The sequence below is a fragment of the Amycolatopsis sp. NPDC003731 genome (genome assembly GCF_053586895.1).
On record NZ_JBSFNC010000061.1, the window covers coordinates 1 to 49,166 of the forward strand.

The 49,166-nt window shown below is 71.0% G+C and carries 50 protein-coding genes and 2 pseudogenes; 26 read left to right on the forward strand and 26 right to left on the reverse strand.

All coding sequences use genetic code 11. From position 1 onward, the window contains the following. Positions 1 to 120 precede the first annotated feature (120 nt). The gene (locus tag ACWDN5_RS24565) at positions 121 to 849 is read right to left on the reverse strand and encodes a DUF4191 domain-containing protein (protein ID WP_310975772.1); all 729 of its coding nucleotides are present in this window, start codon (positions 847 to 849) and stop codon (positions 121 to 123) included. A gap of 56 nt (positions 850 to 905) precedes the next feature. Here ACWDN5_RS24565 and ACWDN5_RS24570 point away from each other — a divergent pair, with 56 nt between their 5' ends. From ACWDN5_RS24570 to ACWDN5_RS24595, 6 genes are all read left to right on the forward strand, one after another. Beyond that, positions 906 to 3,002: an ATP-dependent DNA helicase UvrD2 gene (locus ACWDN5_RS24570; RefSeq protein ID WP_449677906.1), complete on the forward strand. Its 2,097-nt coding sequence runs from the start codon at positions 906 to 908 to the stop codon at positions 3,000 to 3,002. 206 nt (positions 3,003 to 3,208) lie between these two features. Then, complete coding sequence (locus ACWDN5_RS24575; protein WP_310975774.1) at positions 3,209 to 3,466, forward strand: hypothetical protein; 258 nt, start codon at positions 3,209 to 3,211, stop codon at positions 3,464 to 3,466. Between the two features lie 151 nt (positions 3,467 to 3,617). Continuing rightward, a complete protein-coding gene (locus tag ACWDN5_RS24580; protein ID WP_310975775.1) occupies positions 3,618 to 3,971 on the forward strand; it encodes a WhiB family transcriptional regulator in 354 nt (117 codons plus the stop codon). Beyond that, complete coding sequence (locus ACWDN5_RS24585; RefSeq protein ID WP_310975776.1) at positions 3,968 to 4,222, forward strand: hypothetical protein; 255 nt, start codon at positions 3,968 to 3,970, stop codon at positions 4,220 to 4,222. The genes ACWDN5_RS24580 and ACWDN5_RS24585 overlap by 4 nt, the downstream gene beginning before the upstream one ends. Before the next feature lie 754 nt (positions 4,223 to 4,976). Next, complete coding sequence (locus ACWDN5_RS24590; RefSeq protein ID WP_449677907.1) at positions 4,977 to 5,843, forward strand: class I SAM-dependent methyltransferase; 867 nt, start codon at positions 4,977 to 4,979, stop codon at positions 5,841 to 5,843. Then, positions 5,840 to 6,025, forward strand: coding sequence for a hypothetical protein (locus ACWDN5_RS24595; protein ID WP_449677908.1), 186 nt, complete (start codon positions 5,840 to 5,842; stop codon positions 6,023 to 6,025). Before ACWDN5_RS24590 ends, ACWDN5_RS24595 begins: the two co-directional genes overlap by 4 nt. 31 nt (positions 6,026 to 6,056) lie before the next feature. On the opposite strand, the gene ACWDN5_RS24600 is transcribed toward ACWDN5_RS24595, so the two are convergent. The 3 genes from ACWDN5_RS24600 to ACWDN5_RS24610 all read right to left on the reverse strand — a co-directional run bounded on the left by ACWDN5_RS24600 (position 6,057) and on the right by ACWDN5_RS24610 (position 9,554). Continuing rightward, positions 6,057 to 6,944, reverse strand: coding sequence for a hypothetical protein (locus ACWDN5_RS24600; RefSeq protein WP_449677909.1), 888 nt, complete (start codon positions 6,942 to 6,944; stop codon positions 6,057 to 6,059). A 162-nt stretch (positions 6,945 to 7,106) separates the two neighbouring features. Continuing rightward, positions 7,107 to 8,447 carry an ABC1 kinase family protein gene (locus tag ACWDN5_RS24605; RefSeq protein WP_449677910.1) on the reverse strand — a complete coding sequence of 447 codons (1,341 nt, stop codon included), beginning with the start codon at positions 8,445 to 8,447 and terminating at the stop codon, positions 7,107 to 7,109. A 60-nt stretch (positions 8,448 to 8,507) separates the two neighbouring features. Then, positions 8,508 to 9,554 carry a hypothetical protein gene (locus tag ACWDN5_RS24610; RefSeq protein WP_449677911.1) on the reverse strand — a complete coding sequence of 349 codons (1,047 nt, stop codon included), beginning with the start codon at positions 9,552 to 9,554 and terminating at the stop codon, positions 8,508 to 8,510. A gap of 230 nt (positions 9,555 to 9,784) precedes the next feature. Here ACWDN5_RS24610 and ACWDN5_RS24615 point away from each other — a divergent pair, with 230 nt between their 5' ends. After that, positions 9,785 to 10,294, forward strand: coding sequence for a M48 metallopeptidase family protein (locus tag ACWDN5_RS24615; protein ID WP_310975782.1), 510 nt, complete (start codon positions 9,785 to 9,787; stop codon positions 10,292 to 10,294). Positions 10,295 to 10,371: 77 nt separating this feature from the next. Here the strand turns inward: ACWDN5_RS24615 and ACWDN5_RS24620 are convergent, their stop codons facing one another. Beyond that, positions 10,372 to 11,727, reverse strand: coding sequence for a zinc-dependent metalloprotease (locus tag ACWDN5_RS24620; RefSeq protein WP_449677912.1), 1,356 nt, complete (start codon positions 11,725 to 11,727; stop codon positions 10,372 to 10,374). A 170-nt stretch (positions 11,728 to 11,897) separates the two neighbouring features. On the opposite strand from ACWDN5_RS24620, the gene ACWDN5_RS24625 reads away from it, so the two are divergent. Further along, complete coding sequence (locus tag ACWDN5_RS24625) at positions 11,898 to 12,923, forward strand: YlbL family protein (RefSeq protein WP_396136983.1); 1,026 nt, start codon at positions 11,898 to 11,900, stop codon at positions 12,921 to 12,923. Here the strand turns inward: ACWDN5_RS24625 and ACWDN5_RS24630 are convergent. After that, positions 12,920 to 13,459: a PPA1309 family protein gene (locus ACWDN5_RS24630; RefSeq protein WP_310975785.1), complete on the reverse strand. Its 540-nt coding sequence runs from the start codon at positions 13,457 to 13,459 to the stop codon at positions 12,920 to 12,922. The two genes, ACWDN5_RS24625 and ACWDN5_RS24630, sit on opposite strands and share 4 nt — an antisense overlap. Before the next feature lie 149 nt (positions 13,460 to 13,608). On the opposite strand from ACWDN5_RS24630, the pseudogene ACWDN5_RS24635 reads away from it, so the two are divergent. Continuing rightward, a pseudogene (locus ACWDN5_RS24635) lies at positions 13,609 to 16,596 on the forward strand (UPF0182 family protein); the annotation flags it as partial. Here the strand turns inward: ACWDN5_RS24635 and ACWDN5_RS24640 are convergent. Further along, entirely contained in the window at positions 16,594 to 17,919 is a 1,326-nt protein-coding gene (locus tag ACWDN5_RS24640; protein ID WP_449677921.1) for an alpha-L-rhamnosidase-related protein, read from the reverse strand. The pseudogene ACWDN5_RS24635 and the gene ACWDN5_RS24640 sit on opposite strands and share 3 nt — an antisense overlap. Before the next feature lie 232 nt (positions 17,920 to 18,151). Between ACWDN5_RS24640 and ACWDN5_RS24645 the strand changes: the two genes are divergently transcribed. Next, positions 18,152 to 18,349, forward strand: a complete 198-nt coding sequence (locus ACWDN5_RS24645) for a hypothetical protein (protein ID WP_449677913.1) — start codon at positions 18,152 to 18,154, stop codon at positions 18,347 to 18,349. Positions 18,350 to 18,492: 143 nt separating this feature from the next. Here the strand turns inward: ACWDN5_RS24645 and ACWDN5_RS24650 are convergent. From ACWDN5_RS24650 to ACWDN5_RS24670, 5 genes and pseudogenes are all read right to left on the reverse strand, one after another. Continuing rightward, positions 18,493 to 19,056, reverse strand: a pseudogene (locus tag ACWDN5_RS24650) (discoidin domain-containing protein); the annotation flags it as partial. Between the two features lie 125 nt (positions 19,057 to 19,181). Next, positions 19,182 to 19,811, reverse strand: coding sequence for a MarC family protein (locus ACWDN5_RS24655; RefSeq protein ID WP_310970777.1), 630 nt, complete (start codon positions 19,809 to 19,811; stop codon positions 19,182 to 19,184). 1 nt (position 19,812) lies between these two features. Continuing rightward, positions 19,813 to 20,685 (reverse strand): PHP domain-containing protein, encoded by an 873-nt coding sequence (locus ACWDN5_RS24660; RefSeq protein WP_310970778.1) that lies wholly within the window; start codon positions 20,683 to 20,685, stop codon positions 19,813 to 19,815. A gap of 38 nt (positions 20,686 to 20,723) precedes the next feature. After that, positions 20,724 to 21,284 (reverse strand): PH domain-containing protein, encoded by a 561-nt coding sequence (locus tag ACWDN5_RS24665; RefSeq protein WP_003095467.1) that lies wholly within the window; start codon positions 21,282 to 21,284, stop codon positions 20,724 to 20,726. A 21-nt stretch (positions 21,285 to 21,305) separates the two neighbouring features. Further along, on the reverse strand, positions 21,306 to 21,470 hold the full coding sequence (locus ACWDN5_RS24670) for a hypothetical protein (protein ID WP_162146229.1): 165 nt from the start codon (positions 21,468 to 21,470) through the stop codon (positions 21,306 to 21,308). 186 nt (positions 21,471 to 21,656) lie between these two features. Between ACWDN5_RS24670 and ACWDN5_RS24675 the strand changes: the two genes are divergently transcribed. Then, positions 21,657 to 22,070 (forward strand): NUDIX hydrolase, encoded by a 414-nt coding sequence (locus ACWDN5_RS24675; RefSeq protein WP_310970780.1) that lies wholly within the window; start codon positions 21,657 to 21,659, stop codon positions 22,068 to 22,070. Here ACWDN5_RS24675 and ACWDN5_RS24680 read toward each other — a convergent pair whose 3' ends face one another. Both ACWDN5_RS24680 and ACWDN5_RS24685 read right to left on the reverse strand, forming a co-directional pair. Further along, a complete protein-coding gene (locus ACWDN5_RS24680; protein ID WP_310970781.1) occupies positions 22,071 to 23,165 on the reverse strand; it encodes a DUF2332 domain-containing protein in 1,095 nt (364 codons plus the stop codon). It abuts the gene before it with no gap. Positions 23,166 to 23,172: 7 nt separating this feature from the next. Further along, positions 23,173 to 23,676 carry a MaoC family dehydratase gene (locus tag ACWDN5_RS24685; protein WP_247014510.1) on the reverse strand — a complete coding sequence of 168 codons (504 nt, stop codon included), beginning with the start codon at positions 23,674 to 23,676 and terminating at the stop codon, positions 23,173 to 23,175. Positions 23,677 to 23,995: 319 nt separating this feature from the next. Here ACWDN5_RS24685 and corA point away from each other — a divergent pair, with 319 nt between their 5' ends. From corA to ACWDN5_RS24700, 3 genes are all read left to right on the forward strand, one after another. Next, positions 23,996 to 25,078, forward strand: a complete 1,083-nt coding sequence (corA, locus tag ACWDN5_RS24690) for a magnesium/cobalt transporter CorA (RefSeq protein ID WP_310970782.1) — start codon at positions 23,996 to 23,998, stop codon at positions 25,076 to 25,078. A gap of 178 nt (positions 25,079 to 25,256) precedes the next feature. Next, positions 25,257 to 25,904 carry a metallophosphoesterase family protein gene (locus ACWDN5_RS24695; protein WP_310970784.1) on the forward strand — a complete coding sequence of 216 codons (648 nt, stop codon included), beginning with the start codon at positions 25,257 to 25,259 and terminating at the stop codon, positions 25,902 to 25,904. Further along, positions 25,904 to 26,743 (forward strand): chromosome partitioning protein ParB, encoded by an 840-nt coding sequence (locus ACWDN5_RS24700; protein ID WP_310970785.1) that lies wholly within the window; start codon positions 25,904 to 25,906, stop codon positions 26,741 to 26,743. Before ACWDN5_RS24695 ends, ACWDN5_RS24700 begins: the two co-directional genes overlap by 1 nt. Here the strand turns inward: ACWDN5_RS24700 and ACWDN5_RS24705 are convergent. Continuing rightward, on the reverse strand, positions 26,729 to 27,484 hold the full coding sequence (locus tag ACWDN5_RS24705) for a helix-turn-helix transcriptional regulator (protein WP_310970787.1): 756 nt from the start codon (positions 27,482 to 27,484) through the stop codon (positions 26,729 to 26,731). The genes ACWDN5_RS24700 and ACWDN5_RS24705 overlap by 15 nt on opposite strands. A gap of 68 nt (positions 27,485 to 27,552) precedes the next feature. On the opposite strand from ACWDN5_RS24705, the gene ACWDN5_RS24710 reads away from it, so the two are divergent. Next, the gene (locus tag ACWDN5_RS24710; RefSeq protein WP_449677914.1) at positions 27,553 to 28,599 is read left to right on the forward strand and encodes a zinc-binding dehydrogenase; all 1,047 of its coding nucleotides are present in this window, start codon (positions 27,553 to 27,555) and stop codon (positions 28,597 to 28,599) included. Between the two features lies 1 nt (position 28,600). Here the strand turns inward: ACWDN5_RS24710 and ACWDN5_RS24715 are convergent, their stop codons facing one another. Next, positions 28,601 to 29,341 carry a hypothetical protein gene (locus ACWDN5_RS24715; RefSeq protein WP_310970790.1) on the reverse strand — a complete coding sequence of 247 codons (741 nt, stop codon included), beginning with the start codon at positions 29,339 to 29,341 and terminating at the stop codon, positions 28,601 to 28,603. Further along, positions 29,341 to 29,829, reverse strand: coding sequence for a SigE family RNA polymerase sigma factor (locus ACWDN5_RS24720; protein WP_310970791.1), 489 nt, complete (start codon positions 29,827 to 29,829; stop codon positions 29,341 to 29,343). The genes ACWDN5_RS24715 and ACWDN5_RS24720 overlap by 1 nt, the downstream gene beginning before the upstream one ends. Positions 29,830 to 29,986: 157 nt before the next feature. Between ACWDN5_RS24720 and ACWDN5_RS24725 the strand changes: the two genes are divergently transcribed. The 3 genes from ACWDN5_RS24725 to ACWDN5_RS24735 are packed head-to-tail and all read left to right on the forward strand — an operon-like array spanning position 29,987 to position 32,591. Then, entirely contained in the window at positions 29,987 to 30,820 is an 834-nt protein-coding gene (locus ACWDN5_RS24725) for a CPBP family intramembrane glutamic endopeptidase (protein ID WP_449677915.1), read from the forward strand. Further along, on the forward strand, positions 30,817 to 31,935 hold the full coding sequence (locus tag ACWDN5_RS24730) for a sensor histidine kinase (RefSeq protein WP_449677916.1): 1,119 nt from the start codon (positions 30,817 to 30,819) through the stop codon (positions 31,933 to 31,935). Before ACWDN5_RS24725 ends, ACWDN5_RS24730 begins: the two co-directional genes overlap by 4 nt. After that, complete coding sequence (locus ACWDN5_RS24735; protein WP_310970796.1) at positions 31,932 to 32,591, forward strand: response regulator transcription factor; 660 nt, start codon at positions 31,932 to 31,934, stop codon at positions 32,589 to 32,591. The genes ACWDN5_RS24730 and ACWDN5_RS24735 overlap by 4 nt, the downstream gene beginning before the upstream one ends. 30 nt (positions 32,592 to 32,621) lie before the next feature. Here ACWDN5_RS24735 and ACWDN5_RS24740 read toward each other — a convergent pair whose 3' ends face one another. Continuing rightward, positions 32,622 to 34,121 carry an MFS transporter gene (locus ACWDN5_RS24740; protein WP_310970797.1) on the reverse strand — a complete coding sequence of 500 codons (1,500 nt, stop codon included), beginning with the start codon at positions 34,119 to 34,121 and terminating at the stop codon, positions 32,622 to 32,624. A gap of 119 nt (positions 34,122 to 34,240) precedes the next feature. Here ACWDN5_RS24740 and ACWDN5_RS24745 point away from each other — a divergent pair, with 119 nt between their 5' ends. Beyond that, on the forward strand, positions 34,241 to 34,906 hold the full coding sequence (locus ACWDN5_RS24745) for a TetR/AcrR family transcriptional regulator (RefSeq protein WP_310970799.1): 666 nt from the start codon (positions 34,241 to 34,243) through the stop codon (positions 34,904 to 34,906). 63 nt (positions 34,907 to 34,969) lie between these two features. On the opposite strand, the gene ACWDN5_RS24750 is transcribed toward ACWDN5_RS24745, so the two are convergent. Then, positions 34,970 to 35,164 carry a PspC domain-containing protein gene (locus tag ACWDN5_RS24750; RefSeq protein WP_176172951.1) on the reverse strand — a complete coding sequence of 65 codons (195 nt, stop codon included), beginning with the start codon at positions 35,162 to 35,164 and terminating at the stop codon, positions 34,970 to 34,972. A gap of 251 nt (positions 35,165 to 35,415) precedes the next feature. Here ACWDN5_RS24750 and ACWDN5_RS24755 point away from each other — a divergent pair, with 251 nt between their 5' ends. Continuing rightward, positions 35,416 to 36,309 (forward strand): hypothetical protein, encoded by an 894-nt coding sequence (locus ACWDN5_RS24755; protein ID WP_449677917.1) that lies wholly within the window; start codon positions 35,416 to 35,418, stop codon positions 36,307 to 36,309. A gap of 52 nt (positions 36,310 to 36,361) precedes the next feature. Here ACWDN5_RS24755 and ACWDN5_RS24760 read toward each other — a convergent pair whose 3' ends face one another. The 6 genes from ACWDN5_RS24760 to ACWDN5_RS24785 form a co-directional block, all read right to left on the reverse strand. Beyond that, positions 36,362 to 37,537 carry an ABC transporter ATP-binding protein gene (locus ACWDN5_RS24760; protein ID WP_310970803.1) on the reverse strand — a complete coding sequence of 392 codons (1,176 nt, stop codon included), beginning with the start codon at positions 37,535 to 37,537 and terminating at the stop codon, positions 36,362 to 36,364. 4 nt (positions 37,538 to 37,541) lie between these two features. Beyond that, positions 37,542 to 38,381, reverse strand: a complete 840-nt coding sequence (locus ACWDN5_RS24765; protein WP_310970805.1) for a carbohydrate ABC transporter permease — start codon at positions 38,379 to 38,381, stop codon at positions 37,542 to 37,544. Then, complete coding sequence (locus ACWDN5_RS24770; protein ID WP_310970808.1) at positions 38,381 to 39,352, reverse strand: carbohydrate ABC transporter permease; 972 nt, start codon at positions 39,350 to 39,352, stop codon at positions 38,381 to 38,383. Before ACWDN5_RS24770 ends, ACWDN5_RS24765 begins: the two co-directional genes overlap by 1 nt. Further along, a complete protein-coding gene (locus tag ACWDN5_RS24775) occupies positions 39,349 to 40,671 on the reverse strand; it encodes an ABC transporter substrate-binding protein (RefSeq protein ID WP_310970810.1) in 1,323 nt (440 codons plus the stop codon). Before ACWDN5_RS24775 ends, ACWDN5_RS24770 begins: the two co-directional genes overlap by 4 nt. 243 nt (positions 40,672 to 40,914) lie before the next feature. Then, positions 40,915 to 41,439, reverse strand: coding sequence for a general stress protein (locus tag ACWDN5_RS24780; RefSeq protein WP_167455155.1), 525 nt, complete (start codon positions 41,437 to 41,439; stop codon positions 40,915 to 40,917). Positions 41,440 to 41,551: 112 nt separating this feature from the next. After that, entirely contained in the window at positions 41,552 to 42,748 is a 1,197-nt protein-coding gene (locus ACWDN5_RS24785) for an acyl-CoA dehydrogenase family protein (RefSeq protein WP_310970812.1), read from the reverse strand. Positions 42,749 to 42,889: 141 nt separating this feature from the next. Between ACWDN5_RS24785 and ACWDN5_RS24790 the strand changes: the two genes are divergently transcribed. Together ACWDN5_RS24790 and ACWDN5_RS24795 are read left to right on the forward strand one after the other, a co-directional pair. Beyond that, positions 42,890 to 43,300 (forward strand): DUF4190 domain-containing protein, encoded by a 411-nt coding sequence (locus tag ACWDN5_RS24790; RefSeq protein ID WP_449677918.1) that lies wholly within the window; start codon positions 42,890 to 42,892, stop codon positions 43,298 to 43,300. A 97-nt stretch (positions 43,301 to 43,397) separates the two neighbouring features. Beyond that, positions 43,398 to 44,129 carry a DUF4190 domain-containing protein gene (locus tag ACWDN5_RS24795; protein WP_449677919.1) on the forward strand — a complete coding sequence of 244 codons (732 nt, stop codon included), beginning with the start codon at positions 43,398 to 43,400 and terminating at the stop codon, positions 44,127 to 44,129. Here ACWDN5_RS24795 and ACWDN5_RS24800 read toward each other — a convergent pair. Continuing rightward, positions 44,126 to 45,007: a slipin family protein gene (locus ACWDN5_RS24800; RefSeq protein WP_310970817.1), complete on the reverse strand. Its 882-nt coding sequence runs from the start codon at positions 45,005 to 45,007 to the stop codon at positions 44,126 to 44,128. The genes ACWDN5_RS24795 and ACWDN5_RS24800 overlap by 4 nt on opposite strands. Positions 45,008 to 45,102: 95 nt before the next feature. Between ACWDN5_RS24800 and ACWDN5_RS24805 the strand changes: the two genes are divergently transcribed. From ACWDN5_RS24805 to ACWDN5_RS24820, 4 genes are read left to right on the forward strand one after another with little or no spacing between them, the layout of a single operon-like run. Continuing rightward, positions 45,103 to 46,011, forward strand: coding sequence for an aminoglycoside phosphotransferase family protein (locus ACWDN5_RS24805; RefSeq protein ID WP_449677920.1), 909 nt, complete (start codon positions 45,103 to 45,105; stop codon positions 46,009 to 46,011). A 10-nt stretch (positions 46,012 to 46,021) separates the two neighbouring features. Next, positions 46,022 to 47,299, forward strand: coding sequence for a magnesium transporter MgtE N-terminal domain-containing protein (locus ACWDN5_RS24810; protein WP_310970820.1), 1,278 nt, complete (start codon positions 46,022 to 46,024; stop codon positions 47,297 to 47,299). Next, entirely contained in the window at positions 47,292 to 47,792 is a 501-nt protein-coding gene (locus ACWDN5_RS24815) for a DUF1003 domain-containing protein (protein ID WP_310970821.1), read from the forward strand. Before ACWDN5_RS24810 ends, ACWDN5_RS24815 begins: the two co-directional genes overlap by 8 nt. Positions 47,793 to 47,802: 10 nt before the next feature. Next, positions 47,803 to 48,948, forward strand: a complete 1,146-nt coding sequence (locus ACWDN5_RS24820; RefSeq protein ID WP_310970823.1) for an Mrp/NBP35 family ATP-binding protein — start codon at positions 47,803 to 47,805, stop codon at positions 48,946 to 48,948. The last annotated feature ends 218 nt before the right edge of the window (positions 48,949 to 49,166 follow it).

Here is a 49,166-nt window from a genome sequence, read left to right on the forward strand (position 1 = left end):
ACTCATTCGGGACGTGGGAGGTCCCGAATGAGTCATTCGCGGCACCGGCGGCCGAGGGGCCGGGCGAGCGTGAAAAGGCCCCCACCCGGGATTCGGGCGGGGGCCTTCTCTGCAAGAGGGTCAGCGGCGGCGGATCGTCCGCTGGACGTTGCGCATCTTCGCGCCGGCCGGCATCGGGCCCTTCGGCAGGGCCGCGCCGCGGTTGCCGAGGGCGGCCAGCTTCGCCTCGAGCGCGTCGACCTGGGCCGGCTTGAGGTTGCGAGGCAGCTTCATCAGGTAGCCCTGGAGCTTCTTCAGCGGGAGCTGGCCGTCGTCGTGGCCGATCGTCACGTCGTAGATCGGCGTGTCGCCGATCAGGCGGGAGACGCGCTTCTTCTCCTGGGCGAGCAGGGTCTTCACGCGGTGCGGCGCACCTTCGGCGACCAGCACGACGCCGGGGCCGCCGAGGACCCGGTGCACCGCGTCGAGCTGCGTGGTCGCCGCCACGGTCGGCGTCACCTTCCAGCGGCCGCGCAGGTTCTCCAGCGCCCACGCCGCGGCGCCGGGCTGGCCGTCGGCCTTCGAGTAGACCGTCTTCTGGACGCGCCGGCCGAAGATGATCATGGCGAGCAGGGCGCCGAGGATCAGGCCCAGCGGCAGCAGCACCCACTGCGCGTCGAAGAAGAACCCGATGCCGAACGCCACGCCGGCGACGACGACGATCGCCCCGACCATCCACGGGATGAGCCAGGGGTCTTCCTTGCGCTGCATCTTGAAGGCCTCGAAGAGCTGGCCACGGCGTGCCTTGCTCGCCGCGCGCTTCTCCTTCTTGGCCTGCTTGGCCGCTTCCTTGTCCTGCTTACCCGCCATATGACCAGGATACGGCCGCGTGCCCCTGCCCCGTTTCCCCGTCCCCCTCTGCGAGGATGCCGGACGTGACCGGCGTACTTTCACCCAGGAGCCTGAACCGTCTGCTCGATGGCCTCGACCCCGAGCAGCGCGCCGCCGCCAGTGCCCCACGGGGGCCGGTCTGCGTTCTCGCCGGCGCCGGCACGGGCAAGACCCGCACGATCACCCACCGGATCGCCCACTTGGTCCGGTCCGGGCACGTTTCCGCCGGTCAGGTCCTCGCCGTCACCTTCACGACGCGCGCCGCGGGGGAGATGCGGACCCGGCTGCGCGGCCTCGGCGTCGACGCGGCGCAGGCGCTGACGTTCCACGCCGCCGCCCGCCGCCAGCTCCGGTACTTCTGGCCGCGCGTGGTCGGGGACCGGCCGTGGGACCTGCTGGAGAACAAGCTGCGGTACGTCGGCCAGGCCGCGAACCGGGCCAAGCTCGGCACCGAGGTCGAGGTCCTGCGCGACCTGGCGAGCGAGATCGAGTGGGCGAAGGCGTCGCTGATCAGCCCGGACGACTACCCGGCCGTCACCGCACGCGCCCAGCGCGACATCCCGGCACCGGCGGCGCAGGTCGCCGAGGTCTACCGGATCTACGAGGAGCTGAAGAACGCCGCGCAGGTGCTAGACTTCGACGACCTCCTGCTGCACACGACCGCGGTGCTCGAAGAGCACGGCGCCGTCGCCGAGGAGTTCCGGGACCGCTACCGCTGCTTCGTCGTCGACGAGTACCAGGACGTCACGCCGCTGCAGCAGCGCCTGCTCGACGCGTGGCTCGGCGGCCGCGACGACCTGACCGTCGTCGGCGACGCCAACCAGACCATCTACTCCTTCGGCGGCGCGTCGCCGCGGCCGCTGCTGGAGTTCACGCGGCGCTACCCGGACGCCACCATCGTCCGCCTCGAACGCGACTACCGGTCGACGCCCGAGGTCGTCGCGCTGGCCAACCGCGTGATCGGCGCGGCGCGCGGACGGCCGGCGGGCTCGCGGCTGAAGCTGATCGGGCAGCGGCCGCCGGGACCGGAGCCGCGCTTCGCCGAGTTCGACGACGAGGCGGTCGAGGCGGGCGCCGTCGCGCGCCGGGTGCGCGAGCTGCTCGACGGCGGCGTCTCGGCGAGCGAGATCGCGGTCCTCTATCGGATCAACGCCCAGTCGGAGGCCTACGAGTCGGCGCTGGCCGACGCCGGCATCCCGTACCTGGTCCGCGGCGGCGAGCGGTTCTTCAACCGGACGGAGGTCCGGCAGGCGATGTCCGCGCTGCGGGCGGCGAGCGGCGACGTCAGCTCCGACCTGGTCACGACGGTGCGGTCGGTGCTCGCGCGGGTCGGCCTGACCGAGTCGCCGCCGGCGGGTGGCGCGGCGAAGGAACGCTGGGACGCGCTCCTGGCGATCGTCGAGCTGGCCGAGGAGCTCGCCTCGACGGTCGAGGACGCCGACCTGCCCCGGTTCAACGCCGAGCTCGACCAGCGCGCCGCGGCCCAGCACCCGCCGACGGTCGAGGGCGTGACGCTGGCGTCGCTGCACGCGGCGAAGGGCCTGGAGTGGGACGCGGTGTTCCTGGTCGGCCTGGCCGAGGGCACGATGCCGATCCTGCACGCCGACGGCGACGAAGCGGCGATCGAGGAGGAGCGGCGGCTGTTCTACGTCGGCGTCACCCGGGCCCGCGAGCACCTGTGGCTGTCCTGGGCGCTGGCCCGTACGCCGGGCGCGCGGCGCAACCGGCGGCGCAGCCGGTTCCTCTACGGCCTGGTCCCGGAGGACCACCCGGCCGCCAGGGTGGCGCGGTCCCAGCAGCAGAAGCCGTCGACGCCGGTCAAGACGCGCTGCCGCGTCTGCGGCGGGCCGCTGCTCGAGACCCTCGAGGTCAAGCTGGGCCGCTGCGGGCGCTGCCCGTCCACAGTGGATGAAGACCTGCTGGAGCGGCTGAAGTCGTGGCGCGCGGACCGGGCGCGCGAGCTCAAGGTGCCGGCGTTCGTCGTCTTCACGGACGCGACGCTGATGGCCATCGCCGAACAGCGCCCGGCCGACGAGGCGGCGCTGGTGTCGATCTCCGGCATCGGCGCCACGAAGCTCGAACGCTTCGGCGCGGAGATCCTCGGCGTCGTCCGGGCGCCGACGGGGTCTTGACCGCGTCCGGACCATGATCGACGCGGCGAACCCGCTGCTCAGGGGCGATCTTCGTAACTTCGAGGATTTTCCCGTTAATTGAGTTGCACCGGTGTGGTGGAGAGCAATAACCTGCCAGTACCGAGCCCGAAGGGCTCGACTGGGGATCTACGGACAGCGCCGCTCGGCGGCCGCGTGTACAGAGTACAGAAGGAGGTGCCGGTGAAATGACCATCAACATGACGCTCACGAACCCGGGCACCCGTCTGTCCTGCGCCGCGGAAGTTGCGGCTGCTCAGCGCCCGGGCACCGGTGTGTTCGCGAGCGCTCACGAGATCCGTGGCATGCGGCGCGTCTCGCGTCGTTGGGCCACCGGTGTCGTCGTCTTCGGGACGCAGGGCGTTCTCGCCGCGTACCCGCAGGCCGATCTGCCGACCATCAAGCAGTTCCGTGTTCCGTTGTCGATACGGGAGCGAAGTTCCTGACCTAGTCAGGACACGAGGCTCACGAAGGCCGCGGAACCGGAGAACCCGGATCCGCGGCCTTCGTGTTTTTGGCTGCACAACCCAAGAGGAACCAGCGTTGCCCAGCTCCAGCACTCAACCGAAAACCCGTACGACACAAGGAGGAACCCCCATGTCTTCGGCCATCGCCTACACCTCGGGTGAGGCAATATTCGCCGACCTGCTCGACCCGATCGACGTCCCCGACGTCGCGCTGCCCTGCCGTTCGGGCGACGCGGACCTGTGGTTCGCGGAGTCCCCGGCCGAGCTCGAGCGCGCCAAGGCGCAGTGCGCGGACTGCCCGGTCCGCGAGGCCTGCCTGGCGGGCGCTCTGGCTCGTCGCGAGCCCTGGGGCGTCTGGGGCGGCGAGATCTTCGAGCGCGGCGCGGTGATCGCGCGCAAGCGGCCCCGCGGCCGCCCGCGCAAGAACGCTGTCGAGCCCGCCGCGGCCAAGGCCGGCGGCGATCACCGGAGCGCCGCCGCATGAGCGTCGAACCGGTCACCACGAGGGATTACGAAGCTCACCCCCGCAGCGAGCAGCTGCAGTTGACGAAGACCGAGATCGAGGAGATCAGCGAGATGTTGCTTTACGAAGAACTGTCCCGGGCCCGAATACGGGACCTGGAGGAGGGGGTCCGCGCCCAGCGGGCCCGAGGTAGCGCCCGCGCCGCCCGGCGATGGTCGCGAGTGGCCCGGTGGGCTGCTCGTCGGGCTGAGCGGTACCAGGACCAGAGCTGAGCGCAGGCCCCTGCCACCCCTGTTGGGGGGTGGTGGGGGCCTTCGCGCTTTGGCACGCGGCCTGGTGGGTGGGCCGCACGGTTCGGCCCGGTGGGTGGCTGGCCGACGCGGCTCCGGGCATGGTGCTGCGTGGGTTCGGTGATCGGGTCGCGCGGAGCGGTGTGCTCCGGTGGGTGGATGGCCGACGTGGCCCGGTGGGCGGATCGCGCTGCGGGCCCCGGGGACGGGACTACGCGGTTTGGTCCGGCGGGTGGATGGCGCGCTGCGGTTTGGTTCGGCGGGTGGATGGCGCGGTGCGGTTTGGGTGGGCAGGTGGCGCGCTGCGGTTTAGTTCGGCGGGTGGATGGCGCGCTGCGGTTTGGTTCGGCAGGTGGAGCGGTTCCGCGGCGGCGCGCGACTGGGCCGGAGGCGCGCCGGCAGCGAGTGGTCGCGCGCGGGCGTTCGGCGGTCCGGGGCGGGCTGAGGAGCGTGGCCGGGCCGGGGCGCGCTGGGGAGCGTGGCCGGCCGGGCCGAGCCGGACTGGGGCGCGCTGGGGAGCGTGGCCGGCCGGGCCGGGCCGGGGCGCGCTGGCGCGTGGTCGCTGTGATGTGGGTGCCGGTGCGCCGTGCCGGGCGGGCCCGGGCGGGTGCGACGTGCCGGGTGGGGCGGGGTAGGTGGGCCGGGGCGGGGTGGGTGCGCTGGTCTGGCTTGGCCTCCTTTGGGTGGTCTCGTCGCGCAGGGCTCCGGGGGCGGGGTGCTGGTGTTGAATGGGGTGATGTCCGGACATTCCCACGGCGACATCGACTGGGCGGACCGCCTGGCTCAGCTGCGCATGGCCGATGCCCTTGATGCCGAGGCGCTTGCGCCCGTTGCTCGGCGGCTGGTCGGGTCCGTCGGGGCTCGGCCGACCGTTGTCGATGTCGGGTGTGGGGCCGGCGGGATGAGCGTGCTTTTCGCGCGCGAGCTCGCCCGCGGCTTGGGCGGTACCGTTGTGCTCTTCGATGCCACTCCCAAGCTGCTCGTCGAGGCCGAACGGGCCGTTGCCGAGGTGGCTGGGGACTCCGTTGAGGTTGTCAGCCTGCTCGGGGACCTCACCGATCCCGCTCTGGCCGTTCCCGCTGCCGATCTTGTCTGGGCGTCCGGGGTGGTGCACCACGTCGGTGATCAGCAAGCCGCTCTGCGGACGCTTGCCGGCTTATTGCGGGCCGGTGGGGTGCTGGCCGTCTCGGAGGGTGGGCTCGAGATGCGGTGCCTTCCTTGGGAGCTGGGGGTCGGGCGGCCCGGGTTGGAGCAGCGGTTGCTTGCTGCCCGGGGTACTTGGTTCGAACGGATGCGGGCCGGGGTTCCGGGCAGTGTCGGCATGCCCTACGGCTGGCCGCGGGCTCTTCGCGAAGCCGGGCTCGAGGATGTCGAATCTTTCGGTGCTCTCATCGATCACCCGATGCCCGGCTCGGACCTGCTGCGTGAGTACGTCGTTCAGCGCGTCGGGTGGCTTGCGGAGTCGGCCGGGGACTGGCTCGATGCCGATGACCTCGCCGCCGTTGCCGCGCTCACCGATCCGCGGAGCCCGGACTTTCTCGGCCGCCGGGACGATCTCTACCTGCTCGGCGCCAAGGCGATCCACTGTGGACGATTGCGGTGACCGCGCCGGAGCCGGTGGTGTGCACGCGGTGCGGACGGGCTCGCGCTGACGATGATGATCCGGCTACGGCGCTCGCCTGGGTGTCCACCCGTGAGCGGGGCGCGCTGCGGTGGCTCTGCCCGGACTGCGCCCGGCAGCATGTCCGGGACATCGAAGGCAAGCTGCCGGACGAGTACTGGTGATCACTTCGACCTCCTGAGCGTGATGGCGGCGTCAGGCCGCGTCGCCGATCGGTGTCTGCGGGACCGCGCGGACCTTGGGGCGGGGTGTGCGGGACGCTTCGCCGTACGCCCTGGCCAGCTCCTGCGCCACCTCCTGGGGGACCTTCTGCAACTGCCGGACCGTGCAGCGGACCAGGACGATCCCCGTCGCCGCCAGGGCCAGGTGGCTGAAGCCGCCTCCGGGGCCCGGGGTGCAGCGGTACTGCCAGGCCAGGCCGAGTTCGTCCCACCAGGCGTCCGCCTCGCCGATGCGGCGGCCGCGGCGGTCGCAGATCGTCTGGTCCCAGCTCGGCGGCGGCAGCGGTACGCGGTCCAGGACGCGGGCGGCCAGGCCGTGCGCCTGGATCGGCCCCTCGTCGAGTTCGCGCAGCACCCTGCGGACCAACGCCGTGCCGCGCTGGGGGCCGGCCTCGAGCTCCGCCAGCAGCTCCGGGCGGTTGCTGAGGCCCCAATACAGCGGCAGCGTCAGCAGGTGCCGGATGCGGGCCGGGTCGGATTCCGAGCGGGCCAGGTCCAGCGTCGCCCTCGCCGGCGGCGCGAACGGGAGGTCGTCGACCTCGACCGGGTCCGGTAGCCGGGCCGTGCGCGCGAGGCGGACGCCTTCGCAGGCCACCACCCGGCAGTGGTGGGGCACCAGCAGGTGGATGTCGCTTTCCGCCGGGCACTTCACGCCGTGGGCCTGCAGGGCGTCGGCGCCGGTGATCACCACCCCGGGCCCGTAGCGCACGACCGCGGCGTGCAGCAGCTGCTGCCGTGTCGGGGCCGTGTTGCGCAGCAGGACGACACCGGGGTGCAGGCGGCGCCACGGCCCTCCCGGGCCGCAGAGCCGCCGGGTTCTTCGGTCGGATATCCCGGCCCGGCGTAACTGTTCGAGGTTCATCACCTCGCACCCGCGCGGGTTACGAATGGTGAGCGGATCGGTGCACTGTGTAGCAGTCATACAAAGATCATGACCGCTCGGCCAACCGGGTGGAACCCCCTCCCCGCCACCTGTGGACAACTCGACCGGATCCCTCCGTTCGAGGCCCACCCTGTGGACAACTCAGGCAGCGAACCCGGGCTGCCAGCGCTCGACGATGCCGCGGGCCGGGATCTCGGCGTCGAGCTGGCAGAGGATCCCCGTCGACCCCGCCGTCACCCGGTGGATCATCAGGTACTCGGGCGGCAGGTTGAGCGAACGGCCGACCCGGAAGTCGTTGCCGCGGCTGTCGCCGACCCGCCCGGCCTGCTTCTGCATCCAGCGCCGGGTGAAGTGGAACGTCGGCGCCGCCAACGGCTCGGTGAACGGCGCGAGGTAGGCGAGCACCTCCTCCGCGGTCAGGTCGCTGTCCGGCCTGATGAACCGGTTCTCCCGCAGCAGGCGCATCAGCTCGGCGGACTCGCCGTCCAGCGCCAGCCGCGTCATCTCGCCCAGGTGGCGGGGGATGCCTTCGGGCAGCCGGGCCACCCCACCGAAGTCGATGACGCACAGCCTGTGGTCTTCGGTGATCATGAAGTTGCCCGGGTGCGGGTCCGAGTGCAGCAGGTGGACGCGCTCGGGCGACGAGTAGTGGAACTCCGCCAGCAGCCGGCCCGCCAGGTTCCGGGTCTCGCGGTCGCCGTCCGCGATCACCTTCGACAGCGGGGTGCCGTTCGCCCACTCCGTGACGACGACCTTCGGCGCGCTGGCCACCACCCGCGGCACCAGGATGCCGGGGTCGCCCTCGAACGCCTTCGCGAAGGTGCGCTGGTGCTGGGCCTCGGCCTGGTAGTCGAGCTCCTCGTTCATCCGCTCCGAGAGCTCGGCCAGCAGCGGCTTGACCTCGGTGCCGGGCACGAACGCCTGGAACAGCCTGCTGAACCGCTGCAGCTGGCGCAGGTCGCTGCGGAGGGCCTCGTCGGCGCCCGGGTACTGCACCTTGACCGCGACCGCGCGACCGTCGTGCCAGACCGCGCGGTGCACCTGGCCGATGCTCGCGGCCGCCGCCGGCTCGTCGTCGAAGGACGCGAACCGGCTGCTCCAGGTGCGGCCCAGCTGCTCGGCGAGCACCCGGTGGGTCTGCCGGACCGACATCGGCGGCGCGGCGGCCTGCAGCTTCGTCAGCGCCTCGCGGTACGGCTTCGCCATGTCGTCCGGGACCGCCGCTTCGAACACGCTCAGCGCCTGGCCGAACTTCATCGCGCCGCCCTTGAGCGTGCCGAGCACCTCGAACAGCTGCTCGGCGGCTTTCGCCGACAGCGTCGCGTTCACCTGTTCCGCGCTCTGGCCCGCGAGCCTCTTGCCCCAGCCGCCGACCGCCCGGCCGGCGATGCCGAGCGGGAGACTGGCGAGCTTGGCGGTACGGGCGGCACCCTTGCGCGGCATCGCGGTGTCACGATCGGCTGGGTCGCGGAAGTCGGTCACACCCGCGATTCTGCCCTGCGGCCTCGGCCACGCGCAGCCTGCGCACGACGTCTTCGTGGGCTACGTCTCCGAGATCACCTCCCGGGCACCGCACCGGCAGAGCGGGTGCGGCGGCCAGCCCCGGTGCCGGATCCGGCCGTCGAAGGCGTCGATCTCGAGGGTCGCGTTCCACGCCGGCGGGGGCGGCGCGCTCGGGGAGAGCAGCCGCATGGCCTGGGCGACGGCCAGCGACGCGCAGGACTGGACCGCGCCGAGGTCGGGCCGCTGGTGCCGGCCGGCGAGCTGCCCGGCGACGCGTGGCCAGCACGGGTCACGCTCCGTGCGGTGCAGGTCGGCGCAGCGCAGGCAGGAGCTGCGGCCCGGCACGACCAGCGGCCCGACGATCGCCGTGCCGTCGCGGACGCGCGCCGCCAGGTGCGGGACGCCGTCACCCATCAGCTCGGCGACGAGCTCGGGCGCCGGTACGACGGCGTCGGTGAGCAGGGCGAGGTTCGGGTGCCGGTCGTACAGGCGGGTGACGCGGACTTCGGGATCGACCCGGCGGAGCAGGTCGGCGAGGGCGTGGCGCCGGGACCGGCCCAGTTCCGCGGCGGTGAAGCCGGAGCCCAGGTCGTGCTCGGTCACCGTGCCCGGCACCTGCAGCTCGACGTGCCCGATGCCGGCGTTGGCCAGGAGCACGGCGGCCGCCACCGCCACCCGGCCCTCGCCGTGCACGGAGATCGCGGCGGCTCGCCGCCGCTCGGCCATCGCCGCCTGGTGGTGCCGGGCGCGCAGCGACCAGAGGCCGGGCTCGCCGCGCAAGCCCGGGCCGTCGGGGCGGCCGGCGTCGGTGACCAGGCCGAGCGCGGTCAGCTGCCGCAGGAGCGTGTGCAGCTGCTCGCGGTGTTCGCTCTCCGCGAGCAGAAGCCGCTCGACGGGTTTGCTGCCGTCGAGGGCGCGCACTTTCGCGAGGAGGTGCGGGGAGAGGTTTTCGACGATCACGCCGTGGCGCGGATCGAGGCCGATCTGGATCTCGCGGGGGCCGCGTTCGAGCACGGTGAGGCCCGGGAGCAGGGCAGGGTGGGCGGGCAGGAGGACCGGTGGCATGTCCGCGGTGTCGAGGATCATGTCCGCAGGATCGCACCCGGTCGCGACGGGAAGGCCCCGCCAGAAGCCGGAACGGCCGAGTTGTCCACAAGTGGAACCGGCTGTGGACAACTCGGGTCTGTGACCTCAAGGCGCTCGGAGTTGTCGGTGCCTGGCCTTACCGTTGTCGGGTGGTCGAAGCACGGATGCCCTCACTGAGAGGCCGGGGGGACACGAACCCCTCGTCGGACACACCCGGACACAAGGTCGAAGTGCGGCGCAGCCAGCGCCGGCACCGGACGGTCACCGCGTATTGGAACGACGACACGCTCGTCGTGCTCATCCCCGCGCGGATGACCAGGGCGGAGGAGAAACACTGGGTCGCCGAGATGGAGCGCAAGCTGCAGCGCTCGGAACCACGTCGGCCGGCGTCCCCGAAGACGTCGGACGAGGCCCTGCTGGCGCGCTGCGCGCTGCTCTCGGGCAAGTACCTGGGCGGCACCGCGGTGCCGGCTAGCGTCCGCTGGGTGCCGCCGATGCGCACGCGGTGGGCGTCCTGCACGCCGGTCGACGCGACCATCCGGGTCAGCGAACGGCTGCGGAAGGTGCCTCCGTGGGTGCTGGACTACGTGCTGGTGCACGAGCTGGCGCACCTGCGGGAGCCCGGGCACGATGCGGCCTTCTGGGCGCTGGTGCAGCGGTACCCGAAGACCGAGCGGGCGATCGGGTACCTGGAGGGGTTGTCGGCCGCGGCCGGGTGGGGGATCTCCATGGAGGATTGACGGGATGACCGCCTGGGGCCGGACAGCAGAAGGCCGGTGTCCCGCTGTTGCGGGGCACCGGCCCTCCGGAGCTCAGTTCAGGACTGCTTGCCGCCCTCTTCCGACGGGGGCTCGTCCTTCTCACGCTCGGAGCGCTCGGCCTGCTCCGTGCGCTCCAGCTCGGCGATCGGGTCCAGGTCGTCGATCGAACCCGCCGAACCCACTCGGTCCGCGAAGTCGATCGGCTCGTCCAGGTCCTCGGCCGTCGGCATCAGGTCCGGGTGGGACCAGAGGCCGTCGCGCTTCTCCGTGCCGTGGCGGTCGCCCACCAGCTTCCACAGGTTGGAGGCGTCCCTCATCCGGCGGGGGCGCAGCTCCAGGCCGACCAGGGTGGCGAACGTCTGCTCGGCCGGGCCGCCCGTCGCACGGCGGCGGCGGAGGGTCTCGCGCAGGGCGTCCGCTCCCGGCAGGCGGTCGCCCACCGCTTCGGCCACCACCACGTCGACCCAGCCTTCGACCAGCGCGAGCAGCGTCTCCAAGCGCCGCAGCGCCGCCTTCTGCTCCTCCGTCGTCTGGGGCTCCAGCAGGCCCGAGGACATCGCCTCTTCGATGCTCGCCGGGTTCGCCGGGTCGATGCGGCCGGCCAGGGACTCCAGGGCCGACGTGTCCACCGAGATCCCGTGGGCGAACTCCTCGACCGTCGCCAGCAGGCGCTGCCGGAGCCACGGCACGTGCGTGAACAGGCGCTGGTGGGCCGCTTCGCGGGCCGCCAGGAACACCAGGATCTCGCTGTTCGGCAGCTCCAGGCCCTCGGCGAACTTCTCGATGTTCGCCGGCAGCAGGGCCGAGGTGCCGGCCGGGGCCAGGGGGAGGCCGATCTCCGTCGAGGTCAGCATCTCCGACGCGAGCTGGGCCAGCGCGTTGCCGAGCTGGGAGCCGAAGGCCATGCCGCCCATCTGCCCCATCATCTGGAGCAGCGGGCCCGCGGCCTGCTTGGCCTCCTCCGGCAGCGCCTCCATCCAGGCACCCGACACCTGCCGGGCCACCGGGTCGCACAGCCGCTGCCACGTCGGGAGCGTCTTCTCCACCCAGGACCGGGGCGACCAGGCGACCGTCGACGTCGCGCCGGCCGGGTACACCGTGGCCGCGTCGAGCCAGAGCTCGGCCAGGTGGGCCGCGTCGCGGACCGCCGCGTTCGCGTCGTCACCACCCCGGAAGCCGAGCTTGCTCTCGCCGGTGTTGCCCGCGCTGCCCAGGGTCTGGAGGGCGATCTGCTTGGCGAGGTCGTAGTTCACCGGCCCGCTGGAGGTGCCGGCCTGGCTGAGCATCTGGCCCAGCTGGCTCAGCATCTGCCCGAGCTGGTTGAAGGCCTCGGCGCCGGAAGGCTCCGAGGGGTCGTTCTCACCTCGTTTGTCGGGATCGGAAGGTCCGAAGCCGAACGGGGGTTTGCTCATGTGTCCACCGTACGCGGGTCGGGGCCCGCCGAGCGCGTCAACCGTGGCCTTCACCGGGAAGCGAACGCGGTCACCGTACGCTGTCGGTCGTGACCAAGTCCTCCGAGGAGACCGCCCCCGCGAAGAGCGCCCCGGAACCGGCGCCGGAGCCGGCCGGCGAGGCCCGCCGGATGACCCGCCGTGGCTGGACGCTCGTGGTCAGCGGCTCGCTGTTCCTGATCTTCGTGGTGCTCGGCTCCGTCGTGCCCGTGCCGTTCGTGGCCATCAGCCCCGGCCCGACCTACGACACGCTGGGTCGCGACGCGGCGGGCAACCCGGTCATCCAGGTCACCGGGCACGAGACCCACCCGACCACCGGCGAGCTGCGGATGACGACCGTCTCCCTGCACGACGGCGTCACCCTCTTCCAGGGCCTCGGCTTCTGGGCGAGCGGCCGGTACGCGCTGGCCCCGCGCGAGGAGTACTTCAAGCCCGGCGAGACGAACGAGCAGGTCAAGCAGGAGAACATCCAGCAGCTGCAGGACTCGCAGACCAACGCCCAGGTCGCCGCCCTGCGCGAGCTGGGCAACCCGATCAAGGTGGTGGCGAAGCAGATCGTCTCCGGCAGCCCGGCCGACCACGTGCTCTCGCCCGGCGACAAGCTGATCACCGTCAACGGCAAGAAGATCGTCGAGGCCGCCGACGTCCGGGCCGCGCTGACCGGCACCCTGCCCGGCCAGACCGTCCAGATCACCTTCCAGTCCGACGGCCAGCCCGAGCGGACCGTGCCGCTCACCCTCGCCGCGCGCCCGGACCGCAAGGAGGGCTTCATCGGCCTCACCGCGGTCGACCGCGCCGACGTGCCGTTCACCGTCAACATCTCCCTGCAGGACGTCGGCGGCCCGTCCGCCGGGCTGATGTTCACCCTCGCCATCATCGACCGCCTCAAGGGCGACGACATCGCGGGCGGGCGGCACATCGCCGGCACCGGCGAGATCACCGAGACCGGCGAGGTCGGCCCGATCGGGGGAATCTCGTTCAAGGTCGTCGGCGCCCGCGAGGCCGGCGCCACCGACTTCCTGGTGCCCGAGCACAACTGCGCCGAGGCCAAGACCACCGCGCCGGCCGGCCTCAACCTGATCAAGGTGTCCACACTGGACGACGCGCTCGCCCAGCTGGCCAACCTGAAAGCCGGGCGGCCGACGGCGTCCTGCTAGGGCAGCAGCGTGGCCTTCAGCGCTTCGACGAGGTTCGGCGCCAGGTCGGGGCTTTCCACGATCTCGTCCATCGACTCGTCCGTGCCGGCTCCGCGCAGCCGCATCACGCAGGCGCCCTCCCCGTCGCGCAGGACGGCCGCGACCAGGCGGGCCTCCGTGCGCTGCGGGTGGTCGGCGGCCGCGCGGCGGAGGCTCTCGGCGTCCGCTTCGGCGACGTCCGGCAGCTCCGACTCCGAGCCCGGCGGCAGCACGATGATCTCCTGGGCCAGCGCGCACCCGATGACCAGATCCGGCCACGCGATCCGGCCCAGCGCCTCGGCCAGGTCGCCCTCGGGCAGCGCCTCCTGGGCGACCGGCGTCAGCGGGTTCGCCCGGTCGAGCTGCCCGGCCAGCTCCGGCTGCTCGTCCAGCAGCGCCGCCGTCGGCACCAGCGCGAACAGCTGCGGCGGCTGGTCCCAGCCGCCCGCGGCCATGAAGTCCTCGATTTCACGGGCGAGCGCGGCCACGCCGGCCTGTCGCGCTTCGTTCGCTGCCATGCGCACATCGTGTCAGGTCGGCCGGGCCGCCGACGCCGCGAGTCCGGTTTGGGCGGGTCCCGGGAACTTCACCGGGCATCCGTAGAGTTAGGGAATCAGGGGGCGCACGCGCCCCTGCTCAAGTGTTGACGAAGACAGGAGCGTGTGCCGTGGCGACTCGGCCCCCGGTGAGCCTGCCGAAGCTGTCCCGGCGGAGCCGGATCCTCCTCATCATCGCCGCGGTGATCGTGCTGGCGCTGTTGCTCGGGGCCCGCCTCCTCGACACGTACGTCGATTGGCTGTGGTTCGGCGAAGTCGGCGCGCGGCCGGTGTTCACCACCCAGCTGGTCACCCGCGTGATCCTCTTCTTCGCCGTCGGCCTGCTCGTCGGCGGCGCACTGGCGATCAGCCTGATGATCGCCTACCGGACGCGCCCGGTGTTCGTGCCGATCTCCGGCGCCGACGACCCGCTGGCGCGCTACCGCTCGGCGATCGTCGCCCGGATCCGCCTCTTCGGCGTCGGCATCCCGGTGCTGACCGGCCTCATCGCCGGTCTGTCCGCCCAGGGCGACTGGCAGGTCGTGCAGCTGTTCCTCAACGGCACCTCGTTCGGCCAGACCGACCCCGAGTTCGGCAACGACGTCGGCTTCTACGCCTTCGACCTGCCGTTCATCAACTGGCTGCTCGGCTGGCTGTTCATCACCGTCGTGATCTCCTTCTTCGGCGCGCTGATCTCGCACTACGTCTTCGGCGGCATCCGGCTCGCCGGCAAGGGCGGCCAGCTCGCCGGCCCGACCCGCGCGCAGCTCGCCATCACCGTCGGGCTCTTCGTGCTGCTGAAGGCGGTCGAGTACTTCTTCGACCGGTACAACCTGCTGCTGTCCGACCGCGGCATGCCGCTGTTCGTCGGCGCCACCTACACCGACCTCAACGCGGTGCTGCCGGCCAAGCTGATCCTGCTGTGCATCTCGGTGATCTGCGCGATCGCGTTCTTCGCCGGTGCCTTCCTGCGCAACCTGCAGCTGCCGGCCATCGCACTCGTGCTGCTGATCCTCTCCGGCATCCTGGTCGGCGTCGCCTGGCCGGCCATCCTCGACCAGTTCTCGGTGAAGCCGAACGCGAACGAGAAGGAAGCGACGTCCATCCAGCGCAACATGGACGCCACCCGCCGCGCCTACGGCCTCACCGACGTCCAGTACCAGCCCTACACCGGCAAGTCGGACGCCACCCCGGACCAGATCAAGAACGACAACGGGACGATGTCGAACATCCGGCTGCTCGACCCGAACATCCTCTCCGACACCTTCACCCAGCGCGTCGGCCGCGAGAACTTCTACGGCTTCCCGGCCAAGCTGGACATCGACCGCTACACCGTCGGCGGCGTGACGCAGGACTACATCGTCGCCGCCAAGGAGATCAAGACCGAGGGCCTCACCGGCAACCAGACCAGCTGGATCAACAAGCACCTCGTCTACACCCACGGCAACGGCTTCGTCGTCGCGCCGGCCAACACGATCGACCGCGCGGTCAAGGACGCCAACTCCGACGGCGGCTACCCGATCGCGACGACCAGCGACACGCAGAACCCGGCCGGCGCCGGCTCACCCGGCTCCGGCCAGCCCGGCATCGAGGTCAAGGAACCCCGCATCTACTACGGCGAGCTGTCCGCCGCGGAATCCGACTACGCCATCGTCGGCGGCACCACCGGCAACGCGCCCGGCGAGTACGACACCGCCACCGACCGCTACAAGTACACGGGCACCGGCGGCGTCTCGATCGACAACTGGTTCAACCGCCTCGCCTTCGCCGCCGAATACGGCGAACGCAACATCCTGTTCTCCGACGCCATCGGCGACAACTCCAAGATCATGTACAACCGCGACCCGCGCGACCGCGTCAGCAAGGTCGCGCCGTGGCTGACCCTCGACGGCGACCCGTACCCGGCGGTCGTCGACGGCAAGATCCAGTGGATCATCGACGGCTACACCACGCTCAACAACTTCCCGTACGCCCAGCAGACCCAGCTCGGCGCGGCCACGAACGACTCCCTCAACGGCGTCGCCCGCCAGGCCAACAGCTCCATCAACTACATCCGCAACTCGGTCAAGGCCACCGTCGACGCCTTCAACGGCACCGTGACGCTGTACTCGATCGACGACAAGGAACCGGTCCTCAACGCCTGGGAGAAGGTCTTCCCCGGGCTCGTGAAGCCCAGCTCCGAGATCTCCCCGGACCTGCGGGCCCACTTCCGCTACCCCGAGGACCTGTTCAAGATCCAGCGTGAACTGCTGTCGCGCTACCACGTCAGCAACCCGCAGGAGTTCTACTCGCAGCAGGCCTTCTGGAGCGTCCCGCAAGACCCGACCGCCGAAGGCGGCTCCAACCCGGCCGCGGCCGGCGCGGCCAACCAACCCGGCTACTACGTCCTCGCCGACACCCCGGGCCAGACCAAGCCGACGTTCCAGCTGACCAGCTCGCTGACCGGTCTCCAACGCCAATACCTCGCGTCCTGGATGTCGGTCTCCTCCGACCCGGCCGACTACGGCAAGATCCGCGTCCTCCAGCTACCCAGCGCGGCCACCGGAGCCACCCAGGTCGACGGCCCGGTCCAAGTCCAGAACCGGTTCCAGAGCGACTCCCGCGTCGCCCAGGACCGCACCCTCTTCAACAACCCCAACGTCACCCCCATCTACGGCAACCTGATCACGCTCCCGGTCGCCGACGGCTTCCTCTACGTCGAACCCGTCTACATCCGGCAGCGCAACCAGAACAGCTACCCGCAGCTGGCCCGCGTCCTCGTCTCCTACGGACCCAAGGTCGGCTACGGCGCCACCCTCCAGGAAGCCCTCGACCAGGTCTTCGGCGCCGGCACCGGCGAAGCCACCACCACGCCACCCCAAGCCGGCCAGCCCACGACCAACCCACCCACCTCCACCAACCCGACCACCACCCCGCCCGCCAACAACGGCAGCGGCAACGCGGCCCTCGACCGCGCGGTCGCCGACATCCAATCGGCCATCGCCAAACTCAAAGCCGCCCAGCAATCCGGCAACTTCACCGACCAAGGCGCCGCGCTCGCCGCCCTCGACGCAGCCGCCCGCGCGTACGAAGCAGCCAAGACGGCAGCCCCCGGGCCGCCCCGCGCGGAAAGCCGGTCACCGCACCACGAGCACCGTGTGCGTCCCACCGGAAACCGTCAGCGGGCCCGCCGCGCGCAGCGGACGCCCGTCCAGCAGCACCAGCCGCCCCGAAGGCACCACCAGCGAACCGGAAGTCCCCCGCGGCGCGGTCACCGTCAGCGAAAACACCGAACCCTGCTGAGACCACGAAGCCGACAACGCGCCCTTCGGCGTCGGCACCGCCCCTCGCGCCCACGAAACCGAACCTGGGTGCGGCGAAACCGTCCAGGTCGCGAAGCCCGGCGACGTCGGCGAGACGCCCAGCAGCTCGTTCGTCAGCGCCGGCACGACGCCGGTCGACCACCCGTGCGCGGCCGACGTGTAGCCCTGCTCGTAGTGCGAGCCGCCCTCGCCGATGCCCTCCCACGCCGTGATGCCCGGGTCGTGCGTGGCCATCCAGCCGTACATCCGCTTGATCTGGTCGATCGCCGACGCCGTCTGCCCGGTCCGGAACCGCGCCTGCAGCTCGGGGAACGACGTGAACGCGTACACGCGCTTCGTGCCGTCGCCGACCAGAGTGTCGTTGTCCATGAACGGGTTCCCGTACGGCAACGCGCCCGCCGCGAGCCGCGCCAGTGCCGAAGTCGCCTGCGCAGGCGAAGCGATCCCTGCCAATACAGCGTGGCTGTTGCCGTCCTGCCCGTGTCGCACCGCGCCCGTCGCCGAGTCGAGGTACGCGCCCGCCGCCGGGTCCCACAGGTACTGGTTCACCGCCGCCGAGACGTCCGAAGCGCGCGAAAGCCACCGCTGCGCGTCGGCCGGGTGCCCCGTCGCGCGCGCCAGACCGGCAGCACCCTGAAGCGCTCGGACGTACAGCGCGTTGTAGTACGTCACTTCGCCCGAGCGCGGCAGGAACGCGTAGTCGCCGTAGCCGCTGGTGCCGTTGAGCCCCTTCGCGAGCAACCCGCGCGAATCGGTGACCGACGGATACCAGCTGTCAAGCGTCTTCACGAGGTGCGAGTAGTACGAGTTCGCGTACGCGGTGTCGCCCGTATAGAGCACGTAGTCCCAGCTGGACGTCACCCACCAGAGCGGATAGTCGAACAGCGGCAGCGTGTAGTTGTTGATCGACGCGGGCGGGATCCAGCCGTCCGCGCGCTGGTGGTCGGCCAGATCGGCGAGGACGTTCCGAGCCGCCGTGCCGTCCTGGTGCGTCAGGTATTGCGTGAGACCGGAGACCGCGACGTCGCCGACGTACGGGTCCCGGTCGCGCTTCGCGCCGTCGTGCAGCACCAGCTTCCCGTCCAGTGACGGCGAGAACGCGCCGCGAGGGTCCACATCGGACTCGCGGAAGGTGTCCATGCCCAGTTCGTTCGTGTAGGACGCCGCGTACCAGTAGCGGTTCAGGTCCTCGTCGGACGACTCGAACCAGCCGCGGTAGGTCGACGGCGTGCCGAGGAACGGCGTGAAGTCGAGCGAGACGCCGCTGATGCGCACCTCACCGGAGGGCTGGGCCAGCGGCGCGTCCGATGCCAGCGCGTCGAGGCTGATCCGCAGGTAGCGGAAGCCGTGCAGGCCGTCCGCGCACACCTGCGTGCCCGAGGCACAGCCCTTGGTGTCCCGCCACACCGTCGGCGTCGCGGGCACGGCGAACTGGTCGGTGCCCGGCCCGCCGGAGAAGTCCGAGCGGGTGAAGTCGGAGCGTTCGCCCAGGTACTGCCGGGTTTCCGAGAACGCCAGCCGGACGCCCGGCCGGTTCGCCGACGCGCCCGCGAACGCGATCTTCGGGTAGCCGGCGACGACCTTGCCGAAGTCGACGACGGCGGTCGGCACCGGCGGGTCGGCGACCACGCCGGGCCACACCTCGGCGACGCGGCTGAACTCACCCGAAGGGGTGTTCTGGTCCTTGGTCACGGTGATCCGGACCTGCGCGGCCGTCACCGGCCGGTCGAAGGTGACCGCGCGCTGCACGGCCGTGTTGCCGCTGACCGTGGCGGCCGTCCGCCACGCGCCGGCGTCCAGTACCTCGACCGTGAAGTCCTGCGGCACGCCGTCCACATTGGACAACACGGTGACCCCGGGCAGCGCGACCGGCGCGCCCGCGGTGATCGTCAGGACGTCGGGGTAGGCGCCGATCGTGTCGTCGTTCCAGAACGTCTCGGTGTTGCCGTCGACGGCGTTGCCGGGGTCGTACGTCCGCGGCTGCCCGTTCCCGCCGTTGTTCGGCGCGTGGAACGACGACGCGGCCGCGGTGGTGCCCGACGGCCAGGCCGGCTTCGGCGGCGGCGCCTGCCGCTTGAACGTCGCCACCCCACGCCCGAGCAGGCCGTTGGGGTTCGTGACGTCTCCGGTGGTGGACAGCACCTGCACCGGGCGGACGTCCCGGCTCGACGGTGCGACGACGTACTTCTGCCAGCCCGGCGCCGCGTCGGCGGGCACGGCGACGACGCCGCTCGCCACCAGCACCGTGACCGGCAGGACTGCTCTGAGCCACTTCATCGAGGCCTCCGCAAGGGCGTTGAATCGTTTCAAACGCTGAGCTGAGGTTCAGGCTGCGGGAGCGGTGCCAACGATGTCAACGAACCGGGCGCATCCTGTCCGGCAGGACAACCCGGGTGGCGGTCTCAGCCGGCGCCGGAGATGAACCCGCGGACCGAGTTCGCGACGAGTTCCACGGCGATGGCCGCGAGCAGCAGGCCGGCCACCTTGGCCAGCAGCGTGATGCCGCTTTCCTTGATCAGCCGGATGACGAGGCCGGAATAGCGCATGCAGAGGTAGATCACGAAGTGCACGGTGACGATCGCCAGCGCCAGGGCGATGTACGCGCCGAGGTGCCCGTCGGCCTGCCGGACGAACACGATGGTCGCGGCGATCGCGCCGGGCCCGGCCAGCAGCGGCGTGCCGAGCGGCACCAGCGCGACGTTGACGTCGTCGGCCGCCGCTTCGGGCTCGTGGCCGTTGCTGGTGAGCAGCTGCAGCGCGATCAGCAGGAGCAGCAGCCCGCCCGCGCCCTGCAGCGCGGGGATGCCGATGCCGAGGTAGGCCAGGATCGCCTGCCCCGCGATCGCGAACAGGCTGATGACCAGCAACGACACCAGGACGGCCTGCCGGGCGGCGCGCGCCCGGGTCGCCATCGGCTTGCGGCCGACGAGGCTGAGGAACACCGGCACGGTGCCGGGTGGGTCCATGATGACGATCAAGGTGATCGTCGCGCTCATGAAGAGCTTCGCGTCGAAGAAGTCGGCGAACGCCATGTCAGCCCTTCACGACCTGGAACCCCGTCGCGCGCGAAGCCAGCTCCTCGAACTGCCCGGGGTCAGTGGTGCACTCACCGAGCTTGATCGTCTTGTTCGTGCCGTGGTAGTCGCTGGATCCGGTGAAGACGAGCCCGAGCTCGGCGGCCAGCTCGCGGACGCGGGCCCGCGTCGCCGCGTCGTGGTTCGGGTGGTCGGCCTCGACGCCGGTGAGCCCGCGCGCGGCCAGCCCGGCGAGGGTGTCCTCGCTGATGGTGGCGCCGCGGCTGAAGGCGAAGGGGTGCGCGACGACCGTGACCCCGCCGGCCGCGGCGATCATGTCGATGGCCTCTTCGACCGGCGTGTCCCGGCGGGCGACGTAGTAGCCGCGGCGGGGGCTGAGGTAGTCGGCGAAGGCCTCGTCCACGGACTTGACCAGCCCGGCCCGGACCAGCGCCTGGGCCAGGTGGGGGCGGCCGGGCGGGGAGTCCTCGGGCAGCAGGCCGAAGATCTCGTCGATGTCGATCGGGAGGCCGTCGGCGGCCATCCGCTCGGCCATCCGGCGCAGCCGCGTGCGGCGCTCGAGCCGCAGCCGGGTCTGCTCGGTGACGACCGGCTCCGACGTCGGGTCGAAGAGGTAGGCCAGCAGGTGGACGCTGATCTGGCGGCCCGTCTCGGGGTCGATCGACACCGTGGAGAGCTCGGCGCCGGGGACCAGCGTGAGGCCGGGTGACACCGCTTCGGAGGCGGGCGCCCAGCCCGCGGTGGTGTCGTGGTCGGTGATCGCGACGACGTCAAGCCCGGCTTTCGCGGCCGCGGCGACGAGCCCGGCCGGCGTGTCGGTGCCGTCGGAAGCGGTGGAGTGGGCGTGCAGGTCGATGCGCATCGTGTCCATTGTCGACGATGCGCTGCGTCACACGCTCGCCGGGACTCCTAGCCGACCGGCTTCTTGCCCCGCGCGGCCCGCTGGGCCTTGATCATGGAGAAGCGTTCGGCCTGCTTCTGCTTGTCGCCGAAGACGAGCTCCGAGATCGTGTCGTAGAACTCTTCGGGGCGCGGCAGGAAGTCGATCTTGTTCAGCGCCTGGATCTGACCGGCGGACTCGACCACCATCGTGCCGTAGCCCATCATGCGGCCGGTGGCGGTGCGGACGTAGCTGAGGTCGGTGACCTTGCTGATCGGCATCATCAGCACCTTGGTGGTGAACACCCCGGTGGTCATGACGAACCGCTTGTCGGTGACCACCAGGCGCTCGACCCACCACTCCATCACCACGTAGGCGAACCGCAGGACGACGAGCAGCGCGACGTACCAGAGGATGTTCTGGCCGATGTACAGCGCCGGCGGCAGCAGGTAGGACACCAGCACGCAGACGGCCAGCAGCGCAGCCGCCTCGAAGGTGTCCCACAGGAGCACCGCCCAGTGGCGGCGGATCCGGATGACCCGCCGCTCGGTGTCGAGGAGGTACTCGTCGGGGTCGCGTGGCGCGAACATGGTTCGAGGGTAACCCCGCGATCAGCCCTTGAACACGTTGCTGACGAAGGTGATCACCGATTCGGCCGAGCTGCGCAGGAAGTCGATGATGTTGCCGACGAGGCCGGCGGCCTGCCCAGGCTGGGCGATGACGAAGAACAGCACCAACGCGATACCGGCGAGGCCCGCAATCTTCTTCACGTTCACCGCGATCAAATCCCGTCTCTTACGGTGACACCGGACAACAGCAGTTTTTACGTTGTACCGCACCGAACAGGCGCAGGGGAGGAAAGTCCCGCGCTTGGGTCAGCACGCGGTCCGAAGTGTACCGTATGGCTACTCTCCGTGTACAGGACAGCCGTTTTCACCTCGGCTGCGTCTACCCTTCGGGACATGGAGGGCGTCACCAGCACCACGATCCGCTGCGTCGGCGGGATCGTGTTCGACCCGTACGGCCGTTTGCTGCTCATCCGGCGCGTAAATGACCCCGGTTCGGGGCAATGGTCGCTGCCGGGCGGCCGAGTCGAACCGGGCGAAACGGACAAAGAGGCCGTGGTCCGGGAGCTTTCCGAGGAGACCGGGCTGGACGTGATTCCGGGCACACTGGTCGGTTCCGTGCGGCGGGGACCGTACGAGATTTTCGACTACGCCTGCGAGGTCGAGGGCGGAAAACTCACGGCCGGTGATGACGCGTCGGAGGTGCGTTGGTCCGATGCGGCAGACCTTGCCGGGCTGGAGGCGGCCGGGGACCTGGTGGACCTCCTTTACGTGACGCTGCGTGAGTGGAACGCCCTACCGCGGGCCTGACTACAGCGGCAACCAGGTCATCCGCTGCCCGTGCGGCACGGTCCGCGCCAAGGCGTGCGCCTCGGCCTTCCCGTCCTCCCACCGCACCACGCCCAGCGTTGCGAGCCCGTCCGACCCGGCCAGATCGGACCGCCCCGGCAGCACCAGCTCCAGCCCGGCGCCGTAGAACTCCTCCGACACCCACCAGACCGGCCGCGAAGAAGCCAGCTCGGCCAGCGCCTCGACGAACGCGGCCCGTTTCTCCGCCGGGAAGTACGCCAGCGCGTGGCTCGTGACCACCACCAGCGGCCCCTCCAGCGACGAAGCCGCCGAGGCCAGGTCGTCGACGCCGTCGCCGGGGATCAACCGCGGCCGGTGGCGCGCCTGCTCGGCCGCCGCCGTGCGCAGGAGCCGGATGCGGTCGGGCTGGTCCGCCCAGACGCACGCCTCCAGCCAGGCCAGCTCGTCCTCGTCCGACAGGTCCACCGGCGCCCGGTCGAGGCCCGCGCGGTCGAGCAGCGCCAGCTTCTTCGGCAGCTTCGGCACCGTCGCGCCCGGGGCCAGGTCCAGCGCGCAGTGCAGCCCGACCGCCGCCTTCGCCGGACCCGCCGTCAGCTGGTCGCCGCCGTCGCACTGGTAGCGGTAGCCGAAGCGGTCCAGCCCGAGCAGCAGCCCCGCGCTGCAGCCGACCTCCAGGAGCGAGACCTTCCCGCCCGCCTCGCGGGCCGCCCGCGCCACGCCCGGGTACAGCAACGCCGCCCGGCGGACCTCGTTCGTCTGCGTATACCGCGCAGCGACCAACGCGCGCGCCTTGTCGGCGCGCTCCAGGAGGAACGACCGGAACAGCGGCCACGTGTCGGAGTCGACGCCGTCGAACCCGCCCAGCGACGGGTAGTACCGCGAGAGCGGGTGGATCGGGTCGGCCTGCACCAGCCGGTGCGCGACCGCCATCAGCAGCGTCCCGCGCACCTCGCCGTCGCGAGCTCCCGACAGCAGGCCCGCCACGTCGTCGTCCGCCGCCGCCTGCAGCGCCAGGTGCTCGTACAGCGGCGAGACCCCGCGGGCCTCGACTTCCGCGAACGTGCGGAGTATCCCCTTGATCCCGTCCAGGTCCATCAAAGCCTCATTCGTGCGGCACCGGCCGGCCCGGCTGCTCCCCGCCCCGAGTCTCCCCGTACGACCGCTTCGGCACCATCACCTTCCGCCGGAAAGTGCACACGATCAGGCCGTCCTGCTTGTAACCGCGCGTCTCGACGTACACCACGCCGCGGTCGTCCTTGGACTTCGACGGCGTCTTGTCGAGCACCTCGGTCTCGCCGTAGATCGTGTCGCCGTGGAAGGTCGGCTTCACGTGCTTGAGCGATTCGACCTCGAGGTTCGCGATCGCCTTGCCGGAGACGTCCGGCACCGACATCCCGAGCAGCAGCGAGTAGACGTAGTTCCCGACCACGACGTTCTTGCCGAAGTCGGTGGTCTCCCCGGCGTAGTGCGCGTCCAGGTGCAGCGGGTGGTGGTTCATGGTGATCAGGCAGAACAGGTGGTCGTCGTATTCGGTGACCGTTTTGCCCGGCCAGTGCTTGTAGACCGCACCGACCTCGAACTCCTCGTAGTACCGGCCGAACTGCACTCGTCATCTCCTTGCCCGCGTAACACCGCGTGAGGCTGGTACGACACGCATCCGTAGTGAGGAGTACCCTCAACCATCGGTGTTCGCGCGTCAACGCGAGCCCCACCACTCTGGACCCGGCCCGAAGGAGGTGAGGAACTCGATGAGTAGTGGCGATAGTCCGCTCCCTAGTAGTCCCAGCGTTCCCACCTCACCGGCCGGCCGGCTCATCTCCTGGTAGGCCTTCTCACCCCGGGAACGCTGGTGTGTCGCCGGGCGGACGTCTTTTCCGCCCCTGGTCCGTCGTCTCGCACGACCACGCACGACACCAGGAGATCCCATGCCTGCCATCCCCTCCCTCGGCGGCCTGCGCGGCCGCGGCAACAAGGGCACCGTTCCCGTGCGCCCGGTCCCGGTGCCGCTGTCCGCGTACGTCGTCGACTGCGCGGTGTACGTCGGCGGTGAGCGCCTGCCCGGCCGCTGGACCCACTCCGAGGCGATCAAGGAGGTCCGGAAGCGGCACGAGGGGTTCGTCTGGATCGGCCTGCACGAGCCGGACGCCCAGCAGATCCAGGGCGTCGCGGACACGTTCGGGCTGCACGAGCTGGCGGTCGAGGACGCGCTCGAAGCGCACCAGCGGCCGAAGCTGGAGCGCTACGACGACACGCTGTTCCTGGTGGTCAAGACCGTCCGGTACGTCGAACACGAGTCCCCCACCACGGCGAACGAGATCGTCGAAACCGGTGAGCTGATGGTGTTCCTCGGCCGCGACTTCGTGATCACGGTCCGGCACGGGAACCACTCGGGACTGGCGCGGCTGCGGCGCGAGCTGGACGAGGACCCGGAGCGGCTGAAGCTGGGCCCGTCCGCGGTCGTGCACGCGATCGCCGACCACGTCGTCGACCACTACCTCGACGTCACCGGCCGGATCGAGACCGACATCGACGTCATGGAGGCGCAGGTCTTCGCGCCCCGCTCGCAGGTCAGCGCCGAGCAGATCTACCTGATGAAGCGGGAGGTCCTCGAGCTGCGCCGCGCGGTGATGCCGCTGGCCACGCCGATCCAGCGGCTGGCCGAGGGCTACACGCGGCTGGTGCCCGACGACGTCCGCTCGTACTTCCGCGACGTCGCCGACCACCTCACCACCGTGTCCGAGCGGGTCGCGGCGTTCGACGAACTGCTGTCCACCCTGGTCGACGCGACCGTCGCGAAGATTTCCCTGCAGCAGAACACCGATATGCGCAAGATCACGTCGTGGGCGGCGATCATCACCGTGCCGACGATGATCGCGGGCATCTACGGGATGAACTTCGACTACCTGCCCGAACTGCACTGGAAGTTCGGGTACCCGCTGGTGATCAGCGTGATCCTGGCGATCTGCCTGTTGCTGTACCGAATATTCCGGAAGAACGGCTGGCTCTGAGTCCCTTCCCCACCGGATTTCCTTCGGAGAACTGTCATGTCCAGGTTGCTGTCCAACTTGAAGTTCTGGGCGCTCGCGCTCAGCGTGCTGTGGATCGTCGTCATCACTTTCGTCATCGTCGCCGATCCGGGGTTCGCGCACGGAATGAAATAGCGCCGGGGCGTCGTACCCTGGGCGCATGCCGAAAGCGCTGGTCGTCTCCGACGAGGTCGACGAGCGGTTGTGGACCGACGCGGTCCGCAGCCACTCCGTCGACCTGGTCATCGGCGCCGGGGACCTGCCGTACGACTACCTGGCGTTCCTGGCGAGCGCGCTCGACGTGCCGTGCGTGTTCGTGCCCGGCAACCACGACCCCGACCTGAGCGGCTACACGCGCTACGGCGGGCTGTCCATGAAGGACGGATTCCCCACGGTCTGGCCCGGCCCGGCGGGCGGCATCAACGCCGACGGGCGCCTCGTCGACGTCGCCGGCCTGCGGTTCGCCGGGCTCGGCGGCTCGATCCGCTACAACGAAGGCCCGAACCAGTGGACGCAGCGCCAGCAGGCGCGGCGGGCCCGCGGGCTGGTCCGGCGCGCCCGCTTCCGGCGGTGGCGCGACGGGCGCGACGTCGACGTCCTGCTGACGCATTCGCCGCCGCTGAACCTGGGCGATCGGGCCGACCCGCCGCACCGCGGGTTCGCGTGCCTGCACCGCACGATCGAAGCGCTGCGCCCGAAGTGGCTGCTGCACGGGCACATCCACCCCCACGGCGAGCCGGTGCCGGACCGGGTGGTCGGCACGACGCGGATCCGCAACGTGGTGGGCCACCGGATCATGGAGTTCTGATGAAAGAGACGGGATTCCCCCGCGCGGACGCGGAGAACGACTTCCTCCGCGCCCGCCGCGGCCAGGTGCTCTCGCGGCTTTCGACGTGGCTGCGCCGGGAGCCCGACGACGTCAACATCATGCTGCCGTTCCACGAGGTGGTGGAGGCGCTCGGCTACCTCGGCGAGCACCGGATCGGGCTGCGGGTGATCAAGCTGGAGTCGATCGTGGGCACGGTCGACCGCAGCCGCGACTTCGACCGCCGCTTCCGCCCGACGTCGGCCCGCGTCCGCGAGCGCTGGGAACGCCTGGCCCTGGCCGCCCGCCGCGGCGAGGAGATCCCGCCGATCGAGGTCTACCGGGTGGGTGAGCTGCACTTCATCATCGACGGCCACCACCGCGTCTCGGTGGCGATCGCCCAGGGACTGTCCACAATAGAGGCTTCGGTGACGGTCGTCCGGACCAAACTGGACCCGGGCGGCATCCGCCACCGCGGCGACCTGATCGTCAAGGACTACCGGCGGCTGTTCCTGGAGCGAGTCCCCCTGACGGGCCACGCGCGGGCGTCGGTGATCGTGTCGGACCCGTGGGACTACGCGCGGCTGGGCGAACACGTGGAGGCGTGGGGTTTCCGGTTGATGCAGGACGAAGGCAAGTTCTGCGACCGGGCGAGCGTGGCGCAGCGCTGGTTCGAGGAGGAGTTCGTCCCGGTGGTGGGGATGCTGCGGCAGGCGGGGCTGATCGGCGACCGCACGGACGCCGAGGCGTACATGTGGGTGGCGGCGGAGCGGTACCGGCTGATCCGGACCCACCGCTGGGACGACGACGTCATCGAGCGGCTGCGGTCACGGCACCACTAGGTGGTAGACCACCAGGGTCTGTTCGGGCCGCTCGGCGACGTGGAACGCGGCGTGCGGCACGGTGATCTCGCCCAGCCGCGGGTGCCGCAGGCGCTTGTGGCCCGCGTGGCTGAACTGGACTTCGTACCGCGGCCACCACGCGCGGACCTCGGGGCTGGCCTCGGTCAGCTCGGCCACCAGCCGGGTCACCCGCGGGTGGTCCGGGTACCTCCCCGCGATCGCCCGCAGCCGGGCCAGGACCGCGCGGGCCTCCTGCTCCCAGTCGACCAGCACCTCGCGCGCGGCCGGCTCGGTGAACAGCCAGCGCACGATGTTCCCACCCCGTCCGATGCCGCGGAGCAGCTCCTCGGCGGCGGCGTTGAGCGCGAGGACGTCGTAGCAGATTCCGGTGACGTACGCGGGATTCGCGCCCAGCAGCGCCGGGACGCCCGCGACCTCGGGCGCGGCTTCCTCGCTCTCCACCGGCTTCGGGCCGCCGCCGGCGAGGCGGTGCAGGTGCTCCTGCTCAGCGCCGGTCAGCCGCAGCGCCCGAGCCAGCGCGTCGAGCACCTGGCCGGACGGACGCACGTCACGGCCCTGCTCGAGGTAGGTCAGCCAGGTGGCGCTGATGCCGGCCAGCAGGGCCAGCTCTTCGCGGCGCAATCCCGGCGTCCGGCGGCGCCCGGTGGCGGGCAGGCCCGCGTCGGCCGGGGTCAGCCGCTCGCGGCGGCTGCGGAGGAACGCGCCCAGTTCGGTGCTCACCCTGGGACCTCCAGTACCAGAATAACGCGATTCTGGATACCAGCTTAACGGGCCGCCAGGCTGGTGCCATGCAAGCTTGGATCGCGACCGGACAAGACGTCTGTCTCGAAGAAGTACCGGAGCCTGCGCTGAAAGGCGGCGGCGTGCTCGTGGAGGTGCTCGCCGCGCACGTCCCGGCGTACACGAGAGCCGTGGTGCAGGGGAACCGCGGTGGCCTGCCGGTGCCCCTGGTGCTGGGGCCGTCCTGCGTCGGGCGGGTGCTCGACGTCGCGCCGGACGTGTTCCACGTCGCGCCCGGGGACCTCGTGCTGGACACCGCCCTGCTCGACGCGGGCGACGGCGACGAGGTCCTGGTGGGCTGGGTCGGCCTGGGCGGCTCCGGCGCGGGCAGCGCGCGGACGGACCGCATGCGCACGGTGTGGCGCGACGGCGTCTTCGCGGAGAAAGCCCTGTGCGCCAAGGAAACCCTGGTCAAGCTGCCCGGGGCGGAGAGCTACCCGGACCCGGCCCGCCTGGCGTTCCTGCCGTGGCTCTGCATCGCCGCGTCCGGCCTGCACGCGGCGGGCCCGCTCGCCGGCCGCGACGTCGCGGTGGTCGGGGCGACCGGTCAGCTGGGCGGCGCGGCGGTGCTGACGGCGCTGGCGGAAGGCGCGGCGACGGTGACCGCGGTGGGCCGCAACGAGGCCGCCCTCGACCGGCTGGCCGAGCTCGATCCTCGCGTGCGCACCCACCGGCTGACCGGCGACCGGGCGGCGGACGCGGCGGGCATCGCCCCGGCGGACGTCGCCGTCGACACGCTCGGGGCCACGCCGTCGGCCGACGCGACGATGGCCGCTTACGACAGCCTGCGGGTGCGCGGCACCCTGGTGCTCGTCGGCGGCGTGCGCCAGGACCTCCCCCTCCCGTACGGCGACCTGATGCACCGGCGCCTCACCGTGCGCGGCTCGTGGATGAGCGATCCGGAGACGGTGACCACGGTGTGGCACCTGGTCCGCTCCGGGCTGCTGGACCTCTCGGCGGTCGAGCTCGTGACGACCGGCCTGGCCGACCCGGCGGCCGCCCTCGGCGTCGCCGAACGCACCACCGGCCTCGGCTTCGTCGCGCTGGTCCCCTGAACTAGAGGTCCAGGCCCGGCGTCAGCGTCAGCTGCCGCACCTGGTCGAGGGTCAGCGTCGGCTCCGGCCGCTGCTTAGGCAACCGGACGCCCGTCCGCGGCAGCACGCCGCTGTTGTCCGACCAGAACTGCACGTGCGCGTTCGGCGCGGCCAGGCCGACCCGGTTGGTCACGACGTCACCCGAGCGCAGGGTCGACAGCCACAGCAGGCCCCGCGGGGTGGTTTCCGTGCGGCAGCCGATCTGGTCCGGGTCACCGCACTTCGGGCCGCCCCCGCCGCCGGGCAGGATGAGGACGTACACCGAGCCGGTGCCCCGGGCGTCGGTCACCCGGACGCCCAGGTGGAACAGCGCCTCGCCGGGGGCGTCGCCGGCCGGGTCGGCGATCAGGTGGAACGGGTCCGCCGGCGGGGTCTCGCCGGGGATCGTCAGCCGCGAGATCTGCGCCTCCGGCGGCAGCATCGCGCGCACCGCCCGCCCCACCAGGCAGCTCAGCCGCTCGACCAGCGCCGCCCGCGTGTCCGTGGCGCCCGGGCACGGCGGGCTCGCGACCTCGGCCCGGTGGGGCAGCACGACCACCGCCAGCGCGAGGGCCAGCACGACGACGCACACCGCCGCCGCGCCGGTGACCAGGTGCTGCCGGCGCGCCCGGCGGGCCGCCGCCAGCACCGCCTCGCCGGACAAACCGATCGGGGGCTCGCCTTCCGTCACGTACGCCTTCAACACGGTCCGGACGTCTTCCATCACGACTCCTCCGTCGCCGGCGCCGGCAGGGCCGTGCGCAACGCCTCGACCCCGCGGGCCGTCTGGGACTTGACCGTTCCCTCCGCGACGCCCAGGAGCGTCGCCACCTCGCTCACCGGGAGGTCCTCGAGGAACCGCAGCACCACCATCGCGCGCTGCCGGGGCGTCAGCTCCGCCAGCGCGCGTTCGACGTCCAGGCGCAACGACGGGTCCCGGCCCGGTGGCGACGCGCGCTCCGGCACCGACGACGTCACGTACTCGCGCCCGGATCCCCGGCGTCCGGCCAGGAACAGGTTCACCAGGATGCGGCGCGCGTAGGCGTCGACGGTGGCCGGGCGGACCCGCCGCCAGCGCCGGTACAGCTGGACGAACATCGCCTGGACCAGGTCCTCGGCCGCGTGCCAGTCCCCGCTGAGCGCGAACGCCACCCGGCGGAACCGCTGGACCCGCGCGGCGAAGTACTCGCTGAATTCGACGTCTCCGGACACGTCCTCATTAGGGCGCGCGGGCCCCGGGAGGTTCAAGTGTCCCCCGTGCGAGCTACGCGCGGGTGTCCGCTCGCTGGTGACGATTCCCGCCCGCCGGATCCCTAGCGTTCGCCGTGGAGCCGCGGGACCACCCCGCGGACGGGACGAAGGGGTTGTCATGAGGGTCGTCTGGCAGCTGCTGACCGTGGCCGCGATCGCGTTCATCGGACAGCAAGCGATCGCCGTGGCCGACGGGAATCCGTGGCTCACGCTGATCTTCGGCGGGCTGACCGCCGTGCTCGCGGTGCTCGGCTACCGGTGGGTGGTGCGGAAGACCGAACACCGCCCGGTCACCGAGCTGGCCGGGCCGGGCGCCGGGCTCGCGCTCGGCCGGGGGACGCTGATCGGGGTCGCGCTCTTCGCGGCCGTCATCGCCAACATCGCCCTCCTCGGCGACTACGAAATCCGGGGCTGGGGCACGGTTGCGGGCGCCGCCGGGCTCGTCGGCTTCATGGCCGCCGCCGCGGTGACGGAGGAACTGCTGTTCCGCGGCATCCTCTTCCGGTTCGTCGAAAAGTGGACCGGCACCTGGATCGCCCTGGTGGCCACCGGGGTGCTGTTCGGCCTCTCGCACCTGTTCAACGAGCACGCGAGCCTGTGGGGCGCGATCGCCATCGCCATCGAAGCCGGCGGTCTGCTGACCGGCGCGTACATCGCGACCCGCAAGCTCTGGCTGCCGATCGGCCTGCACTTCGGCTGGAACTTCGCCGCGGCGGGGATCTTCGGCACGGAGGTCTCCGGCAACGGCACCCCGCAGGGCCTGCTCGACGCCGTGACGTCGGGGCCGTCGGCCATCACCGGTGGCGACTTCGGTCCCGAAGGCTCCCTCTACTCGGTGCTGTTCTGCGTCCTCGCGACGTGCGCGTTCCTGTGGCTGGCCCACCGGCGCGGCCACCTGGTGCCGCGCCGCCGCGCCGAGCGGGTCGACGACGTCACTACACTTTCCCGGTGATCGATCACCGGGCGGTGCGCGCGCGGTGGCGCCGGCTCGACGTCGTGGTCCGCGACCTCCCGCTCGGGCTGCTGTTCCTGGCGGCCTCGTTCCTGCCGGTGGTCCAGAACCACGGGACGCAGCTGGGCGGCGTGCCGGCTCGGCCCTTCGACGCGCTGGCCGTCGTCGTGGTCGCCCTCGAGAGCCTCCCGCTCGCCGTGCGGCGGCGGTGGCCGGCCGCGTGCCTGACGCTGGTGGCGCTCGGCTTCGCCGTCGACCAGTTCCGCGGCTACCACTCGGTCGCCGGGACCGCGCTGGGGGTCGCGCTGGTCAGCGCGGGCGCGCATCTGGAACGGCGCCGGCGCACCACCGCACTCGTGTTCTCGGCGGCGTACGTGGTGCTGGCGATCGTGCTCTCCCCGTTCGGCTCGGAGCCGGTGTCGGAGTTCGTGACGTTCTTCCTGCTGCTGGTGTTCGCGTGGGGCATCGGGGCCTGGCTGCGCACCACCCGCGCCGCGGAGGCCGGGCACCGGCGCCGCGTCGCCGAGGCCACCCGGGCCGCCGAGCGCGCCACCATCGCCCGCGAGCTCCACGACGTCGTCACCCACCACGTGACGGCGATGGTCGTGCAGGCGGAGGCGGCCCGCTACCTCACCGCCGCGCCCGATCGGCTGGATCGGACGCTGACCGCGATCACCGACACCGGCCGGCGGGCCATCACCGACCTGCGGCACCTGCTCGACCTGCTCAACCCCGAGCACGAGACGCCGTCGCCGGGCGGGCTGCACGCCCTGGTGGAGCAGGCCCGCCAGGCCGGGCAGCCGGTGGAGTTCACCGAGGAGGGCACGCCCGCGGAGTCGGCGGGCAGCGCCGATCTGGTGGCCTACCGGGTCGTGCAGGAGGCCCTGACGAACGCCCTCAAGCACGCGCACGGCAGCCGCACCGAGGTCGAGGTGCACCACGGCGACCGGGACATCGCCGTGGCGGTCCGCACGGCCGGGTCCGGGAGCGTGTCCCCCGGCGGCAGCGGCCGCGGGCTGGCCGGGCTCCGGGAGCGCGTCGGCCTGCTGGGCGGCGACTTCAGCGCGGACCGCGACGGCGCCGGGTTCACCGTGTCCGCCCGGATCCCGACGTGAGCGCGCCGATCCGGGTCCTCGTCTGCGACGACCAGATGCTGATCCGCACCGGCCTGGTGACGATCATCGGCGCCCAGCCGGACTTCGAGGTGGTGGGCGAGTGCGGCGACGGGCGGGCCGCGGTCGACCTCGCGCGGCGGCTGCGGCCGGACGTCGTCGTGATGGACGTGCGGATGCCGGTGCTCGACGGCATCGAGGCCACCAAGCTGCTGGCCGGGGCCGGGGTGCCGCACCCGGTCAAGGTGCTGGTGCTGACGACGTTCAACCTCGACGAGTACGTCTACGAAGCCCTGCGCGCGGGCGCGAGCGGCTTCCTGCTCAAGGACGCGCCACCGGACCGGCTGCTGCACGGCATCCGGACGGTGGCCACCGGCGCGGCCCTCCTGGACCCGGACGTGACGCGCCGGCTGGTCGGCCGCTACGGCGCCCGGATCCGGCCCGCGCCGGACGCCGCCCCGGACGCGCCGCTGACCCCGCGTGAGCTGGAAGTGCTGCGCCTGCTCGCGGACGGCCTGTCCAACAGCGAGATCGCGGAACGGCTGTTCATCAGCCAGGAGACGGTGAAGACGTTCGTGTCGCGCATCCTGACGAAGCTGGACCTGCGCGACCGCGTCCAGGCGGTCGTCTACGCCTACCGGCACGGGCTGGTGACGTGACCGGGAACCCGGTCACGTCACCAGGAACCCCTACATGTGCACGGCGCCCGGCGCCGCTTCGCCCTTCGGGACGCCCGGGCGCAGCAGCAGGCCGCTGAGCACCGCACCGGCCACGTAGATCACCGCGGCCCAGGTGAACGCCGTCGTGTAGCTCTCGATGGCCGCCTCGGCCGCCAGCTGCGGCGTCGGGGTCTTGCCCGCGACGTAGGCCACCGCCGCGTTGCCGGCCAGCGTCGACAGCAGCGCCGTGCCGATCGAACCGCCGACCTGCTGCATCGTGTTCACCGCCGCCGACGCGACACCCGCGTCGTGCGCCTCGACGCCGAAGGTGGCGACGCTCATCGCCGGCGCCATCGCCAGCCCGATGCCGAAGCCCATCACCAGGAGCGGGCCGAGGACACCGGAGACGTACGTGCTGCCGAGGTCGATGCCGCTCAGCCAGAACAGGCCCGCGGCGGCGATCGCCATGCCGGTCGGCACCAGCGGCCGGGGACCGAACCGCGGCAGCAGCACGGCCGTCGCCGTCGTCGCCGACAGCATCAGCGTCGCCACCATCGGCAGGAACCCGACGCCGCTCTGGATCGGCGTGAACCGCAGGTTCTGCTGCACGTAGAAGGTCAGGAACAGGAAGATCGCGAACATCCCGATGGCGAGCAGGAACATCGCCAGGTAGGAGCCGCCGCGGTCCCGGTCGAGCAGCACGCGCAGCGGCAGCAGCGGGTGTTCGACGCGCTGCTGCAGCCACACGAACACGCCCAGCAGCACCACGCCGGCGGCCAGGAAGCCCCAGACCGACGCCGACGACCACTTGTCCGACTCGGCGTTCGCGAAGCCGTAGACCAGCGCGAACAGCCCGGCCGACGCGGTGATCGTGCCCGGCAGGTCGAGCTTCGGCCGCGGGCCTTCGTCCTTCTGGTTGCGCAGCAGGACCGAGCTGCCGGCGAACGCGATGACCGCGAAGATGATGTTGACGAACATGCACCAGCGCCAGTCGAGGTACTCGGTGAGCACGCCGCCGAGCAGCAGCCCGACCGCCGCGCCGCCACCACCGATGGCCCCGAAGACGCCGAACGCGCGACCGCGCTCCTTCGGGTCGGTGAACGTGGTGGTGAGCAGCGAAAGCGTGGCGGGCGCGAGCAGCGCGCCGAACACACCCTGTGCCGCCCGGGCGACCAGCAGCATCTCGATGTTGGTCGCCGCACCCCCGAGCGCGGACACCGCGGCGAAGCCGGCCAGGCCGACGAGGAGGGCGTTCTTGCGGCCGAAGAGGTCCGCGAGCCGCCCGCCGAGCAGCAGCAGGCTGCCGAACGCGAGCGCGTAGGCCGTGACGACCCACTGCCGGGCGTCGTTGGAGAAGCCCAGGTCGAGCTGGGCCGACGGCAGCGCGATGTTCACGACGGTCGCGTCCAGCACGACCATCAGCTGCGCGATGCCGATCATCACCAGGATCAGCCACCGTCTGGCGTGGTGGGGATTTTCGTCGGCGCGCGTGTCCCCCGACGGCGCGACGGCGAGCGTGGACTCGGACATGAAAGATCCTCACAGAACGTGATCGGAAGACTATGTGGAGTAGGTATCTCCCCTTACTCGCCCCAAGGTACACAAGAAGCGGAGAAGGCGCCTCTACTTGAGGGGTTAGACTGGAGGACATGGCACGGGACGCTGGTCCCGCCGCACCGGCGCGGCCGCTGCGGCGTGACGCTGAACTCAACCGCCGTCGCATCCTGGCGTCGGCCCGCGAGGTGTTCGGCCGGCGCGGGCTCGAGGCCACGCTGGACGACATCGCGCACCACGCCGGCCTCGGCGTCGGCACGGTCTACCGCCGCTTCCCCAGCAAAGAACACCTGGTCGAGGCCATGTTCGCCGAGCGGATGGAGGAGATCGGCGACCTCGCCGTGGAGTCACTGGAGGCCGAGGACGCGTGGCAGGCGTTCGTCGACTTCACGTGGAAGGCGGCCGAGCTGCACTCCGCCGACCGGGGGTTGCGCGAGATCATGCTGTCCAACAGGTTCGGCCACGAGCACGTCGCCGAAGAGAAGGCGCGCATGGTGCCGTTGATCACAAAGCTCATCGAGCGGGCGCAAGCGGCCGGAGGCCTGCGCCCAGACTTCGCGCCCTCGGACATGGCGATGGTGCACATGATGGTGGGTTCGGTGGTCGAGTTCACGTGCGCGGTGGACCCGGACCTTTGGCGACGTTCCCTCGCCATGCTCCTCGACGGGCTCCGCGCCGAGCCGGGCAAGCCATCGGAGCTGCCCCACCCGCCGCTCAGCGAGCGCGAGGTCGACGAAGCGATGTCCTGCTGGCGCCCCTGACGACGACGCGCCGGTGATCCCCACGGATCACCGGCGCGGTCTTCACTTCCCCGCCGAGCGGGTTCACTCGGACGGGATGACCGCCCAGAGGATCAGATAAGCCACGAACTGCGGCCCCGGCAGCAAACAAGACAACACGGCCAGCAGCCGGACGGTCCCGGGCTTCATCCCGTACCGCTGGGCCAGTCCGGCACACACGCCGCCGATCATGCGGCCGTGGCGCGGGCGGGACAGCCGTCGTGTGACCGGTGCGCTCATCGTCTTTCCCTTTCCTCGAAGTTCCGATACCTCCACTTCACCACCGGAGTACCCGCTTCCGCATCGCTCGCGGGATGGATCGCTCCCTTAGGGGACGGCAAATCCGAAAATCGTTCAGATGGCCGGGGAAACCCCGTCGCGTGCACCGAAAGCCGCCTGAACTGCCCGTTCGCACCGACCGCGTCGAAAAGATTGAGAGATGTCCCCGTCAGGGCTGGTTTTTCCGCGCGATGTGGTGATACTTGCACCCCGTGTACCCGCGTCCGAAAAGCTTGGCCGTCGCGATGTTCTGCGCCCTCCTCACCGCGGGCTGCGCCAGCACCCAGGCCGCGCCCGAGCCGGATTCCGGGCCCACCCCGCTGACCGCCTCCGCCGCGCTCGGCGACTTCGGCAGCATCGACTTCTGCAGCCTGCTGACCGTGCCCGGGGTGACCGAAGCCGTCCCGACGTTCGACAGCTGCCGCGCCCAGGCCGGTCCGCGCACGATCCTCGTCGGGCCGCTCGCCTTCGACTCCGACCCGAACATCAAGCCCTACGAGGGCTACCCCGGCTCGGTGCCCGACGGCGTCGCGGTCCAGCAGTCGATGTTCAACGACCGCCGCGCCTGCACCCGCGCGATCACCTTCGCCGACGGCAACCGGATCGACCTGTCGGTCACCGACGGCACCGGCGACCAGGAGGCCCGCTGCGGCGTGGCGGACGCCGCCGTCGGCTCGGTCCTGACGGCGATCACCCGGCACAAGGTGGGGCGGCTGACGTTCCCGGAAGGCTCGTGGGGCCGGGCGGCGCCGTGCGTCCCGCTCGACAACCCCGACCTCGACGCGGCCGCCGGCCCGAACAGCCGGCCGACGATCGGCCTGTCCGGGCACAGCTGCATCCGCGGCAAGGTGAGCTTCAAGCTGACGGTGGAGACGGTCGAGCCGGCCGGCCCGGCCGAGAAGCTCGGTGGCCGCGACGCGCGCGTCCGGCCGGCCGGCGCGTTCTGCCTGGTCGACACCACCCAGCCCGCTCCCGGCCTGCCGGGGCGCCGCGAACTGGCGGAGATCAGCGTGGTCGAGACGGCGGGCACCGCGGGCGACGCCACCTGCGCGCTGGCCCGCGGTGCGGCCGGCTCGATCTTCCCCCGCCTCCCCGACCGCTCGTGAGTGGCAAGGCGGGTCAGAACCCGCCTTACCACTCACGACCGCCGCGGCAGACCTAGTCCTCGTAGGTGAGGTTCTTGCCGTTCGACGGGTCGAACAGCTTGATCTTGTCCGCGTCGTACCAGACTTCGAGGTCCGCGTTCTCCGTCGCCGACGACTCCGCCGACAGCCGGGCCACGATCTGGGACTCCGCGCCCGGGACGTCGGACGAACCGCTGTCCGCGGCCAGTTCCGCCAGTTCCTCGGACGTCGCCGTCTCGCCCTCGACCGTGAAGTGGGCGAACTTCTCCGAACCCATCGACTCGAGCACGTCGATGTGCGCGGTGAACGTCCCCCCGCTGCCCTTGTCGGCGACCAGCGCCGCGTCCTCGAAGTGCTCCGGCCGGATGCCGACGATGACGTCGCGGGGCGCGTTCGCCCGCTCCACCAGCTGCCGGACGCGGTCGGTCAGCGGCGTCGTGCCCAGGGCACTGCGCAGCTCGTTGTTCTCCAGCGTCGCCGGGACGAAGTTCATCGACGGCGAGCCGATGAAGCCGGCCACAAACAGGTTCGCCGGGTTGTCGTAGAGGAACTGCGGCGAGCCGATCTGCTGCACGTACCCGGCCCGCAGCACCACGACCCGGTCGCCCAGGGTCATCGCCTCGGTCTGGTCGTGCGTCACGTACAGCGTCGTCGTGCCGAGCTGCTTCTGGATCTTCGACACCGACGTGCGCATCTGGCCGCGGAGCTTGGCGTCCAGGTTGGACAGCGGCTCGTCCATAAGGAACGCCTTCGGGCTCCGGACGATCGCGCGGCCCATCGCGACGCGCTGGCGCTGGCCACCGGAGAGGTTGGCCGGCTTGCGGTCCAGGTGCCCGGTCAGGTCGAGGATCTTCGCCGCCTCTTCGACCTTCGCCCGCACCGTCTTGTCGTCCACCTTGGCCAGCCGCAGCGGGAAGGCCATGTTCTCCCGGACGCTCATGTGCGGGTAGAGCGCGTAGGACTGGAACACCATCGCGATGTCCCGGTCCTTGGGGGCCTTCTCGTTGACGCGCTGCCCGTCGATCCGCAGCTCGCCGGAGGAGATGTCCTCCAGGCCCGCCACCATGTTCAGCGTCGTCGACTTCCCGCAGCCGGACGGGCCGACCAGGATGATGAACTCGCCGTCGGCGATGGTGATGTCCACTTCGGACACGGCGAGGGCGCCGTCGGGGTACTTCTTCGACACCTTGTCGAGCACGATCTCTGCCATAGCGCTACCCCTTCACCGCACCGGAGGTCAGCCCCGCCACGATGCGACGCTGGAAGAACAACACGAACACAATGATCGGGATGGTGATCACGACCGCGGCCGCGCACACCTGCCCGGTCGGGTCCTCGAACTGCGAGGACCCGGTGAAGAACGACAGCGCGGCCGGCACCGTGCGCGACGCCGTGGTCGACGTCAGCGAGATGGCGAACAGGAAGTCGTTCCAGCAGAAGATGAACACCAGGATCGCCGTGGTGAACACGCCCGGCGCGGCCAGCGGCGCGATCACCCGGCGGAACGCCTGGGCCGGCGTGGCGCCGTCCATCTTCGCCGCCTTTTCCAGCTCCCACGGGATTTCCCGGAAGAACGCCGACAGCGTGTAGATCGACAGCGGCAGCGCGAACGTGATGTAGGGCAGGATCAGCCCCGGCCACGTGTCGAACAGCCCGATGTTCCGCTCGATGTTGAACAGCGGTGTCACCAGCGACACCTGCGGGAACATCGCGATCAGCAGCGACAGCCCGACGAGGACCTGCTTGCCGGGGAAGTCGAGCCGGGCCACCGCGTACGCGGCCATCGTGCCCAGCACCACCGCGATCACGGTCGAGATGATCGCGATGCCGATCGAGTTCACCAGCGCCAGCAGGAACTCCGACGTCTGGAAGATGTCGGCGTAGTTCTGCCAGGTCCACGACTGCGGGATGAACGCCCCGTCGGTGATCGTGTCCTTGGTCTTGAACGACAGCGAAACCACCCAGAGCACCGGCACCAGCGCGAACACCAGCACGAGGATGTCGACCAGGCCCCACCTGACCTTGCGGCCCGTCGTGACGGTTCCGATCGCCATCAGCGCTTACCCCCGTTGTCCGAACCCGGTGCGGCCGTGCCGAACACCTTGATGAAGATGAAGGCGATGATCGCCACCGTGAGGAAGATCAGCACCGCCATCGTCGACCCGATGCCCAGGTTGAGGCCCTTGACCAGGTTGTCGTAGGTCTGCATGGACACCGACCCGGTGTCCTGCGCGCCGTTGGTGAGCACGTAGATGTTGTCGAAGATGCGGAACGCGTCGAGCGTGCGGAACAGCAGCGCCACCAGGATCGCCGGCTTCATCACCGGCAGCATCACCTTCGTGAACCGCTGCCACGCGGTCGCGCCGTCCATCGCCGCGGCCTTGAGCAGGTCGTCCGGCACCAGCGCCAGGCCCGCCATCAGCAGCAGCGCCATGAACGGCGTGGTCTTCCACACCTCGGCGCCGATGATGATGAACAGCGACGGCCACTGCTCGGTGAGCGGGGCCGCGTCGGCGGCGAGGAAGTTCGCCAGGTAGCCGGTCTTCGGCGTCCACGCGTAGTACCACGAGAACGCCGCGACGACCGTGACGATGCCGTACGGGATCAGCGCGACGGTGCGGACCAGGCCGCGGCCGACGAGCGTCCGGTGCATGATCAGCGCCAGCGCCATGCCGAGCACGAACTCGATGGCCACCGACACGACGGTCAGGAACATCGTCGTCCCGAACGCCGTCCACCAGTACGAACTGGACAGCACGGCGCCGTAGTTCTCGAAGCCGATGAACTCCTGCTGCGCCGGGAAGCGCAGGTCGTACCGCTGCAGCGACAGCCAGAACGAGTAGAGGATCGGGTAGCCGGTGACCGCGATCATCACGATGAACGCGGGCGCGCACAGCCACAGCCCGAGCCGCCGCTCGGCCTTCTTCCCTTCGGACAGGGCGGGTTTGCCCTTCTTGTGCGACGTCGCCTCGCCGGCGACGGTCGCCCCGGCGGTCTCGGCCGGGGTCGAGTCCTGGACGGTCACGGGATCACTCCCTTCGACTGGAGCGCGTCACCGAGCTGCTCGCGCAGCTTGGCCGCGGTGGCCTGCGGGTCGATGTCCGACGGCGGCGAAAGGATCTTCGAGATGACCGTCGAGGCGTTCTGGTACGCCGGGGTCAGCGGGCGCACCGCGGCGGTCTTCAGCGCGGCGAGGATGGCGTCGCGCATCGGGTACTGGATCGCCATGTTCGGGTTGTCGGCCGAAGCCGGCTTGCCCGGGTCGAGCGGAACGTCGTTGTGGTACACGGATTCGATGCTCGGCGGCACGCCGTCGTTGATCGCCGAGATCTTCTGGCTTTCCGGGCTGCGCAGGCACAGCGCCGCCTCGAAGGCCTCCGGCTTGTGCTGCGAGTACGTGCTCACCGCCAGGTCGAACCCGCCGATGGTGGTCCGGGCGGGCATGCCGGCCTGGGCCTCGGGGTAGACCGCCCACTTGAAGTGCGGGAGGTCGGCCTTCTTGTCCTTGGCGTAGGCGGCGTAGACGTAGGGCCAGTTGAGCTGGAACGCGGCCTGCCCGCGCTGGAACGCCTGCCGGATGTCGTCTTCCTTCTGGTTGCTCAGCGACGGGTCGGTGAGCCCGGAGGTCGAGACCTTCTTGAGCAGGTCCAGGGCCTTCACCGCGCCGTCGTCCATCACGACGGACTTGCCGTCGTCGGACAGGATGTGCCCGCCCATCGACGCGACCAGCGTGTTGTAGAAGACGACCAGGCCTTCGTACTGCGCGCCGGTGAAGACGATCTGGTAGGGCTTGCCCTGGCCCTTGAGCTGCTGGGCCTCCTGCATCATCTCGTCCCAGGTGGCCGGCGGCTTCGGCGTCAGCCGGTCGTCGTACCACAGCAGCTGGACGTTGGTGTTCTTCGTGGCCGCGTACAGCTTCCCGTTGTGGGTTGCCGTGTCGAGCGGCCCCTGCAGGACGCCCTGCGACGCCTCCGCCTTGTTCTGGCCGGTCCACTCCTCGGCCCAGCCGGCCTCGGCGAACTCCGAGACCCACGTGACGTCGAGGCCCAGGATGTCCATGGCGGTGTCACCCGCCGCCAGCCGGCGCGCCATCTGCAGCCGCTGGTCGTCCGCCCCGCGGGGCAGCTTGTTGTAGACGATCTCGTACTTGCCGGCCGCCTTCTGGTTGCAGCCGTCGACCACTTTCTGGAAGTTGTCCTCGGGCGACATGTAGATGTTGATCTTCAGCCCGGAACTCGTCCCACACCCGGCGAGCATGCCGGTCACCAATGCCCCTGCCCCCAGCAGGACGGCGGTGCGGCCGGGCGACCGTCCTCGTTTGCCCGCGCCGATCCTCTTCCCCATAAGGCCTCCTCACCCGCGTGCACGCCGGTTACCGCGGCACCGGGTGGGCACCGCGACGCGATGAGGCGAAACCGCGCCAGCACCCCGACGTGCTAGTGCTCGGGCCGCCGCGCTGCAGGGCGAGGCCGCCCGACTGGTGTCGGACAACTTATGCCGGGCGATCACACCCCGCAAGCAGTATCGGTAACGATCCAGCGGATCGCGCGCCGAAACGTGATTCTTCGCAGGTGGAACTGGGGTTTTTCAGGGGTTCGCCGAGGGCGGTTTAAGGGCCAGCTTGGCGAGCAGTTCCCGCCCCTGTTCGGCCGAGCGCGGCTGGCACAGGACGTCGTAGCGGCCGGCGACGAGCTGGCTCGCCGAGGAGAAGTCCCGGCGGCCCCGCGACATGCTGTACCCGATCGCGGCGAACATCAGCCCGGACAGCACGCCGAGCACCAGCCCGGTGAGCACCTGCAGCGCGAAGCCCTGGTTGACGAACAACCCGAGCAGCAGCCCGGCGAACAGGCCGAACCAGGCCCCGGACACCGCGCCGGTGCCGAGCACCCGGCCCCAGCTGAGCTTGCCGATCACGCGCTCGACGAGCATCAGGTCGACCCCGACGATCGTGACGTCGCCGACGGCGAACTCGCTGTCGGCGAGGAAGTCGACCGCCTTCTGCGCCTCGCCGTAGGTCGCGTACGACCCGATCGGCCAGCCGGTCGGCGGGGTCGGCAGCCGCGGCAGGCCACCGGGCGCCCGCCCCCCGCCAAAGGGACTACTCACCATCATCACCTGCGCACTCGTTGTCCGGGCGTCCATCTTGTCAAGAACGCCCGGACCGTGCGAGCCGCTTACCCCGAAAGGCCGGGCGGTCAATTGTCGACAGAGCGACAAACGTCCGTCAGGATCGCGATTTGTACTCCCGCAGCAGGCCGCGGCTGATGATCGTCTTCTGGATCTCGCTGGTGCCCTCGCCGATCAGCAGGAACGGCGCCTCGCGCATCAGCCGCTCGATCTCGTACTCCTTGGAGTACCCGTAACCGCCGTGGATGCGGAACGCGTCCTGCGTGACCTCCGCGCAGTATTCGGAGGCGATCAGCTTCGCCATCCCGGCCTCGACGTCGTTGCGCGCGCCGGAGTCCTTGAGGCGGGCCGCGTTCACCATCATCAGGTGCGCCGCCTCGACCTTGGTCGCCATCTCGGCCAGCTTGAACGCCACGGCCTGGTGCTCGGCGATCGCCTTGCCGAACGTCTTGCGCTGCTGGGCGTACTCCACCGCCAGCTCGAACGCGCGGATCGCGATGCCGCAGGCGCGCGCGGCGACGTTCACGCGGCCGACCTCGACACCGTCCATCATGTACGCGAAGCCCTTGCCCGGCGCTTCGCCGAGGACCATGTCGGCGCCGATCTGGTAGCCGTCGAAGACCGCTTCGGTCGTGTCGACGCCCTTGTAGCCCATCTTGTCGATCTTGCCGGGGATGGTCAGCCCGGGGGCCACCTCGCCGAAGCCCTCGGGCTTCTCGACCAGGAAGGTCGTCAGGTTCTGGTGGGGCTTCTCCGCGCCTTCGTCGGTCTTCACCAGCAGCGCGATGAGGTTGGACGACCCGCCGTTCGTCAGCCACATCTTCGAGCCGTCGATGACGTAGCCGTCGTCGGTCTTCTTCGCCTTGGTCTTGATCGCGGCGACGTCCGAACCGAGGTCGGGCTCCGACATCGAGAAGGAGCCGCGGACCTCGCCGGTGGCCATCCGCGGCAGGAAGTGCCGCTTCTGCGCCTCGGTGCCGTGGCGGGAGATCATGTGCGCCACGATGAAGTGGGTGTTGATGACACCGGACACGCTCATCCAGCCGCGCGCGATCTCCTCGACGACCAGCGCGTAGGTCAGCAGCGACTCGCCGAGCCCGCCGTACTCCTCCGGGATGGTGATCCCGAACAGGCCCATCTCCTTCATGCCCGCGACGATGTCGGCGGGGTAGGTGTCGGCGTGCTCGAGCTCCTGGGCGTGCGGGATGACCTCCTTGTCCACGAACTGGCGGACGGTGGCGAGGATCTCCGACTGCACGTCGGTCAGGCCGGCGGTCTGGGCGAGACGGGCCATCACGGCTCCCTTTCCGGAGTACGACGCCGCTCCCGGCGCTGGGTTACCGGTGAGTATGACTCCAAAGCCGCAACGCTGCTATGAGGGCGCTCACGCTCAGCGGGTCCGGCACCGTAAAGTGCGGCGAGGAGGGGAGAGATCATGACTTACCCGCAGGATCCGAACAACCCGTACGGCCAGCAGCCGCCTTCGGGCGGCTACCAGCAGCCCGGGTACGGCCAGCCCGGTTACGGCCAGCAGTACCCGAGCGGCGGCTACCCGCATTACCCGCCGGGCCCGGGCTACCCCGGGATGCCGGGTCAGCCGCGGGAGGGCTCGGGGCTGGCGGTGGGGGCGCTGATCTGCTCGATCCTCGGCATCTTCCTGTGCTTCCTGATCACCATCGCGGGCATCGTGATGGGCCACATCGCCCACGGCAAGGCCAAGCGCGGCGAAGCGGACGGCCAGGGCGTGGCGATGGCGGCGATCATCGTGGGGTACGTGGGGATCGCGCTCAACATCGCGCTCGTGGCCCTCGGGCTCGCCCTCGGCTTCCTCGACTCCTGGCGCTGACCGAGCCGCCGGGGCGCCCCCCGTTTTCGACTCTACCGGCGACCACCGACAATTCCGCCGCGCCGCCGGCCTCCCACCCGCACCGAGGGGACCCGTCATGACCGACCCGTCCGGGGACAAGGACCGCCCGGCCGCCGACCCGACCGCGGCGTCGTACGACCCGCCGGCGCCGGCGGACCCGGCGCCGTACCAGCCGGAGAACTACGACCCGCCGTCGCCCGACGCCACGATCGCCGCGGCGACGCCGCACGACACCACGGCCGCACCTGAGGCGGCCCCCGCCGCGGCCGACGTCCCGGCGACCGACGCTCCGGCCGCTGATGTCCCGGCCGCCGACACCACCGTCGCCTCGGAGCAGCCGGCCTGGGACGCGACCGTGGCCGCGGAGCAGTCCGGCCCGCTGCCGCCCGGGGCGTACGAGACCCCGGCGGCCTACATCCCCGGCACGCCGTTCGCGCCCCCGGGGCAGCCGGTCCCCCCGGCCTACCAGCAGCAGCCGTACCCGCCGGTCTACGGGCAGCCGTACACGTCGCCGGCGCCATACGGCCAGCCCGCGCCGTACGGGCAGCCGTACGCGGCTCCGCGCACGCAGGACAACGCGCTGGCCATCGGCGCCCTCGTGTGCTCGATCCTCGGCTTCTGCTCCGGCGTCACCGCGATCGCCGGGCTGATCATGGGCCACGTCGCGCTGAGCAAGACCAACCGCGGCGAAGCGGGCGGCCGCGGGCTGGCCACGGCCGCCGTCATCGTCGGCTACGTCGTGATCGCGCTGTGGGTCGGCTTCTTCACCACCCTGATCATCCTGGGCACGAACGGCTACCTGAACTAGTCCGCCGGCAGCACCGCGTCGCCGGGGCTGCGCGGCGACGGCGTCGCGTGGCCGTTCACCTCCGGCTTCGCCTCGAGCTGCCCTTCGGTGAGCTCCGGCTCGGCCTTCGGAGCCGGGGCCGCCGCCTTCGGCGTCTGCGCGTCGAGGAACCGCAGCAGCTCCACCGGGAACGGCAGCACCAGCGTCGAGTTCTTCTCCGACGACACCTGCACCACGGTCTCCAGCAGCCGCAGCTGCAGCGCCGAGGGGGTGTCGGCCATCGTCGCCGCGGCCTGCGCGAGCTTGTGCGACGCCTGCAGCTCACCGTCGGCGGAGATGACGCGCGCGCGCCGTTCCCGCTCCGCCTCGGCCTGCCGCGACATCGAGCGCTTCATCGCCTCCGGCAGCGCGACGTCCTTGATCTCGACGCGGTCGATGTGGATGCCCCAGTCCAGCGCCGGGCTGTCGATCATCAGCTCCAGGCCTTCGTTGAGGCGCTCGCGGTTCGACAGCAGGTCGTCGAGCTCGCTCTTGCCGATGATCGAGCGCAGCGACGTCTGCGCGACCTGGCCGACCGCCGACCGGTAGTCCTGCACGTTGACCGCGGCGACGACCGGGTCGATGACCTTGAAGTAGACGACCGCGTCCACCCGGACCGTGACGTTGTCGCGGGTGATGCCGTCCTGGGCCGGGATCGGCATGGTCACGATCTGCATGTTGACCTTCTGGAGCCGGTCCGCGAACGGCACGAGCACCGCCAGCCCGGGTTCGCGGACGCGGGACCGCACCCGCCCGAACCGGTAGATCAGCCCGCGTTCGTACTGCTTCACCACGCGCACGCTCGACGCGAGCCAGACCCCGCCCGCGAGGACGACGGCGCTGAGAATCTCCACCACCATGGCAGCTCCCGGGGTTGCGTTTCCCCTTGAAAGCCCAGCGTACGCCCGCCCGGCAGCTGACGAAATGCGCTGGACGCGGCTGCCAGGCTGGACCGGTGACCGACCTTCGCATCCCCCCGCTGTTCGCCGCCCGCGCGCCGAAGGTGCTCGGGCCGGAGGCGGTCCCCTGGCTCGCCGCCCTGCCGGAGCTCGCCGCGGAGTACGCCCGGAAGTGGGGACTGACGTTCGAGGGCGAGGCGATGCACGGCTACGTCGGCGTGGTGCAGCCCGCGCGCCTGCCCGACGGCACGCCGGTGGTGCTGAAGCTGGGCTGGCGCGACGAGGAGTCCGCCGACGAGCCGCTCGCACTGTCCACATGGGCCGGCCGGGGTGCGGTGCTGCTGCTGGAATCCGCGCCGGACGACGGCGTCCTGCTCCTGGAACGGCTCGACGCCGGGCGCACCCTCGACGACCTCCCGCTGCGCTCGGCGATCCCGCTCATCGGCGGCCTGGCGCAGCGCTTGGCCGTCCCGGCGCCGGCGTCGATGCGGCGGCGGCTGCGGGCCGAGGCGGCGCGGCTGACCGAGGAACTCCCCCGCCGCTGGGCCGAACTCGGCGAGCCGTTCGAGAAGCGGCTGGTCGAAGATGCCGTGGCGATCTGCCGCGAACTCGGACCGGACGCGGGCGAACTGTTGGTGAACGAAGACCTGCACTTCCAGAACGTCCTGGCGGGCACCCGCGAGCCGTGGCTGGTGATCGACCCGAAGCCGCTGGCCGGCGACCTCGAGTGGGGCGTGATCCCGTTGTTCTGGAACCGCTTCACCGAGTCCACACTGGACGAACGGTTCGCGCTGATCGTCGCTTCGCACGAGCTGGACGCTTCGAAGGCGCGCGCGTGGACGCTCGTGCGGGCGATGCAGAACTGGATCTGGATGCTCGAGGAGCAGCTCGAGTCCGGCGAGGAGAGCGACGACCCCGCCTTCGTCACAGTGGCGGAAATCGCCCCCTGGGCGGCCAGCCGATAGTGTCAGCGGCATGGCCGCGGTCAACAGGGTTTTCGCAGCTCAGCTGTCCGGGTTGCCGGTATTCGGCCCCGACGGCGAGTCGATCGGCCGGGTCCGCGACCTGGTGGCCGGCCTGCGCCTGGACGCGCAGCCGCCGCGGATCCTCGGCCTGGTCGTCGAGCTGGCCACCCGGCGGCGGGTCTTCGTGCCGATGCTGCGCGTCACTTCGATCGAACCGAGCGCGGTGACGCTCGCCACCGGCTCGGTCAACATGCGCCAGTTCAACCAGCGCCCCAACGAGGTGCTGGTGCTCGGCCAGCTGCTGGACGCGCACGCGACGCTGGCCGGGTCGGACACGCGGATCACCGTCGTCGACGCCGGGATGGAACCGACCCGCACCCGGGACTGGGTGCTCGCCAAGCTGGCCATCCGCGAGCGGCGGGTCGGGCTGGGCCGCCGCCGCGCCGCGATGCAGGTGCTGCCCTGGTCGGAGGTGGCCGGGCTGGGCCTGGCCGACCTGGGCGCCCAGCCCCAGGGCGCGGGCCAGCTGCTGATGCTGTTCGACACGATGCGCCCGGCGGACATCGCCGCCACCGTGCGCGACCTGCCGCTCAAGCGCCGGCACGAGGTCGCCGACGCGATGGACGACGAGCGCCTCGCCGACGTCATCGAGGAGCTGCCGGACGACGACCAGAAGGAGCTCCTGGCCTACCTGGCCGAGGAGCGCGCGGCCGACGTCCTGGAGGCGATGAACCCCGACGACGCGGCCGACCTGCTGGCCGAGCTGGCCCCGGCCGACCAGAGCCGGCTGCTGGAGCTGATGGAGCCGGAGGAGTCGGCGCCGGTCAAGCGGCTGCTGGAGTACTCGTCCGACACCGCGGGCGGCCTGATGACGCCCGAGCCGGTGGTGCTGACCCCGGACACGACCATCGCCGAGGCGCTGGCCCACATCCGCAACGCCGAACTGCCGCCGGCGCTGGCCAGCATGGTGTTCGTCTGCCGCCCGCCGACGGCGACGCCGACCGGGCGCTACGTCGGCGTCGTCCACTTCCAGCGGCTCCTGCGGGAGCCGCCGGCCGAGCTGGTGGCCAGCGCCGTGGACACCGGGCTGCCGCCGCTGAAACCGGGCGCGTCGCTGGCCGAGGTCACCCGCTACTTCGCGGCCTACAACCTGACCTGCGGGCCGGTCGTCGACACCGAGGACCACCTGATCGGCGCGGTGACCGTCGACGACGTCCTCGACCACCTGCTGCCCGAGGACTGGCGGGAGACCGGGCTGCACGACACCTTGGAGGAAGACCGTGCCTGAGCCGACTTCGGGACGGCGGCTCGACCAGCCCCGCGGCCAGAACCGGTTCAGGCTGAACATCGACCCGGATTCGTTCGGGCGGTTCACCGAGCGGATCGCGCGGTTCCTGGGCACCGGGAAGTACCTGTTCTGGCAGACGCTGATCGTCGTGGTGTGGATCGTGCTGAACATCACGGCGGTTTCGCTGCAGTGGGACCCGTACCCGTTCATCCTGCTCAACCTGGCCTTTTCCACCCAGGCTGCGTACGCGGCGCCGTTGATCCTGCTGGCACAGAACCGCCAGGACGACCGCGACCGCGTCTCCCTGGAGGAGGACCGCAACCGCGCGGCCCAGACGAAGGCGGACACGGAATACCTGGCCAGGGAGCTGGCGGCGCTGCGGCTGGCGATCGGCGAAGTGGCCACGCGCGACTACCTCCGCACCGAGCTGGACCGGCTCCGGGAAGACCTGGACGTAAAGCCCAAGAAGTCCCGCACTCCTACCGGCTCGTAACATGGACGGGGTGACCAGCACCCAGCAGCTCCCCAGCGTCGACGACGTCCGCAGCGCGCTGAAGAGCGTGCAAGATCCCGAGATCCGGAAACCCATCACGGACCTGGGGATGGTCAAGGACGTGGCGGTGGCGCCGGACGGCGTGGTCACGGTCGGCATCTACCTGACGGTGGCCGGCTGCCCGCTGAAGGCGACGCTGACCAACGACACGCGCGAGGCCGTTTCGAAGCTCCCGGGCGTCGTCGACGTGCGGGTCGAGCTGGACGTGATGAGCGACGAGCAGCGCTCGGAGCTGCGCAAGTCCCTGCGCGGCGACGCGGCCGAGCCGGTGATCCCGTTCGCGCAGCCGGGCTCGATGACCCGGGTGTACTGCGTGGCCTCGGGCAAGGGCGGCGTGGGCAAGTCGTCGGTGACGGTCAACCTGGCCGCGGCGATGGCGGCCCGGGGGCTGTCGGTCGGTGTGGTGGACGCGGACATCTACGGCCACTCGATCCCCCGCATGCTGGGCGCCCGCGAGAAGCCGACCAAGGTCGACACGATGATCATGCCGCCGCAGTCCCACGGCGTGAAGGTGATCTCGATCGGCATGTTCACCCCGGGCAACACCCCGGTGGTCTGGCGCGGCCCGATGCTCCACCGCGCGTTGCAGCAGTTCCTGGCGGACGTCTTCTGGGGTGATCTGGACATCCTGCTGCTGGACCTGCCCCCGGGCACGGGCGACATCGCGATTTCGGTGGCCCAGCTGATCCCCAACGCGGAGATCCTGGTGGTGACCACCCCCCAGCAGGCGGCGGCCGAGGTGGCCGAGCGGGCCGGGGCGATCGCCCTGCAGACGCGTCAGCGCGTGGCGGGGGTCATCGAGAACATGTCGTGGCTGGAGACGCCGTCCGGGGAGCGCATGGAGATCTTCGGCTCGGGCGGCGGCTCGACGGTGGCCGAGTCGTTGACGAAGTCGATCGGGTCGGAGGTGCCGCTGCTCGGGCAGGTCCCGATGGACCCGAGGGTGGTGGCCCAGGGCGACGCGGGGACGCCGATCGTGCTGTCCGAGCCGGAGGCCCCGGCATCGGTGGTGCTGAGCGACGTGGCGAAGAAGCTCTCGGTCCGCGCCCGCGGGCTGGCGGGCATGATGCTGAACGTGACGCCGGCCGGCCGCTGAGCGCGCAGCGCACAAAAGAGCTGGGTGGTCATCCCGGAGCCTGCCTGTCCGGCGAGGACGATCTTTCGAGCCACGGCAGACTTCTTGCGCTTCTTCTTCTGCCGTGGTTTCGCTCTGCCGCGGCTCGGGAACGGGTCCGACCTCCCCCGCCCCTCCGTTCGGATTTTCAGTCGCCGGTCGGGTTTGTCAAGGCGGGAAAGCGTGCCTTGACAAACCCG

Excerpts from the sequence above, each read along its gene's own strand:
- ACWDN5_RS24640 (WP_449677921.1), bottom strand. The coding sequence starts at position 17,919 with ATGGACACCTTCCGCGAGTCCGATGTGGACCCTCGCGGCGCGTTCTCG.
- ACWDN5_RS24625 (WP_396136983.1), top strand. The coding sequence starts at position 11,898 with ATGACCCGCCGTGGCTGGACGCTCGTGGTCAGCGGCTCGCTGTTCCTG.
- ACWDN5_RS24795 (WP_449677919.1), top strand. The coding sequence starts at position 43,398 with ATGACCGACCCGTCCGGGGACAAGGACCGCCCGGCCGCCGACCCGACC.
- ACWDN5_RS24800 (WP_310970817.1), bottom strand. The coding sequence starts at position 45,007 with ATGGTGGTGGAGATTCTCAGCGCCGTCGTCCTCGCGGGCGGGGTCTGG.
- ACWDN5_RS24775 (WP_310970810.1), bottom strand. The coding sequence starts at position 40,671 with ATGGGGAAGAGGATCGGCGCGGGCAAACGAGGACGGTCGCCCGGCCGC.
- ACWDN5_RS24765 (WP_310970805.1), bottom strand. The coding sequence starts at position 38,381 with ATGGCGATCGGAACCGTCACGACGGGCCGCAAGGTCAGGTGGGGCCTG.
- ACWDN5_RS24660 (WP_310970778.1), bottom strand. The coding sequence starts at position 20,685 with ATGGACACGATGCGCATCGACCTGCACGCCCACTCCACCGCTTCCGAC.
- ACWDN5_RS24585 (WP_310975776.1), top strand. The coding sequence starts at position 3,968 with ATGAGCGTCGAACCGGTCACCACGAGGGATTACGAAGCTCACCCCCGC.
- ACWDN5_RS24740 (WP_310970797.1), bottom strand. The coding sequence starts at position 34,121 with ATGTCCGAGTCCACGCTCGCCGTCGCGCCGTCGGGGGACACGCGCGCC.
- ACWDN5_RS24725 (WP_449677915.1), top strand. The coding sequence starts at position 29,987 with ATGAGGGTCGTCTGGCAGCTGCTGACCGTGGCCGCGATCGCGTTCATC.
- ACWDN5_RS24630 (WP_310975785.1), bottom strand. The coding sequence starts at position 13,459 with ATGGCAGCGAACGAAGCGCGACAGGCCGGCGTGGCCGCGCTCGCCCGT.
- ACWDN5_RS24600 (WP_449677909.1), bottom strand. The coding sequence starts at position 6,944 with ATGAACCTCGAACAGTTACGCCGGGCCGGGATATCCGACCGAAGAACC.
- ACWDN5_RS24695 (WP_310970784.1), top strand. The coding sequence starts at position 25,257 with ATGCCGAAAGCGCTGGTCGTCTCCGACGAGGTCGACGAGCGGTTGTGG.
- ACWDN5_RS24680 (WP_310970781.1), bottom strand. The coding sequence starts at position 23,165 with ATGGACCTGGACGGGATCAAGGGGATACTCCGCACGTTCGCGGAAGTC.
- ACWDN5_RS24780 (WP_167455155.1), bottom strand. The coding sequence starts at position 41,439 with ATGATGGTGAGTAGTCCCTTTGGCGGGGGGCGGGCGCCCGGTGGCCTG.
- ACWDN5_RS24810 (WP_310970820.1), top strand. The coding sequence starts at position 46,022 with ATGGCCGCGGTCAACAGGGTTTTCGCAGCTCAGCTGTCCGGGTTGCCG.
- ACWDN5_RS24620 (WP_449677912.1), bottom strand. The coding sequence starts at position 11,727 with ATGAGCAAACCCCCGTTCGGCTTCGGACCTTCCGATCCCGACAAACGA.
- ACWDN5_RS24565 (WP_310975772.1), bottom strand. The coding sequence starts at position 849 with ATGGCGGGTAAGCAGGACAAGGAAGCGGCCAAGCAGGCCAAGAAGGAG.
- ACWDN5_RS24575 (WP_310975774.1), top strand. The coding sequence starts at position 3,209 with ATGACCATCAACATGACGCTCACGAACCCGGGCACCCGTCTGTCCTGC.
- corA (WP_310970782.1), top strand. The coding sequence starts at position 23,996 with ATGCCTGCCATCCCCTCCCTCGGCGGCCTGCGCGGCCGCGGCAACAAG.
- ACWDN5_RS24745 (WP_310970799.1), top strand. The coding sequence starts at position 34,241 with ATGGCACGGGACGCTGGTCCCGCCGCACCGGCGCGGCCGCTGCGGCGT.
- ACWDN5_RS24790 (WP_449677918.1), top strand. The coding sequence starts at position 42,890 with ATGACTTACCCGCAGGATCCGAACAACCCGTACGGCCAGCAGCCGCCT.
- ACWDN5_RS24610 (WP_449677911.1), bottom strand. The coding sequence starts at position 9,554 with ATGATCCTCGACACCGCGGACATGCCACCGGTCCTCCTGCCCGCCCAC.
- ACWDN5_RS24750 (WP_176172951.1), bottom strand. The coding sequence starts at position 35,164 with ATGAGCGCACCGGTCACACGACGGCTGTCCCGCCCGCGCCACGGCCGC.
- ACWDN5_RS24760 (WP_310970803.1), bottom strand. The coding sequence starts at position 37,537 with ATGGCAGAGATCGTGCTCGACAAGGTGTCGAAGAAGTACCCCGACGGC.
- ACWDN5_RS24665 (WP_003095467.1), bottom strand. The coding sequence starts at position 21,284 with ATGTTCGCGCCACGCGACCCCGACGAGTACCTCCTCGACACCGAGCGG.
- ACWDN5_RS24715 (WP_310970790.1), bottom strand. The coding sequence starts at position 29,341 with ATGGAAGACGTCCGGACCGTGTTGAAGGCGTACGTGACGGAAGGCGAG.
- ACWDN5_RS24700 (WP_310970785.1), top strand. The coding sequence starts at position 25,904 with ATGAAAGAGACGGGATTCCCCCGCGCGGACGCGGAGAACGACTTCCTC.
- ACWDN5_RS24580 (WP_310975775.1), top strand. The coding sequence starts at position 3,618 with ATGTCTTCGGCCATCGCCTACACCTCGGGTGAGGCAATATTCGCCGAC.
- ACWDN5_RS24710 (WP_449677914.1), top strand. The coding sequence starts at position 27,553 with ATGCAAGCTTGGATCGCGACCGGACAAGACGTCTGTCTCGAAGAAGTA.
- ACWDN5_RS24675 (WP_310970780.1), top strand. The coding sequence starts at position 21,657 with ATGGAGGGCGTCACCAGCACCACGATCCGCTGCGTCGGCGGGATCGTG.
- ACWDN5_RS24655 (WP_310970777.1), bottom strand. The coding sequence starts at position 19,811 with ATGGCGTTCGCCGACTTCTTCGACGCGAAGCTCTTCATGAGCGCGACG.
- ACWDN5_RS24590 (WP_449677907.1), top strand. The coding sequence starts at position 4,977 with ATGTCCGGACATTCCCACGGCGACATCGACTGGGCGGACCGCCTGGCT.
- ACWDN5_RS24570 (WP_449677906.1), top strand. The coding sequence starts at position 906 with ATGCCGGACGTGACCGGCGTACTTTCACCCAGGAGCCTGAACCGTCTG.
- ACWDN5_RS24785 (WP_310970812.1), bottom strand. The coding sequence starts at position 42,748 with ATGGCCCGTCTCGCCCAGACCGCCGGCCTGACCGACGTGCAGTCGGAG.